The organism is Bacillus sp. SIMBA_074, from assembly GCF_046534555.1.
Classification (GTDB): Bacteria; Bacillota; Bacilli; order Bacillales; family Bacillaceae_G; genus Bacillus_A; species Bacillus_A mycoides.
On record NZ_JAWRYM010000016.1, the window covers coordinates 57,672 to 104,248 of the forward strand.

At 34.0% G+C, this 46,577-nt stretch carries 38 protein-coding genes and 9 pseudogenes (1 of these 47 only partly in view); 33 read left to right on the forward strand and 14 right to left on the reverse strand.

Annotated elements, in window-relative coordinates:
* A pseudogene (locus tag SB773_RS17785) lies at positions 1–582 on the forward strand (IS6 family transposase); it begins 63 nt to the left of the window's first position.
* Between the two features lie 295 nt (positions 583–877).
* Complete coding sequence (locus tag SB773_RS17790) at positions 878–2,116, forward strand: cytochrome P450 family protein (protein ID WP_131247081.1); 1,239 nt, start codon at positions 878–880, stop codon at positions 2,114–2,116.
* A 421-nt stretch (positions 2,117–2,537) separates the two neighbouring features.
* Here the strand turns inward: SB773_RS17790 and SB773_RS17795 are convergent, their stop codons facing one another.
* The gene (locus SB773_RS17795; protein WP_149238155.1) at positions 2,538–3,224 is read right to left on the reverse strand and encodes an IS6 family transposase; all 687 of its coding nucleotides are present in this window, start codon (positions 3,222–3,224) and stop codon (positions 2,538–2,540) included.
* 65 nt (positions 3,225–3,289) lie between these two features.
* Between SB773_RS17795 and SB773_RS17800 the strand changes: the two are divergent.
* The 3 genes and pseudogenes from SB773_RS17800 to SB773_RS17810 all read left to right on the forward strand — a co-directional run.
* Positions 3,290–3,673 (forward strand): annotated as a pseudogene (locus SB773_RS17800) (IS4 family transposase); the annotation flags it as partial.
* A gap of 1,309 nt (positions 3,674–4,982) precedes the next feature.
* Positions 4,983–7,421 carry a M60 family metallopeptidase gene (locus tag SB773_RS17805; RefSeq protein ID WP_410591196.1) on the forward strand — a complete coding sequence of 813 codons (2,439 nt, stop codon included), beginning with the start codon at positions 4,983–4,985 and terminating at the stop codon, positions 7,419–7,421.
* Between the two features lie 265 nt (positions 7,422–7,686).
* Positions 7,687–7,779, forward strand: a pseudogene (locus tag SB773_RS17810) (helix-turn-helix domain-containing protein); the annotation flags it as partial.
* A 50-nt stretch (positions 7,780–7,829) separates the two neighbouring features.
* On the opposite strand, the gene SB773_RS17815 reads toward SB773_RS17810, so the two are convergent.
* Positions 7,830–7,967, reverse strand: a complete 138-nt coding sequence (locus SB773_RS17815; RefSeq protein WP_002162343.1) for a hypothetical protein — start codon at positions 7,965–7,967, stop codon at positions 7,830–7,832.
* Positions 7,968–8,756: 789 nt separating this feature from the next.
* Positions 8,757–10,223 carry a catalase gene (locus tag SB773_RS17820; protein ID WP_410591198.1) on the reverse strand — a complete coding sequence of 489 codons (1,467 nt, stop codon included), beginning with the start codon at positions 10,221–10,223 and terminating at the stop codon, positions 8,757–8,759.
* 754 nt (positions 10,224–10,977) lie between these two features.
* Here SB773_RS17820 and SB773_RS17825 point away from each other — a divergent pair.
* From SB773_RS17825 to SB773_RS17880, 12 genes and pseudogenes are all read left to right on the forward strand, one after another.
* A complete protein-coding gene (locus SB773_RS17825; protein WP_088031790.1) occupies positions 10,978–11,394 on the forward strand; it encodes a hypothetical protein in 417 nt (138 codons plus the stop codon).
* 490 nt (positions 11,395–11,884) lie between these two features.
* Positions 11,885–12,040 (forward strand): hypothetical protein, encoded by a 156-nt coding sequence (locus SB773_RS17830; RefSeq protein ID WP_176280914.1) that lies wholly within the window; start codon positions 11,885–11,887, stop codon positions 12,038–12,040.
* 30 nt (positions 12,041–12,070) lie between these two features.
* Positions 12,071–12,202, forward strand: coding sequence for a hypothetical protein (locus SB773_RS17835; RefSeq protein WP_002162339.1), 132 nt, complete (start codon positions 12,071–12,073; stop codon positions 12,200–12,202).
* Positions 12,203–12,346: 144 nt separating this feature from the next.
* Positions 12,347–12,628, forward strand: a complete 282-nt coding sequence (locus SB773_RS17840; protein WP_088031789.1) for a hypothetical protein — start codon at positions 12,347–12,349, stop codon at positions 12,626–12,628.
* Positions 12,629–12,709: 81 nt separating this feature from the next.
* On the forward strand, positions 12,710–12,808 hold the full coding sequence (locus SB773_RS17845; RefSeq protein WP_252188803.1) for a hypothetical protein: 99 nt from the start codon (positions 12,710–12,712) through the stop codon (positions 12,806–12,808).
* A gap of 114 nt (positions 12,809–12,922) precedes the next feature.
* A complete protein-coding gene (locus SB773_RS17850) occupies positions 12,923–13,171 on the forward strand; it encodes a hypothetical protein (protein ID WP_016103622.1) in 249 nt (82 codons plus the stop codon).
* Between the two features lie 256 nt (positions 13,172–13,427).
* Positions 13,428–14,117: a response regulator transcription factor gene (locus SB773_RS17855; protein WP_116349222.1), complete on the forward strand. Its 690-nt coding sequence runs from the start codon at positions 13,428–13,430 to the stop codon at positions 14,115–14,117.
* Positions 14,118–14,281: 164 nt separating this feature from the next.
* A pseudogene (locus SB773_RS17860) lies at positions 14,282–14,362 on the forward strand (helix-turn-helix domain-containing protein); the annotation flags it as partial.
* A 7-nt stretch (positions 14,363–14,369) separates the two neighbouring features.
* Entirely contained in the window at positions 14,370–15,968 is a 1,599-nt protein-coding gene (locus tag SB773_RS17865; protein WP_410591202.1) for a sensor histidine kinase, read from the forward strand.
* A gap of 2 nt (positions 15,969–15,970) precedes the next feature.
* Entirely contained in the window at positions 15,971–16,678 is a 708-nt protein-coding gene (locus SB773_RS17870) for a response regulator (protein WP_410591204.1), read from the forward strand.
* A gap of 123 nt (positions 16,679–16,801) precedes the next feature.
* A pseudogene (locus tag SB773_RS17875) lies at positions 16,802–17,002 on the forward strand (malate permease); the annotation flags it as partial.
* Positions 17,003–17,178: 176 nt separating this feature from the next.
* Positions 17,179–17,490, forward strand: a complete 312-nt coding sequence (locus SB773_RS17880) for a heavy metal-binding domain-containing protein (protein WP_000637485.1) — start codon at positions 17,179–17,181, stop codon at positions 17,488–17,490.
* A gap of 182 nt (positions 17,491–17,672) precedes the next feature.
* On the opposite strand, the pseudogene SB773_RS17885 reads toward SB773_RS17880, so the two are convergent.
* A pseudogene (locus SB773_RS17885) lies at positions 17,673–18,380 on the reverse strand (IS6 family transposase).
* A 244-nt stretch (positions 18,381–18,624) separates the two neighbouring features.
* Here SB773_RS17885 and SB773_RS17890 point away from each other — a divergent pair.
* The 4 genes from SB773_RS17890 (at position 18,625) to SB773_RS17905 (ending at position 22,704) form a co-directional block, all read left to right on the forward strand.
* Complete coding sequence (locus SB773_RS17890) at positions 18,625–19,137, forward strand: RNA polymerase sigma factor (protein ID WP_002162331.1); 513 nt, start codon at positions 18,625–18,627, stop codon at positions 19,135–19,137.
* Entirely contained in the window at positions 19,121–20,098 is a 978-nt protein-coding gene (locus SB773_RS17895; RefSeq protein WP_131247089.1) for an anti sigma factor C-terminal domain-containing protein, read from the forward strand. The genes SB773_RS17890 and SB773_RS17895 overlap by 17 nt, the downstream gene beginning before the upstream one ends.
* A gap of 390 nt (positions 20,099–20,488) precedes the next feature.
* Positions 20,489–21,817: a MurT ligase domain-containing protein gene (locus SB773_RS17900; protein ID WP_131247090.1), complete on the forward strand. Its 1,329-nt coding sequence runs from the start codon at positions 20,489–20,491 to the stop codon at positions 21,815–21,817.
* A gap of 164 nt (positions 21,818–21,981) precedes the next feature.
* Entirely contained in the window at positions 21,982–22,704 is a 723-nt protein-coding gene (locus SB773_RS17905) for a type 1 glutamine amidotransferase (RefSeq protein WP_410591208.1), read from the forward strand.
* A gap of 68 nt (positions 22,705–22,772) precedes the next feature.
* On the opposite strand, the pseudogene SB773_RS35370 reads toward SB773_RS17905, so the two are convergent.
* Positions 22,773–22,880 (reverse strand): annotated as a pseudogene (locus SB773_RS35370) (IS6 family transposase); the annotation flags it as partial.
* A gap of 185 nt (positions 22,881–23,065) precedes the next feature.
* Here SB773_RS35370 and SB773_RS17910 point away from each other — a divergent pair.
* A complete protein-coding gene (locus tag SB773_RS17910; protein ID WP_240381136.1) occupies positions 23,066–23,350 on the forward strand; it encodes an ArsR/SmtB family transcription factor in 285 nt (94 codons plus the stop codon).
* A 346-nt stretch (positions 23,351–23,696) separates the two neighbouring features.
* Positions 23,697–24,404, forward strand: a complete 708-nt coding sequence (locus SB773_RS17915; RefSeq protein WP_410591211.1) for an IS6 family transposase — start codon at positions 23,697–23,699, stop codon at positions 24,402–24,404.
* Positions 24,405–24,554: 150 nt separating this feature from the next.
* Here SB773_RS17915 and SB773_RS17920 read toward each other — a convergent pair whose 3' ends face one another.
* Positions 24,555–25,787 (reverse strand): helix-turn-helix domain-containing protein, encoded by a 1,233-nt coding sequence (locus SB773_RS17920; protein WP_410591213.1) that lies wholly within the window; start codon positions 25,785–25,787, stop codon positions 24,555–24,557.
* Between the two features lie 205 nt (positions 25,788–25,992).
* On the opposite strand from SB773_RS17920, the gene SB773_RS17925 reads away from it, so the two are divergent.
* The 3 genes from SB773_RS17925 (at position 25,993) to SB773_RS17935 (ending at position 30,612) form a co-directional block, all read left to right on the forward strand.
* Positions 25,993–28,281, forward strand: a complete 2,289-nt coding sequence (locus tag SB773_RS17925) for a glycoside hydrolase family 3 C-terminal domain-containing protein (protein WP_410591215.1) — start codon at positions 25,993–25,995, stop codon at positions 28,279–28,281.
* 318 nt (positions 28,282–28,599) lie between these two features.
* The gene (locus tag SB773_RS17930) at positions 28,600–29,706 is read left to right on the forward strand and encodes an alpha/beta hydrolase (RefSeq protein WP_410591217.1); all 1,107 of its coding nucleotides are present in this window, start codon (positions 28,600–28,602) and stop codon (positions 29,704–29,706) included.
* 219 nt (positions 29,707–29,925) lie between these two features.
* Entirely contained in the window at positions 29,926–30,612 is a 687-nt protein-coding gene (locus tag SB773_RS17935) for an IS6 family transposase (RefSeq protein WP_410591219.1), read from the forward strand.
* Here the strand turns inward: SB773_RS17935 and tnpB are convergent.
* Positions 30,609–31,760: an IS200/IS605 family element RNA-guided endonuclease TnpB gene (tnpB, locus tag SB773_RS17940; RefSeq protein WP_410591234.1), complete on the reverse strand. Its 1,152-nt coding sequence runs from the start codon at positions 31,758–31,760 to the stop codon at positions 30,609–30,611. The genes SB773_RS17935 and tnpB overlap by 4 nt on opposite strands.
* A gap of 355 nt (positions 31,761–32,115) precedes the next feature.
* Positions 32,116–33,276 (reverse strand): tyrosine-type recombinase/integrase, encoded by a 1,161-nt coding sequence (locus tag SB773_RS17945; protein WP_410591221.1) that lies wholly within the window; start codon positions 33,274–33,276, stop codon positions 32,116–32,118.
* A gap of 358 nt (positions 33,277–33,634) precedes the next feature.
* Here SB773_RS17945 and SB773_RS17950 point away from each other — a divergent pair, with 358 nt between their 5' ends.
* Positions 33,635–34,618: a DNA-binding protein gene (locus SB773_RS17950; RefSeq protein ID WP_131247100.1), complete on the forward strand. Its 984-nt coding sequence runs from the start codon at positions 33,635–33,637 to the stop codon at positions 34,616–34,618.
* 286 nt (positions 34,619–34,904) lie between these two features.
* Here the strand turns inward: SB773_RS17950 and dltC are convergent, their stop codons facing one another.
* From dltC to SB773_RS17965, 3 genes are all read right to left on the reverse strand, one after another.
* Positions 34,905–35,144, reverse strand: a complete 240-nt coding sequence (dltC, locus tag SB773_RS17955; protein ID WP_002128090.1) for a D-alanine--poly(phosphoribitol) ligase subunit DltC — start codon at positions 35,142–35,144, stop codon at positions 34,905–34,907.
* A 70-nt stretch (positions 35,145–35,214) separates the two neighbouring features.
* Positions 35,215–36,381: a D-alanyl-lipoteichoic acid biosynthesis protein DltB gene (dltB, locus tag SB773_RS17960; RefSeq protein ID WP_131247101.1), complete on the reverse strand. Its 1,167-nt coding sequence runs from the start codon at positions 36,379–36,381 to the stop codon at positions 35,215–35,217.
* Positions 36,382–36,477: 96 nt separating this feature from the next.
* Positions 36,478–37,077 carry a TetR/AcrR family transcriptional regulator gene (locus SB773_RS17965; protein ID WP_002191494.1) on the reverse strand — a complete coding sequence of 200 codons (600 nt, stop codon included), beginning with the start codon at positions 37,075–37,077 and terminating at the stop codon, positions 36,478–36,480.
* Positions 37,078–37,526: 449 nt separating this feature from the next.
* Here SB773_RS17965 and SB773_RS17970 point away from each other — a divergent pair.
* The 5 genes and pseudogenes from SB773_RS17970 to SB773_RS17990 all read left to right on the forward strand — a co-directional run.
* A pseudogene (locus SB773_RS17970) lies at positions 37,527–37,736 on the forward strand (IS6 family transposase); the annotation flags it as partial.
* Between the two features lie 180 nt (positions 37,737–37,916).
* Entirely contained in the window at positions 37,917–40,100 is a 2,184-nt protein-coding gene (locus SB773_RS17975) for a binary toxin-like calcium binding domain-containing protein (RefSeq protein ID WP_215577195.1), read from the forward strand.
* 543 nt (positions 40,101–40,643) lie between these two features.
* Entirely contained in the window at positions 40,644–41,357 is a 714-nt protein-coding gene (locus tag SB773_RS17980; protein WP_215561228.1) for a response regulator transcription factor, read from the forward strand.
* Entirely contained in the window at positions 41,354–42,433 is a 1,080-nt protein-coding gene (locus SB773_RS17985; RefSeq protein ID WP_131247105.1) for a sensor histidine kinase, read from the forward strand. Before SB773_RS17980 ends, SB773_RS17985 begins: the two co-directional genes overlap by 4 nt.
* 76 nt (positions 42,434–42,509) lie before the next feature.
* Positions 42,510–43,007 (forward strand): DM13 domain-containing protein, encoded by a 498-nt coding sequence (locus SB773_RS17990; protein WP_131247106.1) that lies wholly within the window; start codon positions 42,510–42,512, stop codon positions 43,005–43,007.
* Between the two features lie 69 nt (positions 43,008–43,076).
* On the opposite strand, the pseudogene SB773_RS17995 reads toward SB773_RS17990, so the two are convergent.
* The 3 genes and pseudogenes from SB773_RS17995 to SB773_RS18005 all read right to left on the reverse strand — a co-directional run.
* Positions 43,077–43,573 (reverse strand): annotated as a pseudogene (locus SB773_RS17995) (DDE-type integrase/transposase/recombinase); the annotation flags it as partial.
* Entirely contained in the window at positions 43,533–43,829 is a 297-nt protein-coding gene (locus SB773_RS18000; RefSeq protein WP_016103602.1) for a hypothetical protein, read from the reverse strand. The gene SB773_RS18000 and the pseudogene SB773_RS17995, both read right to left, overlap by 41 nt.
* Before the next feature lie 140 nt (positions 43,830–43,969).
* Positions 43,970–44,572 (reverse strand): LysE/ArgO family amino acid transporter, encoded by a 603-nt coding sequence (locus tag SB773_RS18005; protein WP_002191501.1) that lies wholly within the window; start codon positions 44,570–44,572, stop codon positions 43,970–43,972.
* Positions 44,573–44,671: 99 nt separating this feature from the next.
* Between SB773_RS18005 and SB773_RS18010 the strand changes: the two genes are divergently transcribed.
* Entirely contained in the window at positions 44,672–46,093 is a 1,422-nt protein-coding gene (locus tag SB773_RS18010) for an aminotransferase-like domain-containing protein (RefSeq protein ID WP_410591227.1), read from the forward strand.
* Positions 46,094–46,577: the final 484 nt, after the last annotated feature.

Here is a 46,577-nt window from a genome sequence, read left to right on the forward strand (position 1 = left end):
TGTCGTTTTTCTTTAAGCTATCGAGATATATCTGAAATCTAGAGAAATCGTGGAATATCAGTTCATCCAACTACTATCATGCGTTGGGTTCATGAATATGGAAACCGGATCTATCAGATTTGGAAGAAGAAAAACAAAAATGTACCATTAGCGTGGAAATTAGATGAGACCTATATAAAGGTGAAAGGAAAATGGTGTTATTTATATCGTGCCATTGAATCTGAAGGAAACACGATTGACTTTTATTTGAGTAAATCTAGAAATCATAAGGCTGCAAAGCGATTCTTCAAGAAAGCTTTGCGGTCTTTTCATGTCTCAAAACCTTGTATCATCATGGTTGATAAGAACCCTGCTTATCCAATCGCTATCGAACAGTTGAAGAAAGAAAAAAGGGTACCAATAGGCATCCAAATCCGAAGGATAAAATATTTAAATAACATAGTAGAACAAGATCATCGTTTTATTAAAAAACGTATACACTCTATGTTGGGATTTAAATCATACAAAACATCAGCCTCTATATTGAGTGGTGTAGAAGCAATGCATATGGTCAAAAAAGAACAAATTGATTTACGGGATTAGTCTGTCTAAAATCAGAATTTTTTCATCAACCAGCTGTTTGGATTAACTACTTAACGGGTGATTCCATTAGGAATCCTTAATTCTTTTTTATTTAACATCTTTTTGCACCAGAACTAAACTTTATTACATATTAATCATAATAAAAGAATTATGTATCTAAGGATTATTGTTTTTATTTCACCAAGTAAAGTAATATTTTATCGGAATATTCTCACTTTTATTAAATTTACATGGGTTATAATGTAAATTAGGTGCTGCAGTTACCCAAAGATCTATAAAGATGGAGGTTATATGAATGGTTTCAAAAAACGAGCTAAATCTCAAGCTATTATTAGAAACACAATTATCTTCTCCTATATTTAAACAGGAAGCATATGATATTTATGAAGAATTACGCGCATTTCATCCTGTTTACCCTTTATCTTCGGGGGAACAGAGTCAAAGTTGGCTTATTACGAGATATGAGGATGCAATCTCTTTATTAAAAGATGCAAAATTAATGAAAAATATTGAAAACGTATTCAGTAACAAAGAAGAAGTAGACGTTCCTTTCTCATTAGAGAATAGAGAACTCTTAAGAAATCATATGCTGAATTCAGATCCCCCTGATCATAGCCGTCTACGATCACTTGCTCAAAAGGCATTTACTCCTCAGATGATTTTACAACTTGAAGGCCGAATTCAACATATTGCTGATACTTTATTAAGTAAAGTGGAACATAATCAATCTATAAACCTTGTAAGTGATTATGCTTTCCCCTTACCAATTATGGTAATTAGTGAAATGTTAGGTATTCCTCTTGAAGATCAACATAAATTTAGAGTTTGGTCACAAGCAATTATTGATACTCCACATACGTTAGAAGACATGCAAAAAAACAATCAAAAATTAGGGGAATTTGCCGAATATATACAGCATTTAGTTCATAAAAAAAGAACAAATCCCGCTGATGATTTAATAAGTGCACTCATAAAGGCAGAAAGTGAAGAAACGAAATTAAATTCATCAGAATTATATTCAACAATTACGTTGCTTATCGTTGCCGGACATGAAACAACTGTAAATTTAATTACAAATATGACTTTAGCATTGCTGGAACACCCAATTCAATTACAAAAACTACGTCAAAGCCCTGATTTAATCAATTTAGCAATAGAAGAGGCATTACGATTTTATAGCCCTGTTGAGTTAACTACTTTACGTTGGACAGCAGAACCATTCACATTGCACGGTCAAAATATTCAACCAAAAGATAGGGTTATTATTTCATTAGCATCTGCTAATCGCGATAAAATAATGTTCCCGAATGCTGATGTATTTGATATTACAAGAAAAAACAATCGTCACATCGCTTTCGGTCATGGTAGTCACTTTTGTCTTGGTGCACCACTCGCTCGTTTAGAAGCAAAAATTGCAATTTCTACATTATTACTCCGTATGCCAACTATGCAACTACAAGGCGATAAAGAGCAAGTGAGATGGAAAGAAAACTACTTAATGAGGTCATTAGAAGAATTGCCTCTGAAGTTTTAACTAATATAGCTATCAATAAAAAGGGAGTTTCTTTTCAAAAAGAAGACTCCCTCTTCATGAATGTTTTAATGCTATTGGAATTTTAATAGCGGAAAGAGATTTTTTATTTTACTGGATTTCCATTTTTCTGTTGAATAGATAGAGTGAAGAGGAGAATTAAAGGGAACTTTAAATTGAAGGGGGGAAAACAGTATACCATCACTTTAATCTATTTTCTGAAACCAATGTAGATATGGAAAAAGTAGGACGTGAGCTGGAAGATTTAATTACTAGCAGTAATTTCATGAAAGAAGAATGGTTTGAAAATATAACTGTTACTACTACGTAAAATGTAGCATTCTTACAGCCAGATATATACTTATATTGGTTCTGTTGCAAAATTTATTAAAGAATAGGGTAATCCAGCAAAAGGCTCTATATTTTACGCGATTGTTACTAAATTTCGTAATTCATCATACGTCGAAAAACCGAAATCTGGGTTCAGATTTCGGTTTTGTTTATATAAAGCGTGAACGGTTTCAATGCCTTTCAAGGTTCGTGAAGCATGACGAAGGTTTTGAAATCCTGCGGATTTGGCAAAACGTCTCGTGACATGCCTATGGTCCTGTTCGATAAGGTTGTTCAAATGTTTCACTGTACAATGAGTTGTATTTAAATAAAAACCTTGCTTTTGTAATTTATTCAATGCGCAAAGTAATGCCTGCGCTTTGTCTGTTGTGAGAACTGTTGGTTCTCCAAACGTTTTCACCAGTCTTTTCATAAAGGCATAGGCAGCCTGATAATCCCGTTTTTTACGAAGGTGAATATCCAATGTGTGCCCATCTGTATCTATTGCACGATATAAATAACACCATTTCCCTTTGACTTTTATATAGGTTTCATCTAGCTTCCAAGATAATTGGACGTTTTTATTTTTATTTTTCCAAATTTGATAGATCAGGTTTCCGTATTCATGAACCCAGCGCATGATGGTTGTTGGGTGAACTGAAATTCCACGTTCTATTAAAATTTCAGAGACATCACGATAGCTTAAAGAAAAACGACAGTAGTAGCCTACGGCTACCAAAATAATATCTTTCTTGAACTGTTTCCCTTTAAAATATCGCATTTGTGATTCTCCTTACTCTTTTTTCTAGAGTGTAGTCTCATTTAGAAAACTTTGCAACAGAACCATTTAAAACATGGAAATCTCTTTTTGGTATCAATCGTTGTCACAATATTAAGCGGGAGAGTCTAGAATGTCATCTTTATGGACAATTAATCGCTATTTTTCTTTGTTCTTCCACTATGTTCAAAATGAGACAACTGTTACTACAGAAAAAGCAAAAAGAATTAAGTGAATATAAAGCTATTTACATGATTCAAGATCATCTGTATTTAGCGTACGAAGCTCTACAAAAAGGTAACCAAGAAATAACAAAAGTTTTTCTCTATCTTTTTAATCTTTTACAAAAAAACGGACAGAAATCTCACAGGTATGAGAAGAAGACAGTCTTTGATATTCTGGGCATTGTATATGAGTATAGTGGTTTGAGAAGACAAAATAAAGCTGCATAGTTTTTTAAAATAATGCCTATCTAGGTTTATTTGGCATGCACATTTTTAAGATGTACCACTGCTTTAAGAGTATTTTAGTCCTGATGAACGAAATCTCATTTTGTTGCTGTTCTTAAGCTGATGGGCATGACTTCTTTCCCCTACTTTTTTCTTGTTATATAAAAACTATATAGTAAACATGAAATTGAAAAAGTTAGATGGAACATCCTTTTAGAGGCTGAATTTCCCTTCAACTAATTCCTACATAATATAAGTAAAAAAGAGATAAGAACACTATTATTAGTGCAGTATCTCTTTTCGAATATGTATTGCATATCCTATTTGACACTCCCACCCCTAAAGGGGCCAGCTGACTAACGTCAGTGGGATTCTCGCTACCAAAGGCGAAGTCCATTTCTGGTATCGCTGACGTGCAAGATTGCGGTGTGCCATCACCACTCCCACAACAGACCATATAGGTTCGTGGGCTACGGTACTGTGACCATACCGTACAGATTGTTGGTTCTCAAATATTTTTACGTCTTTTGCATGACGACTTAATACATTTTACGGAGTAGAAGAATTTGCTACCCCAACCTCATATGTATTCTGTTTTCAGAGAACAGTCGTTTTAGAGTCTTTTGCATGACTATGAATAAAATATACCATGTTTTGCTACGCAAAAACGATACTTTCATCCCACGTCTAAAGACGGACTAAAGTCCTGCGTGGGCTTTCCCGTATCGTAAATTCTGTAAAATTACCACATATTTTACTGGGACTTACAGATTGCTCTTCAACAAAAATTATACCTCATTTTTTGTGAAAATAGACTCCATCTTTTCGGCGTACAACGAATTACAGAATTTATTAACGTTTTCATAAAATTGGACCTCAATTTTCTCATATCTTTATGTGTTACAAAACTTTGCAACAGAACCTCATTTTTCGCTTTACTGATTTCAAACTTTTTTAGTTGATAGATGTGAGACTACTATTTTAGTAAGGTGACAAAAAATGTCGAAAAATAGCTGAAATTGTCTAATTTCGATTGCTATACGACCTGTTCGATGTTAAGTTCGTAGTAATAAGAAAAAAAGGAAATGGGTTCGTTCCATTCCCATATCCTACCTTTCATAATTATTTAGTATGAACACGGATGGAGATTTCTTTCTTCGGGTATGTTTTATATTTATCAAACTATAGGAAGATTTACGAGCACTTATTTCTTAATTTTCAAAAAATTAAACCGACAGGAAATCGAAGTCAATTACATTCATTCAGCGAAAGGACTTTAATGGAACGAATTGAAAAGGAAAGGATGATTTATATGCAGAAAAGGAATAACTTTATGTTCCAAAAACCGATGAAAGTACTTGCGACATCTGCTATTTTGACAACTACATTATTTTCACCTATCATGACAAATGGCTTGACTGTTCATGCTGAAACAATTGCTGCACAGACTACAAACCAATATGAACAGAGGGAGTTTGAACTTCCGGGTACAGGAAGTTTTAGTAGTGAAGCAAAAAGAGAAAGAAGAAGTGAGCAAAAAACATATATGCCAACAGGAATCTATGTAAAACCGAATGAACAAATTACGATTGAAGTATCGGGAACGCAAAAGGTTAGAGCGATTATTGGGACGCATCAATATGATAAACAATGGGGAAAAGAAGTTAATCTTTCTCCTGGTTCTAATACCATCTCCTCTCCAAACGGTGGTTTATTAGGATTTGATAACTCTCAAGATACAGGAACAGTTAAGGTGAAAGTAACACAAGGCGGAAGCCCTGTTCCATTCTTTGAACTAGGGAAGCATACGAAAGAAGACTGGATTACGATGATGAAAATGTATCCAGATGCACATGCGGTACAATTGAAATCGGAAAAAGCAGTACTTACTGTTACTCGTGATAGTGCCCAGAAATATATTGTGGATCAAGATCCTGTTCCTCTACTAGAAAAATATGATGAAATGATTCGAGCACAAGATAAGATATCAGGGTTATCTGAAACAGACCCGAATCCTTTACATCGTTCGACTCGCCGCATTTGGGCTTTTGTAGAAAATCCTAACAAACCAGATTGGGGCATGTATGCCTCTCTTGATGGAGCCGTATTTACTACTGCTGGTAACGCAATCGAAAGTGCTTTAGATGTAAATAAATTTGGATGGGGACAAATGCATGAGGCGGGACATGCAAGGCAACAATCCCCATGGACGTGGAGCGATTTTAGAGGTATGGGGGAAGTAACTGTTAATCTATATTCTTTAGCTGCACAAAAGCGATTATTCCCAGATCAGCCAACACGTTTAGAAAAAAATAAGGATTACGAAAAAGCCTTTACATACTTAAAACAAACAGATAAAGACTATAAAAATATTGATGACTTATTTGTGAAACTTGTAATGATTTGGCAACTTCAATTAGCATATGGTGAAGATTTTTATCCAAATCTTCATAAACTATATCGAGAGTTACCAGAGGATCTACTTCCAAAAACGGATGAAGAGAAAATACAAGCATTTATTTACAATACATCAAAAGTAGCGAAACAAAATTCACTTCCATTTTTTGATCAATGGGGGCTGAAAGCATCACAAGAAACGAGACAAAGAATAGAAGCTTTGAACTATCCGATATTAACTGCACCTATTTGGCAGGCCACTGATTCTAAACCTGTAATTGTAGAAAAAAACGGAGAAACTCCAGATATGGAACCGAAATTAACAGTACCTGTTGGAGCAACAATGAATGTAAGTGATCAATTCGACCCAATGTCAGGAGTGTCTGCTACTGATAAAGAAGACGGCGACATTACTGATAAAGTAACAGTTGACGGTAAAGTAGATACATCTAAACCAGGTACTTACGAGTTAACTTATACAGCTAAAGACTCTAAAGGTCATAAAGTAACTGCAAAACAAACAGTAACGGTTAAAGAGAAAGAAGAAACAAAAGATGAAGCGCCAGTACTAAAAGTACCTTCAGAAACGACAATTACTGAAGGAGATAAATTCTATCCAATGAAAGATGTAAGTGCTACGGATAAAGAAGATGGTGATATTACGTCGGAAATAAAATATGAAGGTAATGTAGATACAAATACACCTGGCACTTACACGATTACATACACAGTTAAAGATTCTGCAGGTCATTTGGCAACTCAAACACAAACTGTAACAGTTAAAGAAAAAGAAAAACCTGTTGAAGATCAAGAGCCTGGGTTAACTGTACCTGCTGAAGTGAATATGAATGTAGGAGACAAATTCGATCCAATGTCTGGGGTTAAAGCTATTGATAAAGAAGATGGCGATATTACTGATAAAGTAATACAATTTGCTGAAGTAGATACATCTAAAACTGGTACTTACGAAGTAAAATTCCTTGTTCGTGACTCCGGTGGTAATGAGGTAACTACAATACAAAAAGTGGTTGTGAAAGATAAAGACAATGGTACTGGTTCTGATAACGGAAGTAATGGTTCAGGCAACAATAACGATTCTGATAATGGTAATAACAATACCAATAACGGTAATAGCCCTGATAATGGCAGTACTAGTACTAACAACAGCAATGGCTCTGATACTGGTAACAGTAATATCTCAATCAATAGTACTTCTGATAAAAAAGAAGATACATATAAAGAGCTTCCAAAAACGGGTGCAAGCACAAATAACAGTGCAGCATTGGGCATATTGATGGTTCTTGCAGGTATGGTAATTACTTTTGGTCGCAAATTTAAAAAGGTACTAAAATAATTGTGACTCAGTGCAGTGAATAAAAAGACATCTTCAAATAATGAAGATGTCTTTTTATCAATTTCAGGTGGGAAAGGAATCTTGGTAAGTATGAGCTATTTCATTAAAATGGAAGAAATTTATCCAAAGTGGAAAAATAGAGAAATAACAGGGGGGACAATTTATCGTTTCCTGACAGAATACTCCTTCCTCAAGCGTGTGAAGGGCGTAAGCCTACGTTTTTTTGTATACTGTAGATGTCCTATAACAAAGCGAGGTGCAACCTATGTTAGTAAATAAAGCATATAAATTTCGTATCTATCCAAATAAGAAACAAGAAATAGTAATTGCTAAAACGATTGGTTGCAGTCGGTTTGTATAGCCAGAAATCATGAGTATATAACTTTTTTCCCTTCGATTATCTATGCTTTAAAGGTCTAAAGAAAAATCTAAAATCTTCATTTTCTTTTCAAACAAGGGTAATCTCGCCACACCTTCCTCAATTAACTCTTTGATGCAAATTTCTGTTTTTGATCCGTTTTTTACAGTGAAAATCTTCATTGCCATATACATTCTCATTTGTTATCTTTTTGTTACCTTCAAATGAGTCATCTATATGTTAAAATATTTATATTCCTCCTAATCAATTTATCCGATTAGGCGAGCCCTAAAGAGCCCCTATCTCCTTAGGGCTCTTTTCATTAAACCTATCATTCTATCTCATTTCTTTTCTCTATAAAGCAAATAGAACTCTTATGATAAAACTTCGTACGCTTACATACCCACGGATCATCGTCATCCTCAACATCATTGGCCAAGAATATTTCCACTTTCGCAATCTCTTTAAGTTCTTCTAGATATACCCTCCAAAAAATTACTAATCCTAACAAAGGTAATATTGCTGAAAATATCATTAATTTGGTTCTGTTGCAGTTACAATAGCTCTAACTCGAATATGAAATATCCTTAGGCAGTTCTCATATGGGGGCATTTTCAACGTGACATATAATAATTTTATGTACCGAATTTATTAATAAACAAATCAAAGATCTTCACCAAGGGATTCTTTCCTTCTTTTGAATTGGATATGTAACGATAGTTCTATATTCTTGTTTTGATATCAATAGGAGGCGTGTCTATGAAAAATCATAAAAAAGTGAATGGACAGATCCGTCAAACAAATAAAAAATAAAGTATTAATATTCCTACCTATTGTTGAAGGAAGATTAAAAAAGAAGTTGTCTCTAAAAAATCGTTTTTCAACGAATTTTTGAGACAACTTCTTTTCTCATATATTGTATTAGTAAACACATATTGCAAGTTAAATTTGAGAATAAAATAAAATTAAGAATGTTATTATTTTGTAGGATTTCCTACATACGCTGAAATATCAACATTTAATACTTCCGCTAGGCGCATACCATATTCGCGGTCTGCGCGGAAGAAATTGCAAATTGCAAGTAGTTTCGTTTGCTCATTCACATCTTTTAAATCGCTTGTTAAGTTTGCGATTAAATTATCTTGTTCCTCTTTAGAGAATGAACGGTAACGCTCACCAGCTTGCTGGAAGTCGTTTGGTTTATCAATTTTTTCACGAGATACATAGCCTTCAAGTTTCATATTCGAATCACGGTAAGCTGAATCTTCAACAGGATTTTCAGCATGACGACTTGGCTCGTAGTTAATTGTTGATGGGTTTTGATTGATTTGCATTGCACCATCACGTTGTTGATTACGAACAGCTGCGTATGGGCAGTTTACAGGAATTTGTAAATAGTTTGCACCAAGGCGGTAACGCTGTGTATCTGGGTAAGAGAATAAACGACCTTGTAATAGTTTATCTTCAGATGGTTCAATACCAGGTACAGTTGCACTTGGCGTAAATGCCGCTTGCTCTACTTCCGCAAAGAAGTTTTGTGGGTTGCGATTTAAAGTCATTGTCCCTACTTCAATTAATGGGAAGAGATCTTCTGACCATACTTTTGTTGGATCTAGTGGATCGAACTCTAAAGAATCCATTTCATCTAATTGCATAACCTGTACGTGTAGATCCCATTTTGGATAGTTTCCTTTTTCAATCGCTTCGAATAAATCACGAGTCGCATGGTTGAAATCTTTACCTTGCACTTCTTCCACTTCTTTTGCACTTAAATTGCGGACATCTTGCTGTGGTTTCCAATGATATTTAATGTAAACAATTTTCCCTTCCGCATTAATCCATTTAAATGCATGTACGCCGAAACCTTCCATTTCACGATAGTTTGCCGGTGTACCATAATCAGAAAATACCCATGTCAGCATATGTGTAGATTCTGGAGTTAACGTCATGAAATCCCAGTAACGATCTGGTGTTTGAACATTTGTATCAGGTGCTGGCTTTAAAGAATGCACCATGTCAGGGAATTTAATTGCATCACGAATGAAGAAAACAGGTAAATGGTTACCTACGATATCGTAGTTTCCTTCTTCTGTATAAAATTTAACAGCGAACCCACGTGGATCACGAGCTGTTTCTGGAGAACCTTGACCATGAATAACCGTTGAGAAACGAACGAATACAGGTGTTTCAGTTCCTTCATTTTGTAAAAACGCTGCTTTCGTATATTGCTTCATACTGTTTTTTGTTACGAACATACCATGAGCACCTGCACCACGTGCATGTACAACACGCTCTGGAATACGTTCACGATCAAAATGAGCAAGCTTTTCTATTAAATGATAATCTTCTAATAATACTGGTCCACGTTGACCAGCTGTACGAGAATTTTGGTTATCTCCTACAGGAGAACCTTGATTTGTTGTTAAGCGATTATTCGGATTCATAAAGGGGAACCTCCTATTTATATTCAATAATAATTATTTGTTTGTAAATATTATAATTTAATATATATTTAGTTTTATTACTTGTCAATAATTTAAAATCGTTTTTTCATTTTTTTGAGATAGGGTCCGCGAAACAATCCATAAATATATCTTGTATATTTAGCATAGCCAGTCTAAAATACTCTGCAATAAATCCAATTGGACAATAAACAAAAGAGTCATAACCTACTTTATATATAAACCTCTCGTCAAGTCTTGTACATCTGATCAAATCCATGAATCTGGTGTATTCCCTACACTTCGCCAACCAATTAGTAATCTTCTAAACTTGAGCATACTAATCACACATCTTTTCTGGAATTTTAGTTTCCTTATATTTCCGGATGTTAATCCGTAATGAGCATTCGTTCATCATCTGTAGGATTATTTAAAAATCCCTCTTTTGATAAAAAATATGTTCAACTGAGTAATTATTACACATTATGTAGTATATCTATTAAGTTATAATCATTATAAAATGATAATTTATAAAAGTAAATATTTTGTCGAAAAATTTCATTAAAAATCCAATATCAATTCTTTTTTTATAAAAATTATAAAAAAAGAATTGATATTGGATTGAGATTATATTAATATCTTTCGAGGATAGTATGTACTATTCACTAACTAATGAAGGATGTAAAAAAGAAGATATTTATTATAAATATACTTTTAAATAAACTTTGAATATATGGCTGTGTTAGGAGTGATTTGTTTGAAAAATAGATTGAAAGAACTTTATTTATGTTCGTTTGCAATTATTGCAATGGGTTTTTTTGAAATAATTTATGATCATACTGCAGCTGAGCTTACTGAAGGGTTTTATTTGGGGAATTTAAAGATACTTACGGGAGTATTGTTTTTAATTTTTGCTTTAGTTTCTCAAACTAAACATAAAACTAATGGTAAACAGTTAGAAAGAGAACTATCAAAGGAATATGATGAAAGGGTTGATTTAATAGATGGAAAAGCTGCACATATAACCATAAGTATTCTTATGGTTATGATTATTCTTATGATGTTTCTTTCAAAATGGATAATAATCCCAATTAATACTGGGCTATTTCTCATTATGATATGCTGTCTAATTACGAATACATTAGCTAAAAAATATTATAATAGTTTTCTTTAATTAGAAGATTTCTATGAAAAATAGAATAAAAGAGTTACGTTTAAATGAAAAATTCCCTAGCGTACGATATTCGCCTTTAGGTTGGAAAGATATCAATTTCTTAGGAGAATAAAAGTTTGAGGGATTACATTCAACAAGTTTACATTCCTTACGTCCTTTGAATATTAAAGAGCCGATTTACTCTTAACAGGGTAAAATCTGGCTCTTTTCTTGTCTGACTTTTCTTACCGTGGGGTTTTTCTGAAATAAATGTTAATTGCGAGGAGAGGATGTCGGTGTTTGGGAAATGCCGAGATATAGGGAGTTTATTATTAATTCTTTCTTTGCTGATCATAGCTTGTGTATTACAGGCTTTGGGAGAGGATAATGGGGAATGATGGATGCAATTATAGAAATTTGCATAAAATTTATTATGATTTATTGTATAAGCTGTTTTGGTGGTAGTTTGTTATGGAAAATGAAAACAGATTGAAAGGAAAGGAGATTCAATATGAGCCTTTCACCTCAAAAAAAGATGTTGCAGCGGGTTGAAGAAAAGGAAATGCCATACTGTAATGATGATCCATTGGCTATTGCAAAAGGGATTAGAAATGGATTTCTAATGGTAATACCATTTTGGTTAGTTGTATTGTATTTAGTTATATGAAAACTACAAAACTACGAGAGGGTGAAAGAAATGATTGTTTCGAATGGAATTGCTGATATTCAAACGAAAAAGCAGGCACAGGAACTCGCAATAGAAATGACAAAACAAGCGCTTCATGAAGGCGCTGGATTAACGTGGGTGAGAAGAAGGACGGCTTTTTAGAATATATCACTAGCCATTTGGAAAAGGATCATCCTTCTTATCATGCTTTTCAAATCATGTTAGCGTGTAAAGCATCGACGCCTGCTCTTTGTTCTTATCCTTTCTGGATTGTGTATGAGAGCAATAGAGAGGTGAGATAACAAAATGAGTTTAATCATTCCACATTATTTACTTGTAGGCGGATGTTCGAAAGACAAAGTGTTACAGGCACATAAAAAAGCGAAAGAAATATTTAATCCAAAGGGTAAAACGAATAAATTGGTAAGTCAGTTGAGAAACGTTTCCTTTTTTGTACTTTGTGACGGCAGCCATCATAGATGGAAAAATGAAGATGAATATATGAAAGCGAAAACGGCATATATTCGTTACCTTGTAGAGTCTGATATTCAGTTTGTAGAAATGGCAACACAAGAATTGATTTCTTGAAGGTATGCAAAAGACCCCAAAAAGCTAGAACAACATACTTATCATGTAGAAAGAAAAAAACAGCGTATCATTAGTCAGCTGATCGATTGCGGATTTTACAAGGATGGAAGAAGACAACTCTATGAATTAGAGCCTTCAGAACTAGAAAAGCATCTAAAAAAATTAAAAAGGAGCGAGTAATTCTTCATAGTTGATGCAAAGGAAGTGAGACTGTGGCATCTAATAAGTTTGAAAAAGAACTAGAGAAATCCACTAAAGCAGTTGTGAAAGGGATGCGATTGGTATCGGTTACTTATGTATCAGCCGGAAGATGTAGAAGGAAAGAGTCAAAAGGTTCGATTTTATTTAGGCGGACCAGAAGAGAACTTGGAATATCTAGTCAAAGCGTTTCGAAGTGTATATAAAAACGCGGAAATTATAGAACAAACGATGGAAAACATTTCGTTTTTACGTAATAAATTGTTTGGTGGTGCGGTTGGCGGGAGAATGAGATTAAAGGCGAAAAAGTCCTATCACTTACTTAATATAAGACTGATAAACTAGGGATACCGCCCCATGTCCATCAACTTAAGAATCTTTATTATCCCCACGTTATTCTTTCTAAAAAGCTAAATAGAAAGGATGACGTTTTTTACTAGATTCTTAAGTTGATGGACATATATAGTGACTCCTAGGAGTTGATACATATGGAAAACAAGAGCTCATGTATATGCAATTTCAAAAAAATCAAACTACCAGAAGCTTAAATCTTATATCAAACCCATAGCCGATTATCAACAAGAGTAAAGGAGCGGTGAGTATGACAACAATTTTAGTATTAGAAGACGAAATAACGATTCGTAATTTTATTACATTTAATATGAAGCGTGCTGGTTTCAATGTTTTAGAAACCGATACAGGTGAAAAAGCTCTTGAACTTTTAGAAAATCATAATGTTGATATTGTAATACTTGATGTTATGTTACCAGGAATAGATGGTTTTCGGGTATGCCAAAGAATACGAAAAAGCAATGAAAAGATTGGTATTATTATATTAACGGCACGTGTTCAAGAGAAAGATCAGGTACACGGTTTGACAATTGGAGCAGATGATTATATTAAAAAACCATTTAGTATAATTGAATTAGTAGCACGTGTACAATCATTGCTAAGAAGAGTAAGAGAAAATAAAATGGATATGAAATGGATTCATTCGGGACCATTTCAATTAAATCTTCTGCAAGGAGAATTATATAGGGATGAGATAGTAATTGATTTAACTCCAACAGAGCATATTATTTTACGATATTTAATGGAAAATTCCATAAAACCAATTTCACGTGATGAACTCTTAAATAAAATATGGGGTATAAGTTGTGTAGGTAACACAAAAGTAATAGATGTGAATATCAGTCGTCTTCGTCAGAAGATCGAACCTAGTCCTTCTGAGCCTCAGTTTCTCCTTACGGTACGAGGGAAAGGGTACAAATGGAAAGAAGGCAAACGATGAGGCGGAAAATTAGTTTGTACTTTATCGTTTCCTGACAGAATACTCCTTCCTCAAGCGTGTGAAGGGCGTTAGCCCAACGGTAGGTGGGAGATGAATGCCAATAGGCGTAAGCCTACGTTTTTTTGTATACTGTAGATATCCTATAACAAATCGAGGTGCAACCTATGTTAGTAAATAAAGCATATAAATTTCGTATCTACCCAAATAAGAAACAAGAAATAGTAATTGCTAAAATGATTGGTTGCTAGAGAGATGAAAAAAAGGAAAAAACTATTGGATTTATGGAAAACGATTACATTATTAGTGTGTGCAGTTGTAATTTTTTCTTTACTCGTAACAGATATTTTAATTAGTCACAACGTTGAACGAACGACAGAAGAAAGCCAAGCAGAGAAGGCAAAAACAATTGCACGTATTGTAGCAACCTCTTCAGTTGTCATTGAAGGTTTGACAGGAAAGACGGATATATCCGAAATTCAAACGTATACAAACAAATTATTAAAGAACACGGATGTTCAATTTATTGTAGTTATGGATATGGATGGAATACGAAAATCTCATCCAAACCCTCAAAAAATAGGTCATCATTTCGTTGGAGGGGATGAAGGAACTGTATTGAAAGGAAAGGAACGCGTATCGTTGGCAGAAGGAACTTTAGGGATTTCTATGCGAGTATTCGTACCTATTTTTGCTGACACAGGTGAGCAACTTGGTGCGGTCGCTGTTGGCATTTCAGCTGATAATGTGAAAGAGAGAGTGAAAGAAAGTAGACATATCATTTATATCGGTGTTGGTGTTGGAATATTAGTTGGAATTATAGGAGCGATATTGCTAGCTAGACATATAAAGAAAGTTTTATTTGGTCTTGAGCCACATAGGATAGCGAAATTTTTAGAAGAAAGAAATACGATGCTACAATCTGTAAAAGAAGGTATTGTTGCTATAGATACAGAGGCGAGAGTAACTTTAATTAATAATGAGGCAAAACGAATACTTAAGAAAATTGGACTTACAGAAGATTTTATCGGTAAAGATGTTGAATTGTATACGCCGAATTCACGTATAAAAGAAGTGTTGCAAACAGGAGAGGTACAATTAAACGAAGAACAAAATATTTATGGGATTACGATTGTTACAAACCGTGTTCCTTTATACGTAAAAGGAGAAATAGTTGGCGTGATTGCAACATTTCGTGATAAAACAGAGATTAGAAAATTAGCAGAGGAACTAACCGGTATCAGGCTATATGCGGAAGCATTACGGGCACAGTCCCATGAATTTATGAATAAAATGCATGTTGTATTAGGACTTACACATATGAAACAGTATGAAGAATTGCAGAAATATGTAAGTAGTATGGTGTCAGAGCATCAATATGAAATTGGTGGGGTTATGAAAAGAATTAAAAGTCCGGTATTTGCTGGTTTTTTACTAGGTAAGCTTAGTTATGCTAGAGAGAAAAATATAACGTTAATTATAAGTGAAGGTTCGGACTTACCAGACATATATGATGAGAGGATCATTCATGAACTTATTACGATTGTCGGAAATTTGATTAATAATGCATTAGACGCAGTGATGAATTGTGAAAAGAAGCAGGTTGAAGTTGGAATACAATATGGGGATACATTAATCATTACAGTACAAGATACAGGGAAAGGCATACAAGAAAATGAAATTGATGCATTATTTATAAAAGGTTATTCCACAAAGGGTGATAATCGGGGGTATGGTTTGCATCTTGTAAAGGAAAGCATACAGCGAATAAATGGCGAAATTCATATTCATTCATTGGTAGGAGAGGGAACAACGATAACAATTGAAATACCTAATAGTAGGGATGAGAGATAAAGATGATTAAAGTTTTAATTGTAGAAGATGATCCGATGGTAGCGATGTTAAATACGCATTACTTAGAGCAAGTGGGAGGGTTTGAACTTATTCATGCAGCTAAATCAGTAAAAGGGGCGATAGAAGTATTAGAGAGATCACGAGTAGATTTAGTATTACTTGATATTTTTATGCCTGAAGAGACTGGATTTGAGCTTTTAATGTATATTCGCAATCAAGAGAAAGAAATTGATATTATGATGATTTCAGCTGTACATGATATGGGAAGTATCAAAAAAGCATTACAATATGGCGTAGTAGATTATTTAATTAAACCATTTACATTTGAACGCTTTAAAGAGGCTTTAACGGTATATCGAGAAAAACTTACTTTCATGAAAGAACAACAAGAAATTAGTCAATCGGAACTAGATTCACTAATTTTACAAAAAGAAAAAAGAGAGTCCCTTGTTACTAAAGAACTTCCAAAAGGATTAACAAAGCAAACGTTGCAACTCATTTGGCAGAAAATCGAATCGCTTCATGGACAAGCATTTACAACAGATGAAATGGCGCAATTAGTAGGGGTTTCGAGAGTTTCTATTCGAAAGTATGTAATGTTTTTGACTGAAATCGGAGTATTAGAGAATGAAATGATGTATCAACATGTGGGAAGACCTGTGAGTAAATTGAGATGTATTGACCAAAATAAAATAGGTTTTTACGTATAAGCGACTTATTATAAGTCGCTTATATTTTTTTTAAATTACAAAAGTAGTTATAAAACTTACAAATACTATTTTTACTATTGAAAGCAGTTTAATATTGTTATTAAGAAAACAAGGGTGGGCCATCTGGGAATTCAAAAGAATGTGGAAGCGGTATCGTTTTCTGATGGGAATGAATTGAAAAGTGAATCTTTCGCTTCTAAAATTATGAAAGTTAAAATCGATGTTATACCTTTACCGTTATATGTAGTATTGGCTGCTATTATTTATGGATCATCTGTATATAATAAATTGCCAGTAGATATGATCGGTGGATTTGCAGTTATTGGGTAAAGAAACCTAACAAGAAACAAAGGTTTTTGTAGATAGCTTGTTTTCTTTCATCCTTACAGAACTGTCATCTTTAAGTAAGGTTATTAGATAGTTTATTTAGCTTTTAAAAGTAATAATAAGATTATAAGAAACAACAATAAATTTTTAAAGATTATAGGAGTGTGTTAATAATGATCGTGACAACAACTAATACTATTCAGGGTAAAGAAATTATTGAGTATATAGACATCGTAAACGGTGAAGCGATTATGGGTGCAAATATCGTACGCGATATCTTCGCTTCTGTTCGTGACGTTGTAGGTGGCCGTTCTGGTGCATATGAAAGTAAATTAAAAGAAGCTCGTGACATTGCGATGGAAGAAATGAAACAACTTGCAACGCAAAAAGGAGCAAATGCAATTGTTGGTATCGATGTAGACTACGAAGTGGTTCGCGACGGAATGTTAATGGTTGCGATAAGCGGTACAGCTGTACGTGTGTAAATAGATAGAAAAGTAGAACCTAATTGGTGAACTGCACCTCCAATTGTTGGACATAACTAACAATTGGAGGTGCAGTTTTTTATGGCCAAATATTCTTTGAAAACGAAATTAGGTGCATAGAGGTTCTGGTGCAAAAAGATGATAAATAAAAAAGAATCAAGGATTCCTAACGAAATCAACTGTTAAGCAGTTAATCCAAACAGCTGGTTGATAAAAACATTCTGATTTTGGACAGACTGATCCCGTAAATCAATTTATTCTTTTTTGACTATATGCATCGCTTCTACACTACTTAATATAGAGGCTGATGTTTTGTATGGTTTAAATCCCAACATAGAGCGTATACGTTTTTTAATAAAACGATGATCTTGTTCTACTATGTTATTTAAATATTTTATCCTTCGGATTTTGGTGCCTATTGGTATCCTTTTTTCTTTCTTCAACTGTTTGATAGCGATTGGATAAGCAGGGTTCTTATCAACCGTGATGATACGAGGTTTTGAGACGTGAAAAGACCGCAAAGCTTTCTTGAAGAATCGCTTTGCATCCTTATGATTTCTAGATTTACTCAAATAAAAGTCAATCGTGTTTCCTTCAGAATCAACGGCACGATATAAATACATTCATTGTCCTTTTACTTTTATATATGTTTCGTCCACTCTTCATGTGTTATTCGTTTTTTTGAGATGATATCGAATTCGTTTATCAAACTCCGGCCCATATTGATGTACCCATCGCATAATAGTTGTATGAGCCAGGGATAACCCTCGTTCCTCCATCATCTCTACCAAATCACGAAAGCTTAAGTTGTACCGTAGGTACCAACGTACAGTTAACAAGATGATGTCTGGTTGATAATGTTTCCACTTAAATATATTCTCCTTTTCCATACTAATCACACACATTTTATAGAGTAGTACTATCAGTATGCCCAAGTTTGATAGACCATTTTCATATACTTCAAAGTTTTTGTACCAGAACCACTTTTTTAAGCGTTCACTATTCGGGGTTCGGTTCAAAGATATGAGGGAGCTTTTCGCGGTTTAATTAACAATTAAAATTATGTAAAAAAATTTGATTAACCTGTCAACCAAATTGAAAGTTAATCGTTATAAATATAGTAGGAGGGAAAAGATGCGAGATGATGTTTTTCAAAAACGATTAAAGCAGTACCTAGCTTTTATTTTTAACTATTTATTAAAACTTGGAATATCTAGAGAGGATGCAGAAGATATTGTACAAGAAACAGCTTTAAAATATATTCAAAACTTAGAAGGTATTCCCGCTGAAAAAGTAAAAAGTTGGCTGTTTAGAGTAGCTATAAACAGAAGTTATGATATTTTGAGAAGGGAAAAAAGAAAAGATAAGTTTTTAATTGAATTATGTATCTTAGAAAATCTTGAACCTGATTTACCTGAGGATTGTCTATTACAGGAAGAACAGAGTGGTGAAATACAAAAAACATTAGATTTGCTTCCTAAAAGGTATAGAGAATTTTTAATTCTAAAATATGTAGTAGGATTACGGTATGAAGATATATCCATTTTATTTGAAGTTACTACTGGAACTGTTAAAACAACGGTATTTCGAGCTAAACAACATTTTATTAATATATATAGGAGGGAACAAAATGAACATAAAGAATGATGAGAATCAATCTGAACTTTTTTTAGATGATAAGGAATTCGAAAAAACAATGCATAAAGGTAGAAGAAAAGCGATTATAAAAAATGTAGTTATTACGGGAAGTGTACTAATTGCATTATATAGTGGACTGACTATAGGGAACAATTATTGGTTATCTGAGCGTCTGACAAAGGAAGAGAATGCTACAGGAGTATGGTTATCTATTACTGAACCTAATATTGAGCAAAATGCATCATTTTATAATTGGAATTCTTTTTCCGTTGACGCAACTCACACGTATTCGAAAAAAATAGGAGAGCGTATCATACCTTGGGAATCGTCAACAGGACATTATAATCTTATTCGTTCAGAAAAAGGACCTTCTAATTGGATAAATCATTATAACGAAAAAAGAAAAGGCTGGGAAATGTATAACAGTCAGAATGGACAAAGAGAGCTTATATTTTATCATCCGAAAGTTCAATATAAGCAAGTTCCTAATGATTTGAATTTACTTGATGACATAGGATCAAATAAATATGTTGAATATGCGCTATCTTTTGATCGTCCGTATTCAATTAGTGAGGTTCAAAAACTTTTAGATAAACAAAATACAGAATGGCTTTGGATAGACACAGAATCAGATGAAGAGATACATAGTATCAATCAGCAGGAGCTTAAAGAAGAAGGAGGATCTTTTAATCGTGGAAATATATATGGTTATCCGTATAATTCACAAAACGACTGGCAATCTCCTGAATTTTTTATAGATACATTAAAATCCCCGGAGTTTTATGGAGAATATGCTGATAAAGCAAAAGAAATATTAACAAAATTAAAAAAGGATAATCCTACATTAAACCCAGAAAAGGTGAAGATTGTTGGAGCAGTAGTAACTGGTACTCCTGATGAATTAAAGAAATATCAAAATAAAGAATTTATTAAATCTTCTTCTCTCGGGGCCACAATAGACAAATATTAATGATTAGGTTTGTATTTCGGAAGTAGAATGAAAGGTTCTGGTGCGAGAACTATAATACATTGTAAAAAAGGATAGGAGGTTCCTAATGGCATCTTCTGTTAAACAGTTAACGAGAGTAGTTTCTTGATGAAGATATTCTGATTTTGGACAGACCGACTCTGTAAATCAACTTGTTCTTTTTTGATAGATCATTTTCGTTTAGTTTGAAGTTTTTGCACCAGAACCCAAGATTATATGATATAGGAACTGCTCTACTAGAGAACAGGAACTTTGGTTCACTTGAGATATAAAAGAAACTTATAACACTGGAAATTTCATAGAACGTTTTAATAATTTTAATAGTGTCTTTTTAAATAATTAGAAGGAGACAAGTAAGGAAGGTGATTAATATTGTTATTTTATATAGGATTAATAGTTGGAAAGTTAGCGGGATATAGTAGTAAAAAATTGGGTTTTAATGGATCTAACATTCCAGGGAAAATTCTGAATTACTTATATAAAAATGCATTACAAAAATTAGCGACACAGGTGGAAACCGTGGTTTTGATTACCGGTACAAATGGAAAAACAACAACTTGTAATTTAGTTTCTTCCATTTTTAAATCCAATAAAAGTGAATATATCAGTAATATAGAAGGATCTAACTTATTAGAGGGAATCACTTCTGCTTTTATAAAAAAAAGCAATATACGCGGGAAAATACAAGGTGTGAAAGTAGCAGTTCTCGAAGTCGATGAATTGACAATGACCGAAGTTCTGAAACAAATACAGCCTCAATTGATCGTTGTAACAAATATCTTTCGAGATCAGCTGGATCGTTATGGAGAAATCAATACGCTGATTTCAAAAGTACAAACCGCTATTCATTCTAGCGATGCTCACTTGCTATTAAATGGTGATGATCCATATAGTAGACATTTTACTAAAGAAAAGAATAAAACCATGTATTTTGGTTTAAAGAAAAATGTAGGGGATTTTCATAAAAGTAATATTAGAGATTCCGTCTATTGTTGTTGTGGCCGTCTATTGAAATATATATACACTCACTATGGACACCTTGGTAAATATTATTGTTCATGCTCCATGAGTAGTCCCGTATTAGATTTGGAGGTTACTTCAATTCAATCACAAAACAACCTAACGATTACTGTACAAAATCAATCCTATACTTCCAATTTGAAGGGTGAATACAATGCATATAATATGCTAACGGCTATAAAAATTGGAGAATTTTTAGGTTTTAGTTATGAACAAATTCACAAAGGATTAAGAGAATATCACCCTAGCAATGGACGTATGCAACAGTTTCTCATTGCGCAAAATATATACCATCTAAACTTAGCTAAAAATCCACAAGGGATGAACTGTACGGTAGATTATTGCATACAAAATAAAGACATAACACAATATGTTTTTATTTTAAATGACTTGCTTGCTGATGGGAAAGATATCTCTTGGATTTGGGATGTAGATTATGAACTATTAGCAAACTCCAATGTAAACCATATAATTTGTGCAGGAACACGTGCCTATGACCTTGCAGTGCGTTTAAAATATGCGGGGGTTTCTGTGAATAGGATAAAAGTTATCCCAAATATTTCTGCTGCCATAGAGAATAGCATTGAGGCAGGGAATGAAACATCCGTAATTAGTAATTACACAGGCTTAAATACTGCCCGGCAATTTTTAAGCACGAAAGGAACGCTGTCCCCTTCATAAATAAGATGGTATCTATATACGTTTAGTTTAATAACTTAATTGAGCGTATATAGATTGTAAATACACAGAATAGAGAGTTGACACTAAAAATAACGATATAAATTGGGTGCTTCTCTTAGAATTTATAATAAGTCCCGATTACGTTTTAAACATCTGGAGGTACTATGAAAAAATTGATTATTTATCATTACTTTCCCAATACGCTTAATTTATATGGCGATCGTGGGAATGTAACCATTCTACAAAAGCAATTAGAATGGAGAGGAATAGAAGCAGATATTCATTATGTGGATCAAGTAAAAGATTATCCTGTATCTCAGGCTGATCTAATCTTTATTGGGGGAGGGAGTGACAGTGAACAACAAATAGTTCAAGAACAATTGCTTTCAATCCGAAAAGAATTGAAAGCAGGAATAGAGGATGGTTTAGCAGCACTTTGTATTTGTGGAGGATATCAACTATTAGGAGATTATTATGAAACTGCAAACAGTGATATCATACAAGGCCTAGGAATATTACCATTTTATACATCATGTAAGGACATGGGTTCAGTGGGTCGATTAGTAGGGAATGTAAGAGTACAATCTGAAAAATTCGGAAGAATAGTGGGTTTTGAAAATCATAGTGGCCAAACATTCCATTCTTTTGATTTTCTCGGTCAAGTTCTACAGGGATATGGGAATAATGTAACAGAAAAAAAGGAAGGACTTCTGTACAAAAATCTGATAGGTACGTATTTACATGGGCCATTTTTAAGTAGTAATATTCATGTATCAGACTGGTTAATATTGCAAGCACTAAATAGAAAATATGGACTTACAGAATTAGAGACATTAGAATGTACTTTGGAAAAGACAGCATCCGATTTCTCATGGGATAAGAGGTAAGGTTCGGTTTGAGTGCAAATATAATCGAATTTGAAAAGAGAGCGACAGATGCTGTTAGGAATCCACTGTTATGCAATGAGACCGAAGAGCGTATTGATAAGTTGTATGTGATTTCGAACAGACTTCTCCCCTTGAAGAGTTTGTCCCTTCTTGATCATATGCATAGTTTCAATATCAGAAAACGTTGTTGATGCGGTTTGGAAAGGCTGAAATCCAAGGGCTCTGTTGCAAAGTTTAAAAAATATAAATTAAATCGGAAAAATGCTGCAGCATAATCTCTGTAAAAGCAGGAAAATAAAATTTCACTTACCAAAATTTTAATAGAGTTTAATTAAAACTAATTAACAAGGGGATGTAGACCGTGACTAATTATGTAGAAAATGCAGAAGTTTTAAAAACATTAGCTCATCCAATGCGTATTACAATTTTGAAAGAATTAATTACAAGAGGAACATGTAATGTAAATCAACTTGTAGATATTCTGGGTATCCCTCAATCTACTGTTTCCCAACATTTATCGAAAATGAAATCTCAAAAATTAATTATGAATGTTAGAAGAGGATTAGAAGTTTACTATAGTGCTCCTAATAAACAAGTAAATGCAATTGTGGAATTATTACTAGATAATAATTCTGTTAATTACTAGTTGAATCTACGATACGTTGGAACTTAGATTCGTTCGAGGATGTGGTTGTAGTATACGGGGTAAAATAATAAAGTTTTTCCCCGTACACTATTATGAAACTGAAAATGAAAGGGATGCTACTACCTTTCATTTTCTCAGTCTGATAATATGCCGGCTGAAGCAACAGGAAACAAATATGCAGTACTATATAAGAATAAATTTAAAGGTATTGTTTCGAAATTTGAACTTGGATGGGTATTTGTTGAGGAATTTAATCATTTTACAAAACTAAATTTGGTTCTGGTGCAAAAAATCTATAAAACTTGGACATACTGATACTATTACTCTAAAAAGGTTCGTGATTGGTATGGAAAAGAATAATTTGTTCAAATGGAAACACTATCAGCCTGATATTATCTTATTAACGGTAAGATGGTACCTACGGTACAATCTTAGTTTTCGTAATTTAGTGGAAATGATGGAGGAATGGAGTTTGTCCATTTCTCATACAACGATTATGCGTTGGGTTCATCAGTATGGTCCTGAATTGGATAAACGAATCCGACGTTACCTCAAACAAACAAATGACTCTTGGAGGGTCGATGAAACATATATCAAAGTAAAAGGTCAATGGATGTACTTGTATCATGCTGTTGATTCGAAAGGAAGCACAATCGATTTTTCCCTAAGCAAAACAAGAAATCAGAAGGCTGCAAAGCGCTTTTTCAAGAAAGCTTTGCGGTCTTTTCATGTTTCAAAGCCTCGTGTTATAACGGTCGACAAGAATCCAACTTATCCTATAGCAATTGAACAGTTGAAAAAAGAAAAAAGCATACCTAATGGTATGCGACTTAGACAACAAAAGTACTTGAATAACATAGTAGAACAAGATCATCGCTTTATAAAGAAACGAATCCGTTCTATGCTAGGGTTCAAATGCTTTGACACAGCTACATCCATTCTTTCTGGAGTAGAGGCTATGCATATGATTAAAAAAGAACAGATTGATTTACGGGACCAGTCTGTCCAAAACCAGAAAGAATTCATCCATCAATTGTTTGAATTTGTAGCATAAAATACAATTCTGTTAGGAATATATGCGTTTTACTGGTTTTCATTTTATCTTTGCACCAGAGCCTGACGTTTACTTATGTTTCTATAAATGAATCTGTTGGTTGAACGAGGGAAGACTGTTATTGGAAGTATGATGAATTGTTCAAAACTATTAACAGTATCCGCTTTTAAATTGTTTAGGTGAAACACCAGTATGTTTTTTAAAGACCTTTGTAAAATGACTTTGGTCATGGAAATTTAATAGTGTGGAAATTTCGGATATAGAATGTTTTGTATAGGTCATTAAGCTTTTTGACTCATCTATCTTAGCATGCTGAATATATTCACCTAGTGAAATTCCCACTTCTTTTTTGAAAAGGGAAGATAGATAACTAGGATTTAATGCGACTATTTCTGCTAGATGGGATAATGAAATATCTTCGTAAAGATGAGTGAATATATAATTTTGACATACGTTTATAGGTTTTGAATGTTTTTGCATAGATCCATTTTGTACTCGTCCTGAGAACTCGAGTAAAGCATTCTCCAAAAATGGGGAAATGGCTTCACTTTTTTTTATTTCTTCGAGTTTTTGGATAAATAAATCACTAAGGGTATATGCGACTTCAGGGAATAGTCCACCATCTATAGCAGCTCTTGTCGCAAGTGTAATTGCTGCGATGGCAGAATTCTTCTGGCTTCGCAGGTGACTTGTTTTTGACAACACCCCAAGATCTCCTGATTCAGGTAATCTTCTTAGATTTTTAATTAAATCTTCCTTTTTCCCTTGCTTAATACACTCAAATATTTTCCTTTCAACTAGTGGATCGATATGAGTTAATGTACTTTGACGTTGTTCCGATATATGTATATCGGGCTGTTCAATCTCGAATGCAGCCTTTTTTAACAGTATATTTTTTTGCAAAATATCAGCAATGTCTAATTTTTGTTGATACAGCATGTAATAAAGAACCATACTCACATTTAAAAAATTCAAATTGCTTAAGACGGGGAGAGAATGATAATATCGAATCATTTCCTCTTTGTCTATTTTTAGTTGAAGATCATTAAAGATTCCTTTAATTGAGGTTTCTGATAACCTGGAATAAAGGACTGGTCCAACGATGATATTCCCACTAAGTTGATTGCTCAAACGCAAGTTAATTGAGAAAAAATTTTCAAGAAAAGAAGTCTCTTCTAGTACCGGAAAAGTATAGGGAGGATTTTCCCTAAATGCTTGATTAAGTAACTCCTCTTTTGAAGAATACAAAGGGTTATGCTGGAAATTTGGCGATATTTCAAATGACAATTCTCCTTTGCTATCAATAAAAAAGATAGGAGTTTTATGTATGTCAAAGACTAGCTTACAAATATAATATAAATCCTCTAGTTTGGAGCAGCTCATTATTTTAACCTCTATTCTTTAAAAATCAGCTAATATATGTACAAAATCGAGTACTGGTCATTCTTACTCTCCATAATAGCCATATGTATAAAAATAGCTGAATTTATTACAAGTATTCTAAAAAATATACCATATAATCTAAAAAATAATAATTATAATAGCATTAAGAAAGCGTTTACTTAATTATTTTTTTAGGAGGGCTATCATGAAAAGGGATATTAAGAAAATCATTTCACAAATGACACTAGAAGAAAAGGCAAGTCTATGTTCTGGATTAGACTTTTGGAATACAAAAGGGATTGAGCGATTAGGAATCCCATCAATTATGGTAACTGACGGACCACATGGGCTTAGAAAACAGGCAGAGGGAGCAGATCATCTAGGAATTTATAATAGTATTCCATCGACTTGTTTCCCATCAGCAGTAGGACTAGCAAGTACATGGAATAAAGAATTAATAAAACAAGTAGGAGTTGCATTAGGAGAAGAATGTCAGGCTGAAAATGTAGGTGTTCTCCTTGGACCAGGTGCAAACATAAAACGTTCGCCACTATGCGGAAGAAACTTTGAGTATTTTTCAGAGGACCCGTATTTATCATCACAAATGGCTGCAAACCATGTTAAAGGCGTACAAAGTCAAGGAATTGGAACGTCATTAAAACATTTTGCTGCTAATAATCAGGAGCATCGCAGAATGTCTGTAGATGCGATTGTTGATGAAAGAACATTACGTGAAATCTATCTTGCTAGCTTTGAAGATGTCATTAAGGAAGCACAGCCATGGACAGTAATGAGCGCTTACAACAAGATAAATGGTGAATACGCTTCGGAAAATAACTATTTGCTAAATGACATTTTAAAGGATGAATGGGGCTTTGAAGGTTTTGTCGTTTCTGATTGGGGTGCAGTAAATGAGCGTGTTGCAAGCTTAGCTAACGGTTTGGAGTTAGAAATGCCTTCAAGCTTTGGAATTGGTGAGAAGAAGATTGTTGATGCAGTTAACTGTGGTGGGCTATCTGTAGAAAAGCTTGATCAAGCAGCAGAGCGTCTTCTTAACATTATTTTTAAAGCTTATGATAACCAATTAGAAAACGCTGTATATAGTAAGGACGCACATCATCAGCTTGCAAGAGAAGTTGCAAGTGAGAGTATGGTTATGTTACAAAATGAAGATTCCATTCTTCCGTTGAAAAAAGAGGGAATGGTAGCGGTAATTGGAGGATTTGCAAAGCAACCACGTTATCAAGGCGGCGGAAGCTCTCATATTAATCCAACAAAGCTTGAAAGTATTCTCGAAGAAATTGAAACGGTATCAGGTGAAAAAACGAACATATTATTTGCCCAAGGTTATGATCTTGCTAGCGATGATGTAGATGAAAACATGATTAATGAAGCAAAAAAAGTAGCAGAGAGAGCAGATACAGTTATCCTATTCGTCGGACTTCCAGATCGTTATGAATCTGAAGGTTTTGATCGAAAGCATTTACAGATGCCAGAAAATCACGTGCAATTAATTGAGACTATCGCTGAAGTTCAAAGTAATATCGTTGTAGTTTTAAGTAACGGTGCGCCAATTGAAATGCCATGGATAGGTAAAGTAAAAGGAATACTTGAAGGCTATTTAGGTGGCCAGGCATTAGGCGGAGCGATTGCTGATATATTATTTGGTGATGCGAATCCAAGCGGGAAATTAGCAGAAACATTCCCGAAAGTTTTAAGCGATAATCCTTCTTACTTAAACTTTCCTGGAGAAGGTGACAAAGTGGAATATAAAGAAGGGGTGTTCGTAGGATACCGTTATTATGATACGAAAAATGTTGAACCGTTGTTCCCATTTGGTTTTGGGTTAAGCTATACAGATTTTGATTATAGTAATCTTTCAATAAATAAGAAAGGAATAAAGGATACGGATACTGTTTCTGTCAGTGTAAACGTGAAAAATACTGGTAGTACAGCGGGTAAAGAAATTGTTCAGCTTTATATAAAAGATGTTGAAAGCAGTATGACTCGTCCTGAAAAAGAACTAAAAGGATTTGAAAAAGTGGAATTGCAGCCGGGAGAAGAAAAAACGGTTAGCTTTACTTTAAATAAAAGATCATTTGCTTATTATAATGTTGAATTGAAGGACTGGCATGTTGAAACAGGTGAATTCAAGATTTTAGTAGGAAAGTCTTCAAAAGAGATTGTTTTACATGATAGCATGTATGTTCAATCAACGGCTATAATTCGAAAGCCAGTACATCGTAATACTTTACTAGGGGACATATTTGCGGACCCAATTTTAGTACCAATTGCAAAAGAACTTATGGAAAAGGCATTAAAAGATAGTCCGTTTGCTAGTATGACTGAAGGGGATAGTGATGCCTCGGACATGATGGATGCCATGCTGAACTATATGCCGTTACGAGCATTAGTGAACTTTAGCACGGGTACTTTTACCGAGGAAATGTTGAATGAAATAATTGGGCTATTAAATAATAAGCAAATGAATTGATAAGTGGCGAATTAGCTTTCTGTCCATTTGAACATTCTTTGCTAAGGTTAACTTGAATAATCGAGGCTTATTGTTTCGAATTGTAATCATGGTTATGAATGTGGTACGACCTTGTTGGAAAATAGTGAATTATGTATTGAAATGATAGATAGTTATTATATTCCAGATAATATGAATAACGAATTTTTAATGGCCTAGTCTGAATGCGGGTGCTCGGCCGTGTATGATGAGATTGAGGACTCTCGTACAGCAAAATACCGAAGAACTCGGTAACAAGGTTTTCCGAAATTAAAATTATCAAAAAAGGAGACGGTAATGATGAGTAATACAACTTCTTACGTTAATCTAGTTTCTAAACTGAGCGAGGAGATACAAGCTGTCAAAAAAAGAGGTTTCGATTTTATTGCTAAACCGATTCCTGGTTCTGATGCGATTGGTGAATTAGACCCCCGAGTTCTCCAAGTGACTTTACAAACGGCAGAAAAAATGGCTGTGATGGAAAATCAGCCATTTGATCCTTCAGATACTATAGGTTTTGTTACGGGAATGCGGGCTATGATGGGTTGGAACAATAACGATGTTACGAGAAGTCAGGTTGAAACCACTTATAAAACAATTGATGGAACAAATGGACCGATTCCTCTGCGAATCTATACGCCTTCTAACGAAGGAGTTCTGCCTGCTGTTGTCTTTATTCACGGCGGAGGATTCATAGGCGGAAGTGTTGATGTCGTGGAAAATCCGTGTAAAGCGTTGGCAGAAAAGGCAGGTGCCGTTGTTATTTCTGTTGATTACCGTTTAGCCCCTGAGCATCCATATCCAGCAGGGCTGACAGATTGTTTCGAATCCTTAATATGGGTGTATGAGCACGCTGAAGAAATTCGTGTGAATCCACAGCAAATTGCCATATCTGGAGACAGTGCGGGTGGTAATTTGTCTACAGTTTGTGCGTTAATGGATCGTGAGAAGGGGACTGAGATGATTAAATTTCAGGCGCTTATTTATCCGTCAGTGAATATGGGCGGCGTCCAAACCGAAGATTTCAACTGGAGCCTTGATCAGTATGAGATTCGTAACCATGCAGAGATAATCACTCCACTGGTTACAGCGTTGGGTGAAAGCAGTAGGGTACTTTTCCAAATCTATTTGCAAAATAATGCGGAAATCACAGATCCACATGTTTCTCCGCTGCTGTCGGATCAGTTAAGCGGTATGCCGGCGACACTGATTGCAACTGCCGAATTTGATTATTTAAAAGTAGAGTGTGAAGCTTACGCGGCAAAACTAGCACGCAGCGGGGTTCCTACGAAGCTTATTCAGTACAATGGTACAGATCATGCTTTTATGGATAAAATTGGTTTGTATCCACAAGCAGAAGATTTAATGAATGAAATTGCAAAAGAGATCAAGCGAGTGTTTGCTTAATTTTATTCCGCGATTCGCGGGCAGTTATCCTCCACCTCAAGATGCAGAGAATAGTGAAGAAGAGAGGTGGGGGATAACTGTTGGCATGTGCTCGATTGGTAATAGGTTTCTATCAGTGAGGAATGAAGAAAATCCCTCACTGATGGAAGTTTTGGTTCTGTTGCAAAGTTTTCTAAGTGAAATTAAAATGGAAGAAAAATGATTCGAGGAGCATGATACATGAGATATTTTAAAGGAAAACAATTCGAAAAAGATATTATTTTAGTAGCCATCGGCTACTATTGTCGTTTTTCTTTAAGTTATCGCGATGTATCTGAACTTTTGAGAGAACGTGGCATATCAGTTCATCCTACAACCATCATGCGTTGGGTTCATGAATATGGAGATTTCATGTATCAAATTTGGAAGAAGAAAAATAAATCTGCACATTCCGTATGGCATGTAGATGAGACCCACATCAAAGTCAAAGTAGAGTGGTGTTATCTGTATCGTGCGATTAATCGAGAAGGGTACACCTTGGATATTCAACTTCGTAAAACAAGGGATCATCAAGCCGCCTATATGTTTATGAAAAGGTTAGCGAAAGCTTTTGGAGAACCAACGGTTCTCACAACAGACAAGGCTCCTGCCCTACTTTCTTCGCACAAAAAACTGAAACATAACGGTTTTTATGCGGATACAAAACATTGCACGGTTAAGCATTTCAATAACCTCATTGAACAGGACCACAGACATATCAAACGACGTTTAGCCAAATCCGCAGGATTTCAAAATTTTCGTCATGCTTCACGTACAATCAAAGGCATCGAAACCATTCATAGTATATACAAACAAAAGAGAAGCCGCATTCCAGACTTCTCTTTTTCGACGTACAAGGAATTACAGGAGCTATTCAGAACCCCTTAAACGATAACTATATTTTGTAAAAGAGTTTGTGTTTTTTCAAACTTTGCAACAGAACCTGTTGCTTCGTTTTTAAGATTGAGCGCTGAGTTTCGATCTCTATCGTGATGTGCGCCACAAGAAGGGCAATCCCACTCACGAATGGTTAGATTTTTAACGTCTTTGTTTTTGTATTCACAATTGGAGCATAATTGACTAGAAGCAAATGTTTTAGATACCATAACAACTTTTTTGCCATACCATTTTGCTTTATATTCCAACATCGTTCGAAATTGTGACCAAGATACTTCACCAATCGCTTTTGCAAGCTTTCTATTTTTGAGCATATTACGGACTTGTAAGTCTTCCATACCGATAACATCGTGGTTTTTGATGATTTCAGTAGAACGTTTATGTAAGTAATCAGCTCTTGCATTTGCAATATGTTCATGGATTCGTGCAACTTTCACACGTTGTTTATTCCAGTTCGAAGAACCTTTTGTTCTTCTAGAAAGGACACGCTGTACTTTCGCTAACTTTTCTTCTAATGTACGGAAGAATTTAGGGTTCTTGTATGTTATGCCATCTGAAAGAATGGCAAAATCTTTTAACCCCACATCGATACCAACAGAAGAACCTGTTTTTTCTACTGGCTGCACTTCTGTTTCTGTAAGAATAGACACAAAGTGTCTACCGCTTGGATTTCGTCTAATCGTGGCATTTAGGATACGTCCTGACACTTCACGACTTTTGGCAAATCTAACGAAACCGAGCTTCGGTAACTTTATTGTATGACCTACAATGGCGATATTATGATTCGTACATTTTGTTGTATAGGATTGTATTTTATTCTTTTTAGACTTGAATTGTGGCATATCATTTTGTTTCTTGAAAAAACGTGAAAAAGCATCTGCGAGGTTTTTCAATGAGGATTGAAGAGCGGTACTATCTACTTCTTTTAACCAAAGCGTATCCTGTTGCTTCTTTAATTGAGTAAGCTTAGCAGAGCAAGCCGGATAGGTTAACCCTTTTCCAGCTTCTTTATAAGTATCATTCCAAAGGGCAAGAAAATGGTTAAATACAAAGCGACTGCAACCAATCGTTTTAGCAATTAATATTTCTTGTTTCTTATTCGGGTAGATACGAAATTTATATGCTTTATTTACTAACATAGGTTGCACCTCACTTTTGCATAATATATCTACAGTATACAAAAAACGTAGGCTTACGCCTACTGACATTCATCTCCCACCTAAAATTGGTGTTTCACACCTTCACATTTTTGAGGAAGGAGTCTTCTGTCAGAAAACGATAAATATGATATGTCTATATTTTTATTATAGCAAGGCTCTACACGATTCCCCATAGATACGACAATTTTTAGGGAATCTTGGCGAAGAACTAATGAATAACTTGTAATAATAAACATAAATTAATGATCGTATAATCAATTTTAATTATATAAAAATTACATAACTAAACGCACCGGTATTGAAGTCCTGTAATACTAATATAGAGCCGTTAAAATTAAAATTCATCTTCCAAAATTAGATTCCCGGCATCATTATCTTTCGACAATCTTTGCTTCAAATAATTTTCTTTCGTAGTCCGATCATTTTTATGACCGACTGCAGCTGCGATGACATGAGGTGGTAATCCTTTGTAATCATACAAGTACTGTACATAAAAATGTCTAAAGAAGTGGGGAGTAATTCGGATGTTCTCTGTAAAGGGTAACTGAGTATCTTTAATGATTTTAGAAATATATTGTGACAAGTAATTCTCTCTATAAGCTGTATGGTTCTTAGTTTGAAATATCGTTCCACCATTTGTATTCCCAATGTCTATATGTAATCTTCTTCGAATTCGAAACGCGGCAATACGATTAAAAATCTCCTTATTAATAGAAACAATCCGTTCATTATCTCCCTTTGTATCAACTGTTAAATAGTAACGTCCTCGTATAGCGTCATACTCAAGAGCTTCCCACTTTGCATGGGCCACCTCTGCAACACGTAACCCTGTAGTAGCAAGGACTGATAATAAAGCATAGTTAATTTCATTATCCTTGTAATAGTTTAGCAGCTGCTTCACTTCCTCATATGATAACTCACGCTTTGGTTTATGTTGTTTATTCACCGCCGTGCTTAGAATCTCTACATGAAGAGGCTCCTGGATATATTGGATTTCGTATAGCCATTTCAAATAAGAACGGATTACACCAAGCTTCCGACTAATCGTAGATGCCTTGTAATTTTCTTTTGATTGATAGGAGATTGCGTCCTGGGATAACCATTTTTGATAGTTACGGATATGGCGCTTTCTTAGATTCCTCCAGACTTGGCCAACTTTATAGTCTTTTACATCTTGCTGTAGAAATTCTGTACTTTGTTTGATAAAGAAGTAAAACTGACTCAGATCACGAGCGTATAGAGTTCTTGATTCATCTTTTATACGTTTCTCCTGGTCAAAATGTGTTTGCCGGTTTAAGTAATAGTACAGTATCTCTTCGTCTGAAAATCCCTCATATGTATAAGTATCTTCTCTTTCATTATTTTCCTTTTTAAATTCAGCTTCATCTATATAATCACGATTCCATACTGCAATTATGTTAGCAAAATCTTGTTTTTGTTTATCTATATTTTCTAAAGAAGTTTCACTATGAATTGCATTCAATTCAAATTTCATTATTATTCAACTCCTTATTAATTACCTTTATATCTATAATTATAACTTAAGTTTATTCAAAATTATTTAGAAATTAAAATTAAACTTTATAAAAATGAAAGTGTAAAACAACTGTAGAAAATCTCCCATTTTCTATGGTTATTATCTATTTTTTTTAAAAAATTATCTTTTATATAATTTCTAATTATATAAAAGATAATTTAATTAGAAAGTCAATTTTAATTTCATATATTTTTAAAAATAAATTAAGTTATGATTGTGTTATAATTAATTCACATTATATTTTTTATCAATTTAACTTTACATAATAAAATTATTGATTTCACATAACAGAAGTTTACACATAGGAGGAAAAGGTATGTTTGAAAGACAGGAAATAAATATGAATACGAATGAAGTAAAAGCTTATTTAGGAATTAGTAGCTTCATTTTTAGTACTCTTATGAAACAAGGACAATTAAATCCCATTAATCGAGAGACCTGGCGTTTAGATGGTAGCTTTTTATTTAAGCGAGAAGACATAGAAAAGCTCAAAGAAGATCGTGAAACAGAAGGAATTACCTTATATCAGGCAGCTAAAGATTATAATGTGAGCATGTATCAACTTGAAAAGTGGATAGAAGAAGGAGAATTGACTTGTACTATACAGAAACATCGTAATCGTGAGACTAAATTTGTAAATGAGGAAGAAATACACGGATTGGTAGAGCAATTGGATCAGGCCAATACGCTGTATACATTCTCACAAAAATATAATGTAGTATTGTTCCAAAAATTTATGGAAGGTAATAAATTAGCACGCATTATATCCATTCCGAAGCGCGGGGATATTGTGCTTATTGATGAGTTTGGAAACAATATGACACTAGAAGATTCAATTAAAATGGGGTATAAGCCTGCATATATTTTATCCGATAAACCAAGAAGTCATCACCAAAAGTTTGTAAAGTTTCGTTTTCCTAAATCAAATCAATTGCGAAGTAACATTTTTCACTTAATTGACTTAGTACTACAGTATGCATCACCAAGAAATATTAAGGTTTCTGAGGAAGATGGTTTTTGGTACTTTGACGTACGTCAATCCATTATTCAATTACCAATGCAAATGCAGGTAGAATGGATTGATTGTTTAACCCCATATATAATAGAAGGAAAATTAACAAGACGTGTTAATAATAGCGTGTATTTAGATAGCAGTAGTGTTACTAAGGCAGTAACGATAACAAGCAGTGAATACCATGCAATCACAAACATTGTAAAAGAAACGAACAGTTCTATTGAAGAATTTATTGCATCCGCTATTCGTGAAAAGATTTATGATTATCAAACGTCAGACAACTAAATTATAAAAATAAAGAAAAGACGCTTTAAAGGGGTCACCATACATGCCTTAACTAAAGAGATTTTAATACCTTCAAATACAAGAAAACGTTATCCTTTCTAATAATCTTGTTTAGAAAGAATAACGTTTTTTTATACTTGGGCATAGTGAATATTTTTAACTTGATAGGCATGCGGCTGAACCCAAATAATTATGAGAGTATCAAAATGTCCAAGTTTTATAGATTTCTTGTACCAGGATCACAAAAAGGCCCAATGCTAGGAGCATCGGACCCAAGGTTGCTTTTTCATCGGATATCTTCCAACTTCTTAATAATCATATTTGGTGTTGCCCACTCATCACGATCGAAATCAGAAATAGATACTTCAATATTTAGACGTTCTTGGAATTCTACTAGTAAAGATACTGTAGCAAAAGAATCAAGAATACCTTCTTCAAATAGTTGCACATCAGGATTTTCTTTTACAATATCATTTTCACATACTTCTTCTAAAATATCTAATACTTGATTTTTGAATTCTACCATTAAAAAAATCTCCTTTATATCTGAAATGTATTATTAGTAACTTCTTAGTTATAAAAAAAGAAATTACTTATTAAAAATAATGATTTAGGTGACCAGAGAAAATTAGGAAACCGAAACATACGAAATGGAATGTAATCACAATTGCAAGGACATGCATGAACGTATTATTGGGCCAAAATTTATGCTTCTTGTTTTTTCGTTCGAAAATATCAAATAAAATAAACAGAGCAATATGATATAGAGCATAAATCATATATTGAGCAATATTATGACCAGTAATGTGCCAAATTCCCATGACAAAAAAGTTTAAAAAGACACCAATATATGAAATCATATAGCGATTTTTAATGAGCTTTTTCTTTGTTGCAAAAAAGACAAAGCGCATGTAAATAAAATCACGGAGCCAGAATGATAAGCTCATGTGCCAACGATTCCAGAAATCTTTAATATTACGACTGATAAACGGTTTATTAAAGTTTTCTGGTGTTTTAATACCCATCATATAACTGACACCAATTACGAATGAGCTATAACCTGCGAAGTCAAAGAATAGATATAAACTATAGCTATACATGTAAATCATATTTGATAAAATTGTGTTTTGGTGAGCTAATGTTGCATCCATAATATTTTCTTTTATTAGGTAAGCAAGTATAAATTTATACAGAAAACCTTGAAAAATACGGTTAATACCCATGTATAGTAGATTTTGATATTCTTCAGCACTTGGTGGTTTTTGAATATCTTTTTGGAACCTGCGATACCGATCGATAGGTCCGGTCGAAATAGCAGGGAAGAACAAAATGAATTCCCAGAAATTAAAAAATGAGCATTCTTTAATTAAGCCATCGCGAATTTCAAATACCATTTGTACCGCCCTGAATGTTACATAAGATATACCAGTAAAAACAATGAATTTTAATTCAGGTACAAATGGTACAATTTTTGCCAAAATCAGTGGCAAAATCGACAAAATAACAGCCATGTAAAACATGAACGTATTATTATTTTGTTTTCTTAGTAGTAAATAGCCTTTAATAAGGACATATTGCCAAATAATAAATACTGCTAACATCATTGCTTGATTTGGTTTATCCGAGAAGATAATAGCAAGCATAATTAGTGTTAAGACAGCATTATATTTGCGCAATATTTTACCTCTTAATCCAGCTACGATAGTAGGTATCAGAAAAATACCCACTATAGCGAAAAAATAAAATGATCCATATGCGGTCATGCTGTAACCTCACTTTATAATGTTCTACAATCCTACATACCATTTGGTGTCATGGAATAATGGATTGGCACATGAATTATCTCAGGATTATAGAGTTTAGCAATCGCTCATTGCGTCTTTTGGAAGGGCAAATGCTGATATAAATGCTTTTTCTATAATCGAATATGCCGGAGCGATTTGTTCCTCTGAAACCCCATGCATAACTTGTAGCGCTAATCCATTCACCGAAGCCAATAAAGCCCTTGAAAATGCTTCTAAGTCAGTGATTTCTACATTGGATGTTTGAATATATTCTTTAATTATGTCTATCATTTGGTTCTGTAGAACTCGAATTTCTTCCATAATTTTCGGTGACCAAGCTGCTGCTGCTAATAAAGTAAAATACACCTTTCTCCATTCAGAACATTTGAATTGGTGATGTACTACAAATATAAGATTTTTCAATTTCTCTGAAAAATCTTGTGTATTTGAGAGCTCCTTCTGAATTTCTTTAATTTGTTTTTGCATGACATAAGAGGTAGCGTTAACTAATAAACCCTCCTTTGTTGGAAAATAATAGTGAATTAAGCTTAAAGTAATTCCCGCTTTTGTAGCAATATCCCGTAATGTAATAGCGGTTGTACCTTTTTCAGCTAAGCATTCAAACGTAGCCATTAGTATTTGATCTCGAGTAGCTGTTTTTTTTGGACTAGACATTGTATTTCACCATCTTATTTTTTATTTGGTCAACCGACCAATTAATACAAATCTATACTAACTTATTAGATCATTTTTTACAATACTGAGTACCATCCCATATCAACCAATCTAAGGTTTTAAAGTAAGCCCTAAATGAAGATTTTTCTTTCTCTGTAGTTAGTTATTTTGAGAATTCAGCTCTTTTTTCTTTTTGGGGTGTTTATTTTTCTAAAGTTGATGGATATGGTGAGCCCTCATAGATAAAGATAAGTGATAGCATATATTCTTTTAGTTGTATTTGGCTTATAAAAATTTTCATTTAAATAAACGATGGCATAAAAGCGTCCAAATAGGATGCTTTTTTCTTTGTTGTATAAAAAAATACACAATAAGCATAGGTATGGACATAGTTATATTGATTGTGTAATTAATTCTAAATGTTTAAATAAATGTTTGATTATATATTTATAAAATATTTCAATATTGGGATAACACGCCATCGCCATGTGAAGTGCCGGTCTGCTAGATCCTCTGGATCTCAAAAACTTTTCCATGCTTTACGTACGATAAGAGGAATCGAAACCATTCATACCCTATACAAACAAAGGCGGAGTCTTCAAATAGACTCCGCCTTTTCAGCCTACAATGAACTAAAACAATTACTAACCACGGCCTAAATGGTTTGCCGCATTTATATACATAAAATAAAAGTAATAGATGTATGAAAGAATTTTTATACTTATGAAAGAATTTTGTAACACTTTTGAGAGAGAAATGAAAGATGTATTAGATATGATGAAGTTGTTCTTAATAGTAGGTGTTCTAACTCACCTGAAAATCAAGGAGGAAAAATAACAATGAAGAAATTGAAGCCAGCACTTAGTGTATTAGGTAGTGTATCGATGGCACTGACTTTAGCATCCCCTGCTTTAGCAGATATAAAACAGCCGAATGCAGGAAGCACAATTGAAATGTTCAAAGAGGATGCAAATGCAAAAGAAGGAAAAGATCTTATCTATGGAACTGATGGAAAAAAGGGAAAGATGTCTACTGAAAAAATTGAAATACAAAATAGCGATTGGGATCAAGATGGTATTTCTAACGACTTAGAAATAAAAGGCTATAAAATTGAGTTCAATCGACAAACCGGGAAAAATGAAGCACAGGCATGGGATCCAGAGCGAGACAAAGATAAATTAAAATTTATTACAAATCCTATGAGCGCGAATTCGGATGGAGATCCTTTTACAGATGCATATGAAGTTCAGTATTATGGCAGTAACTCTGATACTGAGTTTAATCCAATGGTTGCAAATATACCGAATTTGCAAGTTGGTATAAAACGTATTGGGGTTACTCCTCTTGCGGCTATTACGGATTCAAACGGTGGGTCCATTGATAAAGGTTGGGAAAAAAGTGTATCGACACAACATTCGTTTGGTGTAGGAGCAGGTGTCGAAGGTGGTGTGGAAGGTTCCGCAGCCGGTCCTGTTCCTTCTGGGAAGGCCTCATTAAATGTAAGCTATGGATACTCGAAAACATCAACAGATACCGAAAGATATTCTTCTAATATAGATTGGTCTACCGCAAAAACTGTTGATTCGGCAAAAGCAGCAAAAGTGAGCTTACAGTTAGAATATAAAAATACAGGGACGGCGTCTGCTCAAAATGTTTCTCCTCATTTTAACATTCGTTTAGGAGACAAGATTATCAGTACAGTAAAGGCAACACAAGATCGTTATAAAGCAAATCAGTTAAGTACAGAAAAAGGTGGAAGAAATACAACAGAAGTATTGATAGACAGTGTAGATAATCAAGCAGATGTAAATATTTACTTATCGTTAGATGAATTGAAAGCTGTTGAACAAGGTGCAATTCTTTCTGTTGAAGTACTACCTACGAGTACAATGGAATTGTATATTGAGAAAGATGGAGAATTTATGAATTTAGGAGATTCAGGAAAATTTGAATCTCGTGTAAATGCTTCGACTACAATACTAGAGACTGATATCGGGAACAAACCGAAGTTTAGAATGTATGCACCAGAAGGTGTTGGTAGTGATACAAATTTAACGTTTAACGAGGTTCTGAAGCATGTTAAAGTAGATTCTAAAAAGATAAATGAATTTATAGATAATAGCAGAGGAGATCAAGTTATCATTGCGAAAGAGAATCTAGAAAATGCTAAAAAATCTTATGTTTCGAAAGTCGCAAAAGTTGGTGTTTTCACAAAAATTCAGCAACCGGAATTGTCATATAGTGCTTATGATCCATTTACGAAAAAGTTTTATGCAGCAGTCGTACCTGGCTTATTCGGAGCGAGTAATGAAATCTCTGTTTCTTTTGAAAATAAAAATTCCAAACAAACAAAACAAGTAACATTAGTGAGAAAAGGAAACGTATATGAGTCTAAAGAAGCTGTAAGCTTGAATGATTTCAATCCATCACAAAAAGTTACATTTGAAATCAATGATGCACAAAAGAAACTTCCGACACAAAAAATCTCTACAGTTGTTACGTATAATAAAGAATATGAAAATTATTTGACCCATCGATTCAGCGACGAACTTATTGTAGAAGGAACTCCTTATACTCTGAAGGCTAGTGGATATCCTGTACTCAGTTATAAAGGAAATGATAAATGGCAATACCTTGCGTATGGTGGGAATTACACTCAACCAGTTAATGTAATTATTGAAAGAAAAGGGCAGCCTAAACCTGGACAACCAATCAAAAAAGGTGAAGAGATACACATTAAAGTTCAAAATAGTGCTTATTCAGGCTATGAATATTTAAAACTTCAAAATGGTTATATCCATTTTGACCAAAAACAAAATGCAAGTACTTTTAAATTTAATCATACACATAGCCCAGGCAGCTATGATTACCAGAGAGAATGGAACCTACAATCTGATGGTAACAATATAGGGTTGGATAAGGGTGGATCTGGTTATGTGACATATGGTAATGATGTGCAGGTATATCCTGTTGGTAATGGTAATGTGATTTTAGATAGATGGAGTTTCGACAAAGCTAAGTAAAAGGGAACGGTTTTGTTGCAAAGTTTAAAAAAACATCGGTAATGGACTGCACCCAAAAAGTTAGAAATAAGAATGTAGGCTGCTAATAGGGAATGAGTTCGATATTGAACTCATTCCTTTTAATGTATCCTTCATTCGTTTGTACTTGTAATCATAATCATGTATGTAAAAACCCATGGCTAAAGTAGTGGTTTTTTACTATGAAGATCTTGGAAAACATATACACAATAAAATCAATCCTGACAAGATAAATAAGTAATGTCTGTAATTAAAAATCTGATTTAAATTTTCGATTTATATGATTGGGATACTACTATTTTAAGTGTTTATCTAGTCATATAAGTAATCAAATGCTAAAATTATCATCTAGATTATATTGGCACTTTTAATCGTTTTCAGTGACCATAAGACCAAAGTGTAGGATTCTGATTTAGATCTACGATTAGTCGTTACATCTTCCTATCTGAATTTTATATCTGTATTAGATGAAAGCATATAAGAGAACCTTTTGTATTATTGGTGAAAAAGAAGCGAGGATTACAGATGAAAAAAAGAATTTTAATCGTAGAAGATGAAGAAAATATTCGAGAAGTATGCAAACGGTATTTAGAAAGAGAAGAATATGAAGTATATACCGCTGTAAATGGTACAGAAGGTTGGAATTTATTCCTTACTTATCAACCAGATTTAATTATTTTAGATTTGATGATGCCGAAAAAAGATGGATGGGAACTATGCGAGGAAATTCGTCAACAATCCAATGTCCCTATTATTATGTTAACGGCTAAGGGCGAGGAAAGGGATCGAATTTTAGGCTTAACAATGGGCGCAGATGATTATGTAACAAAGCCATTTTCCCCTCGTGAATTAGTATTAAGGGTTCAAATTATACTAAGAAGAGGTAGCCAGGTACCGATACAAGCAAAAGAATCCTTATCGGAAGTGATAGAATGTCCAGATTTAAAGATTTATCCAAAGACGAGATGTGTATTGGTTTGTGAAAATAAAGTGGAGTTAACAGCGAAAGAGTTTGAGGTACTTTATCTCATGGCAAAGCATCCAAAACAAGTTTTTTCTCGTTCGCAACTTCTTGAACTCATTTGGGATACTGAATATGAAGTGGCTACAAACATAGTAACTGTTTTAGTCAGTCGTTTACGTGACAAATTGGAGAAGCATACGATAAAGAGTCGCTGGATTCACACGGTTTGGGGGATAGGATATCGTTTTGAGCCAAATGGAGGAAGTGAAACATGAGATTACGTATTCAATTATTACTGATGAATGTATTAAGTACGAGTATCATGGTACTTGCTATATGGTATAGTGAGACGAAAATGTTACTTGAACCAGAACAAACAAGGCTATTAACAATAATTGCGGTTGTGGCATTCATGATTTCAACGTTTATTTACTGGTTAATGACACGCCCTATCATGAGATCTATCAAAAATTTAATGGCATTAACGAAACAATTTAGTGATAGACAATTCGAAACAATGTATATAATTGGAAAAGAACCACAGGAGTTTAAAGAATTAGCAACAGCCTTTCAACAGATGGCAAAAAAATTAGAAGAGGGGTTTACTCAGTTAGAAGAAGGAGAAAACGCACGTAAGGAGCTGATTACGAATATTTCACATGACTTACGAACGCCTATGGCCAGCATACAATTGATGATAGAAGCGTTACAAGATAACCTGATTGAAGATCCTGAAATGAGAAAGCAATACTTAGCAACGATCTTAAAAGAAATAGAAAGATTAAGTGGATTAATCAATGACTTATTTGAACTTTCAAAGTTAGAGTTTGATGAAGTAGATTTTCATCCAAGTTTCACACATATAGATAAAGTTCTATTAGATGTATTAGAGTCACATTCTGTCTTATTAGAAGACAAACAGATTGATTTACAATTGCAGGTTCCTGATAGATTACCCCGACTATTAATTATGCCGTGTAAAATAGCAAGGGTCATAGGTAATTTGTTAGATAATGCTATTCGATATTCCCCTGTCTCTGGAACAATTGAGTTGATTGTAGAGGAAAATAAGCAAAATCAACAAGTCCAGTTCATTTTGCGTGATGAAGGAGAAGGAATTTCTCCAAATGACCAACTACGCGTATTTGAACGCTTTTTTAGGACAGATCAATCAAGAAGTTCACAATCGGGAGGATCTGGTCTTGGACTAGCCATTGCAAAATCATTGATTGAAAAGCACAAAGGAGAAATTGGTGTGAGAGATCGCGCAGATAGAAAACAGGGAAGTGAATTTTGGTTTACTCTTCCCATCACATCAGAAAAAAATAAGAACGCCGAAAGACTTTTGTAACATTTATGAAAGAGAAATGAAAGACCTTCTTGTTAACATACTACTACACAGTATATTAACGGAGGTCTTTTACTTTATGAGAAGAAAATATATATGGTTTATAGGTGGATTTATAATTGTCGTGGGAATGTTATGGTCTTTGTTCCGACCGGAGAAATTATTTATTGATAAGCAAGTGAATGAAGCGTTGCCACAGACAGAAATGCAATCAATGAAAACAAAACAAGTTCAAGATCAAGTTATAAGTGCAGGTCAGTTTCAAAACGGTGTCCACGAAACAACTGGAACAGGAACAATCTATCAATTAGCGGATGGAAAACGTGTTTTACGACTTTCTAATTTTTCAACATCTAACGGGCCAGATGTACGAGTAGTATTAGTTCCTACAGATCGTTTGAAAAATAATGAAGATGTGAAAAACCACCAGTATATTGAATTAGGAAAATTAAAGGGAAACAAAGGAGACCAAAACTATGAAATTCCTGAAGGAATAGATGTAAGTGCATATGGTTCGGTTTCTATATGGTGTAAGAGATTTAATGAAAACTTTGGTGCTGTTTATTTTAAAAAGTAAGCAAGAAGGTTCTGGTGCAAATATATGAAGAAGAACAAAATAATAATAGATTCCTAGCAGAATCATATCTTATGTCATAAAATTAAATACTTGATGAATGAACTCTTTCTGATTTTGAATAGACTGATGCCGTAAATGAATATGACCTTTTTTAATTATATGCATGGCTTCAATACCAATTAATATAGAAGTTGCTGTTTTAAATGATTTGAACCCTAACATAGAGTGTATACGCTTCTTAATAAAACGATAATCTTGTTCCACAATGTTATTTAGATATTTTATCTGTCTGATTTGGATGCCTACCGACATCTTTTTCTCTTTTTTCAATTCGGCAATCGCCATCGGATAGGGAGGATTCTTGTCTACTATAATAACACGAAGCCTTGAAACATGAAAAGACCGCAAAGCTTTCTTGAAAAAGCGCTTTGCAGCCTTATGATTTCTTGTTTTATTTAAATAAAAATCAATCATATTTCCATGTTTGTTTTAAAATGACGCCACACTTTCTCATTTAATTCAGGATTATACTGATGAATCCAACGCATGATGGTTGTATGAGCAATATATCATCCAAATAAAAGGAATCAAAAATACTACCACATTTAATATTATCCCGATCTTTGCTCCAGTATTTTTATCTACTATATGAGACAAAATAGCTAAGAGAAATCCAATTGGACAAAGAAATATAGGTAAAAAAATAGAGAGTCCTGGAATTACAGTTAAAGTAATTTTGTATATAAAGTTAACATTGAATATAATCAATAAAACCGGTATTAAAATTGATATAAATGTACCTATCCTATTTTTTTTTACCATAATACCCTCTTTTTTAATTAAAATAATCTATATTTTGGTTCTGGTGCAAATATATGAAGAAGAGCACGGATACTAGTAGGTTCCTAGCGGAATTGTATTTTATACTATAAGTCCAAACACTTTAAACGGTTCCCTGTACGTTATGTTAATCCAATAAAAAGATAAATGGCAGTTCCCCAGATAAACAGGGCGGAGCATTTGTTGAATATGTTCATTAAACCTCCTGTTCCATCTATCTTCTTCATGACTGTACCGGCGAGCGTTAACCCAAAGAACCAAACCCAGGATACTGTAATACATGTGATTGTAAAAATAACTTGTTCCGTTCCGACATATTTTAATGCACTTGTCCCAATAACACCGACTATATCTAAGAGAGCATGAGGGTTTAATAAAGAAACCGATAAAGCAAAGATGACTTGCTGACGGATTGGTAATGCTTTATTTGTTTTACTTGTTGTTGGCTCAGACCTCCAAATAACGTATCCCATGTAAAGTAAAAATAAAATACCAGCAATCATTAGGCTAAGTCGTAGCCATTCAAATTGTAAAACGATAGTGGATAGCCCAAAAACAGCTAAAAGAATTAAAAAAGTATCACATAGTGCAGCTGTAACAGCCGCCGGAAGTGCTCGAATTAGTTTTGGCTGTGTGGCTCCTTGTGAAAATACAAATACATTCTGTACCCCTAAAGGTAAAATGAGTCCGAATGCTAAGATTATTCCATGAACAATGGCTTCCATATAATCAACTCCCTTTCAATTACTATCGTACTATGATAAAACTAAAAGAAAACAACCAATTGGATGGTTTTTTATCCACCCAATTTAGGAGGGAATTAGATGAAATGGAAACCAAATCGTCATTCTCATTTGACCGTTCAAGAGCAAATTGTAGATTGGATAAAATCTCATATTGAGCGAGGTGATTGGACTGTTGGCACAAAGATTCCAACACAACGCCAACTCGCAACTCAATTTAATGTGAACCGAAGTACTGTGCAACTTGTACTTGATGAATTAAGAGCGGATGGTTTGCTCGAATCTAAAGTGGGATCAGGGGTATTTGTGGCCAATAATTCATGGAATGTGCTTTTGAACAGATCTCAACCAAATTGGCAGCAACACATTGAATCGAGTATTCATAAACCAAACTACCATACGATTCAACTCATCAACGAATATGAGCAAATGGATCATATCATCCGTCTTGGAACAGGTGAATTATCACCGGAATTACTTCCAACGAAACAAATTGAGCAGTCGTTAAAAAAGATTTCACTTGAATCAAAGGCAATTGGCTATTCATCACCACAAGGAAGTGAAAAGCTTCGGGGAATTTTATGTAATTATTTAAAAAAACGTGGTGTTCAAACAGCACCAGAGAACATTTTAATTGTTTCAGGTGCACTTCAAGCACTTCAATTAATTGCAGTTGGATTATTAGAAGAAGGATCCATTGTCTTCCAAGAACAACCTTCGTATTTAAATTCTGTGCATCCCTTTCAATCCACTGGAATGCGTATGATTTCAGTTTTAAGAGACGCAGATTTGACAGACAATTTACGGGCACTCAAAAGAAAAAGACAATCTTTATTTTACTGTGTGCCAACATTACACAATCCGACAGGATATACTTGGTCGGTAAAAGAAAAGAAAAACCTATACAATACATGCAAAGAGCTACAAATCCCGATTATTGAAGATGATGTGTATCACGAACTATTATTTGAATCATTTTCTCCTGCCATAAAGTCATTTGATACATCAGGGCAAGTTCTTTATATCGGTAGTGTATCCAAAACGCTAAGTCCTGGATTACGGATTGGTTGGGTTGTTGCACCTTCACCTGTAATTGGGCGATTAGCTGATATTAAAATGCAAACAGATTATGGTTCAAGTGCCTTTTCTCAAGAAATCGTCGCACACTGGATATCATCCGGTTTATACGAAAAGCATCTGATTACACTTCGTAAACAATTGAAAAGAAGGGCTACATTTGTAGAAGAAATATTAGAACAGCAATTTCAAAAAATCGCTACGTGGAAAAAGCCTGAGGGTGGTTTTTATATATGGCTCAGGTTTCATGAACCTATTGTAAATAAGGCGCTATTTTTAAAGTTACTTAAACAAAATGTTTTAATCAATCCAGGTTATATATATGAACCAAGCGATTTACACCATATTCGTCTTTCTTATGCCTACGCATCATTGGAAGAATTAAAAAAAGGATTAAATATTTTACTAGAACTAAGCCGGCATTAATTCTTATCTTAAATGCATTGAATACTCTATTTGTGTATTTCCCTAAAATATATATTATTGCATAAAATCCATGAAAAGACGTTAGTACTCCTTTATCAGACTGTATGGTCGTTTCTATGTGTACAGAAAATCAAAGCATAGAATTCAATAATATCAAGGTTTTCTAGCTATAATCACGTTCATATAGTGTGTACATAATTCAAAGTCCAATTAATCTCTGGATTGTATCTTTCTGTACATGTATTTATCTTTTAAAGATGCTGATAGGATAAGATTTTGTAGTCCTTAGCGTACAATTTTCCCAGAATGATATAGTGACCCCATATAGCTATTTAAGGGAATTCAGCTCATTTTTTCATTTTGGGGGCATTTATTTTTCTTAAGTTGATGGATATGTGGTTCTACCCCACATCCATCAACTTAACGTATATTTTTATACAAAATGCGGTCTTTCCACGTAGTTTTTTATTATCTTGTATAGATG

Bases quoted from the DNA above. Each gene is read 5' to 3' on its own strand.
- SB773_RS17790 (WP_131247081.1), top strand. From the start codon at position 878: ATGGTTTCAAAAAACGAGCTAAATCTCAAGCTATTATTAGAAACACAA.
- SB773_RS17795 (WP_149238155.1), bottom strand. From the start codon at position 3,224: ATGCGATATTTTAAAGGGAAACAGTTCAAGAAAGATATTATTTTGGTA.
- SB773_RS17805 (WP_410591196.1), top strand. From the start codon at position 4,983: ATGCAGAAAAGGAATAACTTTATGTTCCAAAAACCGATGAAAGTACTT.
- SB773_RS17815 (WP_002162343.1), bottom strand. From the start codon at position 7,967: ATGGCAATGAAGATTTTCACTGTAAAAAACGGATCAAAAACAGAAATT.
- SB773_RS17820 (WP_410591198.1), bottom strand. From the start codon at position 10,223: ATGAATCCGAATAATCGCTTAACAACAAATCAAGGTTCTCCTGTAGGA.
- SB773_RS17830 (WP_176280914.1), top strand. From the start codon at position 11,885: ATGAGCCTTTCACCTCAAAAAAAGATGTTGCAGCGGGTTGAAGAAAAG.
- SB773_RS17835 (WP_002162339.1), top strand. From the start codon at position 12,071: ATGATTGTTTCGAATGGAATTGCTGATATTCAAACGAAAAAGCAGGCA.
- SB773_RS17840 (WP_088031789.1), top strand. From the start codon at position 12,347: ATGAGTTTAATCATTCCACATTATTTACTTGTAGGCGGATGTTCGAAA.
- SB773_RS17850 (WP_016103622.1), top strand. From the start codon at position 12,923: ATGTATCAGCCGGAAGATGTAGAAGGAAAGAGTCAAAAGGTTCGATTT.
- SB773_RS17855 (WP_116349222.1), top strand. From the start codon at position 13,428: ATGACAACAATTTTAGTATTAGAAGACGAAATAACGATTCGTAATTTT.
- SB773_RS17865 (WP_410591202.1), top strand. From the start codon at position 14,370: ATGAAAAAAAGGAAAAAACTATTGGATTTATGGAAAACGATTACATTA.
- SB773_RS17870 (WP_410591204.1), top strand. From the start codon at position 15,971: ATGATTAAAGTTTTAATTGTAGAAGATGATCCGATGGTAGCGATGTTA.
- SB773_RS17880 (WP_000637485.1), top strand. From the start codon at position 17,179: ATGATCGTGACAACAACTAATACTATTCAGGGTAAAGAAATTATTGAG.
- SB773_RS17890 (WP_002162331.1), top strand. From the start codon at position 18,625: ATGCGAGATGATGTTTTTCAAAAACGATTAAAGCAGTACCTAGCTTTT.
- SB773_RS17895 (WP_131247089.1), top strand. From the start codon at position 19,121: ATGAACATAAAGAATGATGAGAATCAATCTGAACTTTTTTTAGATGAT.
- SB773_RS17905 (WP_410591208.1), top strand. From the start codon at position 21,982: ATGAAAAAATTGATTATTTATCATTACTTTCCCAATACGCTTAATTTA.
- SB773_RS17915 (WP_410591211.1), top strand. From the start codon at position 23,697: ATGGAAAAGAATAATTTGTTCAAATGGAAACACTATCAGCCTGATATT.
- SB773_RS17920 (WP_410591213.1), bottom strand. From the start codon at position 25,787: ATGAGCTGCTCCAAACTAGAGGATTTATATTATATTTGTAAGCTAGTC.
- SB773_RS17925 (WP_410591215.1), top strand. From the start codon at position 25,993: ATGAAAAGGGATATTAAGAAAATCATTTCACAAATGACACTAGAAGAA.
- SB773_RS17930 (WP_410591217.1), top strand. From the start codon at position 28,600: ATGAGTAATACAACTTCTTACGTTAATCTAGTTTCTAAACTGAGCGAG.
- SB773_RS17935 (WP_410591219.1), top strand. From the start codon at position 29,926: ATGAGATATTTTAAAGGAAAACAATTCGAAAAAGATATTATTTTAGTA.
- tnpB (WP_410591234.1), bottom strand. From the start codon at position 31,760: ATGTTAGTAAATAAAGCATATAAATTTCGTATCTACCCGAATAAGAAA.
- SB773_RS17945 (WP_410591221.1), bottom strand. From the start codon at position 33,276: ATGAAATTTGAATTGAATGCAATTCATAGTGAAACTTCTTTAGAAAAT.
- SB773_RS17950 (WP_131247100.1), top strand. From the start codon at position 33,635: ATGTTTGAAAGACAGGAAATAAATATGAATACGAATGAAGTAAAAGCT.
- dltC (WP_002128090.1), bottom strand. From the start codon at position 35,144: ATGGTAGAATTCAAAAATCAAGTATTAGATATTTTAGAAGAAGTATGT.
- dltB (WP_131247101.1), bottom strand. From the start codon at position 36,381: ATGACCGCATATGGATCATTTTATTTTTTCGCTATAGTGGGTATTTTT.
- SB773_RS17965 (WP_002191494.1), bottom strand. From the start codon at position 37,077: ATGTCTAGTCCAAAAAAAACAGCTACTCGAGATCAAATACTAATGGCT.
- SB773_RS17975 (WP_215577195.1), top strand. From the start codon at position 37,917: ATGAAGAAATTGAAGCCAGCACTTAGTGTATTAGGTAGTGTATCGATG.
- SB773_RS17980 (WP_215561228.1), top strand. From the start codon at position 40,644: ATGAAAAAAAGAATTTTAATCGTAGAAGATGAAGAAAATATTCGAGAA.
- SB773_RS17985 (WP_131247105.1), top strand. From the start codon at position 41,354: ATGAGATTACGTATTCAATTATTACTGATGAATGTATTAAGTACGAGT.
- SB773_RS17990 (WP_131247106.1), top strand. From the start codon at position 42,510: ATGAGAAGAAAATATATATGGTTTATAGGTGGATTTATAATTGTCGTG.
- SB773_RS18000 (WP_016103602.1), bottom strand. From the start codon at position 43,829: ATGGTAAAAAAAAATAGGATAGGTACATTTATATCAATTTTAATACCG.
- SB773_RS18005 (WP_002191501.1), bottom strand. From the start codon at position 44,572: ATGGAAGCCATTGTTCATGGAATAATCTTAGCATTCGGACTCATTTTA.
- SB773_RS18010 (WP_410591227.1), top strand. From the start codon at position 44,672: ATGAAATGGAAACCAAATCGTCATTCTCATTTGACCGTTCAAGAGCAA.